The sequence below is a fragment of the Pseudoflavonifractor phocaeensis genome (assembly GCF_016901955.1).
Lineage (GTDB): Bacteria > Bacillota > Clostridia > Oscillospirales > Oscillospiraceae > Flavonifractor > Flavonifractor phocaeensis_A.
Map to the genome: position 1 here is coordinate 57,672 of NZ_JACJLC010000002.1, position 45,271 is coordinate 102,942.

At 62.4% G+C, this 45,271-nt stretch carries 45 protein-coding genes, 5 tRNA genes, 1 pseudogene and 1 riboswitch (1 of these 52 running past the window's edge); of the genes and pseudogenes, 12 read left to right on the forward strand and 39 right to left on the reverse strand.

All coding sequences use genetic code 11. The annotated features are described in order from the left end of the window. The 28 genes and pseudogenes from gltA to H6B51_RS01060 form a co-directional block, all read right to left on the reverse strand. Window positions 1-243 carry the 5' end (the start) of an NADPH-dependent glutamate synthase gene (gltA, locus tag H6B51_RS00925; RefSeq protein WP_204881886.1) on the reverse strand. It extends 1,155 nt beyond the left edge of the window, so 243 of the gene's 1,398 nt are visible here — the first part of the coding sequence; it begins with the start codon at window positions 241-243; its stop codon lies off the left edge, out of view. A 16-nt stretch (window positions 244-259) separates the two neighbouring features. Then, window positions 260-1,117: a sulfide/dihydroorotate dehydrogenase-like FAD/NAD-binding protein gene (locus H6B51_RS00930; RefSeq protein WP_204881887.1), complete on the reverse strand. Its 858-nt coding sequence runs from the start codon at window positions 1,115-1,117 to the stop codon at window positions 260-262. Window positions 1,118-1,291: 174 nt separating this feature from the next. Continuing rightward, window positions 1,292-2,197 carry a sensor histidine kinase gene (locus H6B51_RS00935; RefSeq protein WP_243421080.1) on the reverse strand — a complete coding sequence of 302 codons (906 nt, stop codon included), beginning with the start codon at window positions 2,195-2,197 and terminating at the stop codon, window positions 1,292-1,294. Between the two features lie 64 nt (window positions 2,198-2,261). Next, window positions 2,262-3,008, reverse strand: coding sequence for a hypothetical protein (locus H6B51_RS00940; protein ID WP_204881888.1), 747 nt, complete (start codon window positions 3,006-3,008; stop codon window positions 2,262-2,264). Window positions 3,009-3,032: 24 nt separating this feature from the next. Next, the gene (locus H6B51_RS00945; RefSeq protein ID WP_204881889.1) at window positions 3,033-3,788 is read right to left on the reverse strand and encodes an ABC transporter permease; all 756 of its coding nucleotides are present in this window, start codon (window positions 3,786-3,788) and stop codon (window positions 3,033-3,035) included. Next, window positions 3,781-4,701: an ABC transporter ATP-binding protein gene (locus H6B51_RS00950; protein WP_204881890.1), complete on the reverse strand. Its 921-nt coding sequence runs from the start codon at window positions 4,699-4,701 to the stop codon at window positions 3,781-3,783. The genes H6B51_RS00945 and H6B51_RS00950 overlap by 8 nt, the downstream gene beginning before the upstream one ends. 110 nt (window positions 4,702-4,811) lie before the next feature. Then, a complete protein-coding gene (locus H6B51_RS00955) occupies window positions 4,812-5,501 on the reverse strand; it encodes a response regulator transcription factor (protein WP_204881891.1) in 690 nt (229 codons plus the stop codon). Between the two features lie 10 nt (window positions 5,502-5,511). Continuing rightward, the gene (locus tag H6B51_RS00960; RefSeq protein WP_204881892.1) at window positions 5,512-7,236 is read right to left on the reverse strand and encodes an Rqc2 family fibronectin-binding protein; all 1,725 of its coding nucleotides are present in this window, start codon (window positions 7,234-7,236) and stop codon (window positions 5,512-5,514) included. Further along, entirely contained in the window at window positions 7,237-7,641 is a 405-nt protein-coding gene (locus H6B51_RS00965) for a Mini-ribonuclease 3 (protein WP_204881893.1), read from the reverse strand. Window positions 7,642-7,696: 55 nt separating this feature from the next. Beyond that, window positions 7,697-8,242 (reverse strand): hypothetical protein, encoded by a 546-nt coding sequence (locus H6B51_RS00970; RefSeq protein ID WP_204881894.1) that lies wholly within the window; start codon window positions 8,240-8,242, stop codon window positions 7,697-7,699. Between the two features lie 68 nt (window positions 8,243-8,310). Further along, window positions 8,311-9,015: a DUF6320 domain-containing protein gene (locus H6B51_RS00975; RefSeq protein ID WP_204881895.1), complete on the reverse strand. Its 705-nt coding sequence runs from the start codon at window positions 9,013-9,015 to the stop codon at window positions 8,311-8,313. Window positions 9,016-9,075: 60 nt separating this feature from the next. Next, complete coding sequence (locus H6B51_RS00980; protein WP_204881896.1) at window positions 9,076-9,432, reverse strand: hypothetical protein; 357 nt, start codon at window positions 9,430-9,432, stop codon at window positions 9,076-9,078. A 43-nt stretch (window positions 9,433-9,475) separates the two neighbouring features. Beyond that, entirely contained in the window at window positions 9,476-10,771 is a 1,296-nt protein-coding gene (locus H6B51_RS00985) for a hypothetical protein (protein WP_204881897.1), read from the reverse strand. A 139-nt stretch (window positions 10,772-10,910) separates the two neighbouring features. After that, window positions 10,911-12,833 carry a carbohydrate-binding domain-containing protein gene (locus H6B51_RS00990; protein ID WP_204881898.1) on the reverse strand — a complete coding sequence of 641 codons (1,923 nt, stop codon included), beginning with the start codon at window positions 12,831-12,833 and terminating at the stop codon, window positions 10,911-10,913. Between the two features lie 11 nt (window positions 12,834-12,844). After that, a complete protein-coding gene (locus tag H6B51_RS00995) occupies window positions 12,845-13,540 on the reverse strand; it encodes a DUF4956 domain-containing protein (protein WP_204881899.1) in 696 nt (231 codons plus the stop codon). Then, window positions 13,533-13,994 (reverse strand): VTC domain-containing protein, encoded by a 462-nt coding sequence (locus H6B51_RS01000; protein ID WP_204881900.1) that lies wholly within the window; start codon window positions 13,992-13,994, stop codon window positions 13,533-13,535. Before H6B51_RS01000 ends, H6B51_RS00995 begins: the two co-directional genes overlap by 8 nt. Before the next feature lie 159 nt (window positions 13,995-14,153). Then, on the reverse strand, window positions 14,154-15,389 hold the full coding sequence (locus H6B51_RS01005; RefSeq protein WP_204881901.1) for a sensor histidine kinase: 1,236 nt from the start codon (window positions 15,387-15,389) through the stop codon (window positions 14,154-14,156). Further along, complete coding sequence (locus H6B51_RS01010; RefSeq protein WP_204881902.1) at window positions 15,386-16,060, reverse strand: response regulator transcription factor; 675 nt, start codon at window positions 16,058-16,060, stop codon at window positions 15,386-15,388. Before H6B51_RS01010 ends, H6B51_RS01005 begins: the two co-directional genes overlap by 4 nt. A gap of 106 nt (window positions 16,061-16,166) precedes the next feature. Then, window positions 16,167-16,664: pseudogene (locus H6B51_RS01015) on the reverse strand (O-acetyl-ADP-ribose deacetylase); the annotation flags it as partial. A gap of 63 nt (window positions 16,665-16,727) precedes the next feature. Then, window positions 16,728-17,330: an ABC transporter ATP-binding protein gene (locus H6B51_RS01020; protein ID WP_204881904.1), complete on the reverse strand. Its 603-nt coding sequence runs from the start codon at window positions 17,328-17,330 to the stop codon at window positions 16,728-16,730. Then, on the reverse strand, window positions 17,327-18,262 hold the full coding sequence (locus tag H6B51_RS01025; protein WP_204881905.1) for an oligopeptide/dipeptide ABC transporter ATP-binding protein: 936 nt from the start codon (window positions 18,260-18,262) through the stop codon (window positions 17,327-17,329). Before H6B51_RS01025 ends, H6B51_RS01020 begins: the two co-directional genes overlap by 4 nt. 6 nt (window positions 18,263-18,268) lie before the next feature. Beyond that, window positions 18,269-19,090: an ABC transporter permease gene (locus H6B51_RS01030; protein ID WP_335342081.1), complete on the reverse strand. Its 822-nt coding sequence runs from the start codon at window positions 19,088-19,090 to the stop codon at window positions 18,269-18,271. After that, the gene (locus H6B51_RS01035) at window positions 19,087-20,079 is read right to left on the reverse strand and encodes an ABC transporter permease (RefSeq protein ID WP_470382105.1); all 993 of its coding nucleotides are present in this window, start codon (window positions 20,077-20,079) and stop codon (window positions 19,087-19,089) included. Before H6B51_RS01035 ends, H6B51_RS01030 begins: the two co-directional genes overlap by 4 nt. 104 nt (window positions 20,080-20,183) lie before the next feature. Then, complete coding sequence (locus H6B51_RS01040; RefSeq protein WP_204881906.1) at window positions 20,184-21,743, reverse strand: ABC transporter substrate-binding protein; 1,560 nt, start codon at window positions 21,741-21,743, stop codon at window positions 20,184-20,186. 9 nt (window positions 21,744-21,752) lie between these two features. Beyond that, window positions 21,753-23,087, reverse strand: coding sequence for a nickel pincer cofactor biosynthesis protein LarC (gene larC, locus H6B51_RS01045; RefSeq protein ID WP_204881907.1), 1,335 nt, complete (start codon window positions 23,085-23,087; stop codon window positions 21,753-21,755). Next, entirely contained in the window at window positions 23,084-23,842 is a 759-nt protein-coding gene (gene larB, locus H6B51_RS01050; RefSeq protein ID WP_204881908.1) for a nickel pincer cofactor biosynthesis protein LarB, read from the reverse strand. Before larB ends, larC begins: the two co-directional genes overlap by 4 nt. A 4-nt stretch (window positions 23,843-23,846) precedes the next feature. Further along, window positions 23,847-24,590 carry an ATP-dependent sacrificial sulfur transferase LarE gene (larE, locus tag H6B51_RS01055; RefSeq protein ID WP_204881909.1) on the reverse strand — a complete coding sequence of 248 codons (744 nt, stop codon included), beginning with the start codon at window positions 24,588-24,590 and terminating at the stop codon, window positions 23,847-23,849. 213 nt (window positions 24,591-24,803) lie between these two features. Continuing rightward, entirely contained in the window at window positions 24,804-25,685 is an 882-nt protein-coding gene (locus H6B51_RS01060) for a LysR family transcriptional regulator (RefSeq protein ID WP_204881910.1), read from the reverse strand. Window positions 25,686-25,812: 127 nt separating this feature from the next. Between H6B51_RS01060 and H6B51_RS01065 the strand changes: the two genes are divergently transcribed. Then, entirely contained in the window at window positions 25,813-28,383 is a 2,571-nt protein-coding gene (locus tag H6B51_RS01065; protein ID WP_204881911.1) for an FAD-dependent oxidoreductase, read from the forward strand. Window positions 28,384-28,428: 45 nt separating this feature from the next. On the opposite strand, the gene purF is transcribed toward H6B51_RS01065, so the two are convergent. The 3 genes from purF to pflA form a co-directional block, all read right to left on the reverse strand. Next, a complete protein-coding gene (gene purF / locus H6B51_RS01070; RefSeq protein ID WP_204881912.1) occupies window positions 28,429-29,892 on the reverse strand; it encodes an amidophosphoribosyltransferase in 1,464 nt (487 codons plus the stop codon). Window positions 29,893-30,038: 146 nt separating this feature from the next. After that, entirely contained in the window at window positions 30,039-32,282 is a 2,244-nt protein-coding gene (pflB, locus tag H6B51_RS01075; RefSeq protein ID WP_204881913.1) for a formate C-acetyltransferase, read from the reverse strand. A 9-nt stretch (window positions 32,283-32,291) separates the two neighbouring features. After that, a complete protein-coding gene (pflA, locus tag H6B51_RS01080; protein WP_204881914.1) occupies window positions 32,292-33,020 on the reverse strand; it encodes a pyruvate formate-lyase-activating protein in 729 nt (242 codons plus the stop codon). 49 nt (window positions 33,021-33,069) lie between these two features. Beyond that, a riboswitch (ZMP/ZTP riboswitch) is annotated at window positions 33,070-33,151 on the reverse strand. Between the two features lie 125 nt (window positions 33,152-33,276). Here pflA and H6B51_RS01085 point away from each other — a divergent pair. After that, window positions 33,277-33,462, forward strand: a complete 186-nt coding sequence (locus H6B51_RS01085) for a hypothetical protein (protein ID WP_204881915.1) — start codon at window positions 33,277-33,279, stop codon at window positions 33,460-33,462. A gap of 41 nt (window positions 33,463-33,503) precedes the next feature. On the opposite strand, the gene H6B51_RS01090 is transcribed toward H6B51_RS01085, so the two are convergent. Continuing rightward, complete coding sequence (locus tag H6B51_RS01090) at window positions 33,504-34,763, reverse strand: diaminopimelate decarboxylase (RefSeq protein ID WP_204881916.1); 1,260 nt, start codon at window positions 34,761-34,763, stop codon at window positions 33,504-33,506. Between the two features lie 321 nt (window positions 34,764-35,084). On the opposite strand from H6B51_RS01090, the gene H6B51_RS01095 reads away from it, so the two are divergent. From H6B51_RS01095 to H6B51_RS01105, 3 genes are all read left to right on the forward strand, one after another. Beyond that, window positions 35,085-36,467, forward strand: a complete 1,383-nt coding sequence (locus H6B51_RS01095) for a uracil-xanthine permease family protein (RefSeq protein WP_204881917.1) — start codon at window positions 35,085-35,087, stop codon at window positions 36,465-36,467. Window positions 36,468-36,565: 98 nt separating this feature from the next. Further along, window positions 36,566-36,670: a helix-turn-helix transcriptional regulator gene (locus tag H6B51_RS01100; RefSeq protein WP_204881918.1), complete on the forward strand. Its 105-nt coding sequence runs from the start codon at window positions 36,566-36,568 to the stop codon at window positions 36,668-36,670. 271 nt (window positions 36,671-36,941) lie between these two features. Further along, window positions 36,942-37,514, forward strand: a complete 573-nt coding sequence (locus tag H6B51_RS01105; RefSeq protein WP_243421081.1) for an ECF transporter S component — start codon at window positions 36,942-36,944, stop codon at window positions 37,512-37,514. A gap of 56 nt (window positions 37,515-37,570) precedes the next feature. On the opposite strand, the gene H6B51_RS01110 is transcribed toward H6B51_RS01105, so the two are convergent. From H6B51_RS01110 to H6B51_RS01125, 4 genes are all read right to left on the reverse strand, one after another. Beyond that, a complete protein-coding gene (locus tag H6B51_RS01110) occupies window positions 37,571-38,788 on the reverse strand; it encodes an LL-diaminopimelate aminotransferase (protein WP_204881919.1) in 1,218 nt (405 codons plus the stop codon). Between the two features lie 19 nt (window positions 38,789-38,807). Further along, window positions 38,808-39,602, reverse strand: a complete 795-nt coding sequence (dapF, locus tag H6B51_RS01115; RefSeq protein ID WP_204881920.1) for a diaminopimelate epimerase — start codon at window positions 39,600-39,602, stop codon at window positions 38,808-38,810. A 95-nt stretch (window positions 39,603-39,697) separates the two neighbouring features. Further along, window positions 39,698-41,029, reverse strand: coding sequence for a type I glutamate--ammonia ligase (glnA, locus tag H6B51_RS01120; RefSeq protein WP_204881921.1), 1,332 nt, complete (start codon window positions 41,027-41,029; stop codon window positions 39,698-39,700). Window positions 41,030-41,202: 173 nt separating this feature from the next. After that, the gene (locus H6B51_RS01125; RefSeq protein ID WP_204881922.1) at window positions 41,203-41,865 is read right to left on the reverse strand and encodes an HD domain-containing protein; all 663 of its coding nucleotides are present in this window, start codon (window positions 41,863-41,865) and stop codon (window positions 41,203-41,205) included. Window positions 41,866-42,047: 182 nt separating this feature from the next. Between H6B51_RS01125 and H6B51_RS01130 the strand changes: the two genes are divergently transcribed. The 5 genes from H6B51_RS01130 (at window position 42,048) to H6B51_RS01150 (ending at window position 42,513) form a co-directional block, all read left to right on the forward strand. Continuing rightward, window positions 42,048-42,121, forward strand: a tRNA-Gly gene (locus tag H6B51_RS01130). Between the two features lie 3 nt (window positions 42,122-42,124). Continuing rightward, window positions 42,125-42,201: transfer RNA gene (locus H6B51_RS01135), tRNA-Arg, on the forward strand. Window positions 42,202-42,223: 22 nt separating this feature from the next. Then, window positions 42,224-42,299 (forward strand) — tRNA-His (locus H6B51_RS01140). A 60-nt stretch (window positions 42,300-42,359) separates the two neighbouring features. Next, window positions 42,360-42,434, forward strand: a tRNA-Gln gene (locus H6B51_RS01145). A gap of 3 nt (window positions 42,435-42,437) precedes the next feature. Continuing rightward, window positions 42,438-42,513 (forward strand) — tRNA-Lys (locus H6B51_RS01150). A gap of 230 nt (window positions 42,514-42,743) precedes the next feature. Here the strand turns inward: H6B51_RS01150 and H6B51_RS01155 are convergent. The 3 genes from H6B51_RS01155 to H6B51_RS01165 all read right to left on the reverse strand — a co-directional run bounded on the left by H6B51_RS01155 (window position 42,744) and on the right by H6B51_RS01165 (window position 44,014). Beyond that, the gene (locus H6B51_RS01155) at window positions 42,744-43,199 is read right to left on the reverse strand and encodes a hypothetical protein (RefSeq protein ID WP_204881923.1); all 456 of its coding nucleotides are present in this window, start codon (window positions 43,197-43,199) and stop codon (window positions 42,744-42,746) included. Beyond that, window positions 43,196-43,399, reverse strand: a complete 204-nt coding sequence (locus H6B51_RS01160; protein ID WP_204881924.1) for a hypothetical protein — start codon at window positions 43,397-43,399, stop codon at window positions 43,196-43,198. The genes H6B51_RS01155 and H6B51_RS01160 overlap by 4 nt, the downstream gene beginning before the upstream one ends. Window positions 43,400-43,468: 69 nt before the next feature. Then, window positions 43,469-44,014 (reverse strand): hypothetical protein, encoded by a 546-nt coding sequence (locus H6B51_RS01165; protein WP_204881925.1) that lies wholly within the window; start codon window positions 44,012-44,014, stop codon window positions 43,469-43,471. A 181-nt stretch (window positions 44,015-44,195) separates the two neighbouring features. Here H6B51_RS01165 and H6B51_RS01170 point away from each other — a divergent pair, with 181 nt between their 5' ends. Beyond that, entirely contained in the window at window positions 44,196-44,393 is a 198-nt protein-coding gene (locus H6B51_RS01170; RefSeq protein ID WP_204881926.1) for a hypothetical protein, read from the forward strand. Window positions 44,394-44,616: 223 nt separating this feature from the next. Next, window positions 44,617-45,033, forward strand: a complete 417-nt coding sequence (locus H6B51_RS01175; RefSeq protein ID WP_204881927.1) for a terminase small subunit — start codon at window positions 44,617-44,619, stop codon at window positions 45,031-45,033. The last annotated feature ends 238 nt before the right edge of the window (window positions 45,034-45,271 follow it).

The window sequence follows — 45,271 nt, forward strand, 5'->3', positions numbered from 1 at the left end:
GTCGGAAATGATCTCATAGGCGGCCTTGAAGTCGCCCTCGGCCACCTTGGCAATAAACTCGGGGATATGGATGTTCACCGGGCAGCCGCCCACGCAGGGCTTGTTCTTGCAGTTGAGGCAGCGGGTGGCTTCCTCCATGGCCTGCTCCTTGGTGTAGCCCAGGCAGACCTCCTCAAAGTTGCGGCTGCGGACCTTGGGGTCCTGCTCGGGCACGGGGACTTTGGTCATACTCATATTCGGCATCGTTATGTACTCCCTCTCACTGAATCATCTGGTGGGCCAGCTGCTCCATACGGCAGGCATGGCGCTCTTTTTCCTCGGCCTCTTCCCCGCGGTAAACGGTGTTGCGGCTCATCAGCTCGTCAAAATCCACCTCGTGGCCGTCGAAGTCGGGGCCGTCCACGCAGGCAAACTTCATCTTGCCACCCACGGTGACACGGCAGCCACCGCACATGCCGGTGCCGTCGATCATGATGGGGTTGAGGGACACGATGGTCTTGATGCCAAAGGGCTTGGTCACGGCGGAGACGAACTTCATCATGATGATGGGGCCAATGGCGATGACCGCGTCGTACTGATTGCCCGCCTCGATGAGGCTCTTCAGCTTGTCGGTAACAAAGCCCTTCTCGCCATAGGAGCCATCGTCGGTGGTGAGATACAGGTTATCACAGGCGGCCTTGAACTCCTCCTCCAGGATGACGATGTCCTTGGAGCGGAAGCCGGCGATGACGTCCACCTGGATGCCCTGGGCGTGGAGGCTCTTGGCCTGGGGATAGGCAATGGCGCAGCCCACGCCGCCGCCCACCACGCAGACCCGCTTGGTGCCCTCAGGCAGCTCGGTGGGCAGACCCAGGGGGCCCACGAAATCCTTGATGTAGTCGCCTTCGTTCAGGTCGCCCAGCAGCTCAGTGGTCAGGCCCACCTTCTGGAAGATGATGGTGACGGTCCCCTTCTCCCGGTCATAGTCAGCAATGGTCAGGGGGGTGCGCTCTCCATATTCATCCACCCGCAGGATGATGAACTGGCCCGCCTGGGCCTTCTTCGCGATGAGAGGGGCCTCCACTTCCATCAGCGTGACGCTGGGGTTGAGGACCTTTTTCCGAACGATTTTTACCATGTACTTCAACCTCGCCTTTTTCGCCCCCCATCTGTCCGGGAGGCTCTTTTTCCTTCATTCCCATTTTCTCTCAGAAAAATGCCTGTAGGAAGCAAACATTTTCCATATCAGAAAAACCATATCAGCTTTTACCCCATTTGTCAAGGCAGATACTAACCGGTTAGTACAGTTTTTTTACTTGGCATACACCCATTGGATGGCAATGGAAAAAAATCCATCCCGCAGTCCCGCCTCTACCCGGCAGCCCATCTGCTCCGCCAGGGCCTTTACAATGGCCAGCCCCAGACCGGTGTTCCGGCCGGTACGCATTTTATCCGAGGTAAAAAAACGATCGAAAACGCGGGGCAGGTCCTCCTCCGTCAGCTCGTCGGTCTGGTTGGCAAAGAGGCTCACCACCCCATCCCCTTCCCGGTAGAGCTTTACGGTCATTTTTCCCTTGCCGTGATCCAGGGCGTTGCGGATCAGGTTGGTGAACACCCGCAGCACCCCGCCGCTGTCCGCCAGTACGGGAGGCAGGCGCTCCTCCAGCTCCACCGTCATGTCGAAGCCCTTTTCGGTAAAATCCCCGTAGAAGGCGGCCAGCAGACCGGACAGGCTGGCGTACAGGTTCACCGGCTCCCGGTTCAGGGGGAACTCGCCCCCCTCCAGCCGGGACAGGTCGTAAAACCCGGTGATGAGGCTCTGGAGGGCACGGGCCCGGCTCTCCACCACCTCCAGGTACTCCAGCCGCTCCTCCTCCCCCAGGTCCTCGTCCTCCAGCAGCTGGAGATAGCCCAAAATGGAGGTCAGGGGGGTGCGCAGGTCGTGAGACACGTTGGCGATCTGGCGGCGAAGGGACTGCTCCCGCTCCCGCCACCGGGACTGGTCCTGCCGCCGCAGCTCCAACAGCCGGTTGACCTGCTCCAGCAGGGCCTCGGCGCTTCGGTTGGGCACCGCCAGCCGCACCCTGGCGTCGCTGTCCCCCCGGCTCTGCTCCGCCAACTGTGCTGCCGCCGCCCGCAGGGCCTTCCGCTGGGTCCACGCCCACAGCCCCAGCCCACAGCTGAGCAGGGACAGCAGAATACACAGGATCAGCAGCATCCCCATTCCTCCTTTTCAACCCAAGGAGGCGTGCCGCAGATGCGGCACGCCCAATGGCACAGTCTTATTTGATTTCCCGCCGGCGGAACCACAGCAGGCCCAGGCCGGTGGTCAGGATAAACCAGCCCATCCCGATGGTCCAGCACCAGAGCAGGTACTCCCCTGTCAGCCAGTTAGGCAAAAAGCTGGGCACCAGCAGTGATGCCGGCATGACGATTGCCTGGAGAAGCCAAGCGGTCTGCCCGCTTCCCCACATCCCGGCCAGAGCGGCCAGGATGGGCTGGCCGAAAAAGCTGAGCAGGTAGTAGCCCGCCATCCAGCCCGCCGTGCTGGGTATGGCCATGGCCATCAGGTGACACAGGCTGTATACTCCGCACCACACCGGCAGGGAGCCCAGCAGGGCGAAACCCACTGCCGCCAGGGCCGCCAGATCGTTGCTCCCATCTCCGTGGGGCAGGACGAGCCAGCCCACCAGCAGATAACCCCCAATGAGGGTCAGGCAGAGCCCCAGGCCCAGCAGCAGTCCCGCCGCCAGCTTGCCCAGGTAGATCCGCCCCCGGGCCAGGCCGAAGGAGACCTCGTTTTTCATGGTGCTCAGCACCCCGCCGTCCACCACCTGGGCAATGAGGGGGGCCACCAGCATCCCCAGCAGCATGGTGGCGGCGGCGGCGGAGGCCATCTGGGCAAAATCCTCCGCCACCAGCATGAGGGCGGTAAACAGGCCGGTGAGCGCCGCCAGCAGGACGGCCAGCACATACAGGCCCTTGGTACGGGAGGCTTTCCACAGCTCCGCCTGGATATAATTGAGCATGGCAGTCCCTCCCCGTGGTTTGAATCAACGGATCTCTTTCTTCCGGAAGGCCAGCAGGCCCACCACCGTGGCCCCCACCAGCACCGCCATGCCCACGATCCAGCACAGGCCCACATAGTCCCACTGGAACGCGTTGGCGCTCAGGTTTTCCAGCATGACGGCGGGCATGTACTGGCGCACGGTCTCAAAGACCGGATGGATCAGGATGCCGCACAGCTGGAGGATGGGGGGCACCACCCCCAGCAGGCCCACTGCCAGAAAGGCGGCCATGGTGGAGCTGCGCACCAGGAAGTAGCAGGCCAGCACCACCCCCTGGCCTCCCAGCCACAGGGGCAGGGAACCCGCCAGGGCATAGCCCACCGCGTTCAGTGCCAGCTGGTCGGACTCGTTATGGGGGAGCAGCGCCCAGCAGCCCAGCACATAGAACCCCAGCATGACCAGAGCGGCCAGCACCGCCACCAGGGTGGCCACCGCCAGCTTGCCCAGGTAGATCCGCCCCCGGGGCAGGCCGTAGGCCACCTCATTTTTCAAGGTGTTGTGCTTGTGCTGCTCGGAAAAGACCATGTCGCCGGTGAGAATAGTGGCGTACAGGCCGATGCTCATGAGCATCACCAGGGTGATAATGGCAGAGTGGAAATCCATGCCGGCGTTGCCGTTGGAGGAGGTGAACCAGCACCCCCACACCAGCAGTCCCTCCAACACCAGCACCACCAGCAGGGTGAGGTAGAGATATTTTCTGTGAAAGACCTTGTAGCACTCGGCAGCCAGATAGTTACGCATGGCGGACACCCCCGATCATGGACAGGAAGTAGTCCTCCAGGTTGGCCCCCCGGCTCTCAATGGACAAGAGGCCCACGCCGCCCTCCACCAGGGCCTTTGCCACCGCCTGGGGCCGGTCCAGCTCCTGGTACAGCCGCAGCAGGTTGCCGGGCAGCACCTCATAGTCCCTGATGTTCAGCCGCTGCTCCAGCACCAGGGCGGCGGCGGAGGGGTCGTCCACCCGCGCCTCGATGCAGGCCCGGCACTTCTCCTCCAGGGCCTGGGCGGAGATCTGCTCCAGCATGACCCCGTTGTCGATAAAGCCGTAGCAGGTAGCCAGGTTGGCCAGCTCGGGCAGGATGTGGCTGGAGATCAGGATGGTGGTCTGCCGCTCCCGGTTGAGCTTGAGCAGCAGGTTGCGGAACTCCACGATGCCCTCCGGGTCCAGGCCGTTGATGGGCTCGTCCAGCAGCAGGAAGTCAGGCCGGTTCATCAGGGCCAGAGCCAGCCCCAGCCGCTGCTTCATGCCCAGAGAAAAGTTCTTGAAGGTCTTTTTTCCGGTGTCCGCCAGGTCCACCTCCTCCAGCACCTGGTCCACCGTTCCCTTACCGGGAACCCCCCGCTGGATGCGGTAGTATTCCAGGTTCTGCCTGGCGGTGAGATAGGGATAGAAGCTGGGGGTCTCCACCATCACCCCGGTGCGGGCCCGCATCCGGGAGAGCTCCTTTCCGGTAGCCCCGAAGAGGAAGATCTCCCCCGCCGTGGGCACCGTCTGGGCGGATACCATGCGGATGATGGTGGTCTTGCCCGCCCCGTTGCGGCCTACCAGGCCGTAGATCTGACCCTTCCCCACGGTGAGCTCCACCCGGTCTGCCGCCAGGTGATTGCCGTACCGCTTGGTCAGGCCCTTGGTCGCCAATACTGTATCTGTCATTGGGCATCAGCCTTTCTCTTAGTTTGTGATGCCAGTATAGCGGCAAGGGAACAACAGGTCTTTAAGCAAAGGTGAAGAATGTTTAAAGTTCCAAATCAGCGTTCCGGCGGTCACAGATCGCTCATTTTGAAGCCAATGCCCCACACCGTCTTGATGTACTCGGCGGGGCTGGCCTTGGCCAGCTTGGAGCGCAGATTGGAGATGTGGACGTTCACCGTGTTGTCATCCCCCATGTACTCCCCTCCCCACACCTGCTGGTACAGCTCCTCCCGGGTGAATACCTTCTTGGGGTGCTCCATCAGCAGCGCCAGGATGCGAAACTCCCGGGCGGTGAGGGCCACCGGCTGGCCTCCGGCAGTCACCGTCACCCCCTCCTTATCCAGCACCAGGTCTCCGTGGGTGAGCTGGCTGCCTCCGGCGCCCCGGTCGAACTGCTTGTACCGCCGCAGCTGGGCCTCCACCCGGGCCAGCACCTCCCGGTTGTCGAAGGGCTTGGGGATGAAGTCGTCCGCCCCCAGCCCCAGCACGTTCACCCGGTCCTCCAGTCCCGCCTTGGCGGAGAGGACGATCACCGGCATGGTCTTGCGGCGGCGGAGCCGGGCAATGAACTCCTCCCCCGTCAGGCCGGGAAGCATCAGGTCCAGCAGGATCAGGTCGTAGTCGTACTGCTCCACCCACAGGGCGGCCTCGCTGCCCGAGTAGGCCGGGCGGCACTGGTACCCCGCCCCGGTGAGGATCTTGCACAGCAGGTTGTTGATGTCCTGGTCGTCCTCCACCACTAAAATATGATAGGTATCCATACCGTTCCTCCTACTTTACTCGCAGTCGGCGGGCCAGCTCCTGGTCCGGGTCCACCACGGCGGTCTGATAGGTGGTGTACACCACCATGCCCGGCCGGGCCCCGGCGGGCTTTTTCACATATTTCACCGGGGTGTAGTCCACCGGCACCCGGGTGCTGTCCGCCGCCTGGGAGAAGGTAGCCGCCAGGATGGCGGCCTCGGTGAGGCTCTGGGCGTCGGCCTCTCCCCCCTCCAGCCACAGGATCACGTGGGAGCCGTGGATCTTCTGGGTATGGAGCCAGATATCGCTCTTGTAGGCCATCTTGGTGGTGAGCTGGTCGTTCTGGCTGTTGTTCTTGCCCACGCTGATCCGCAGGCCGGTACTGGAGCGGAACTCCATGGGCTTGCCCGCCACCCGCTTCTCCCGCTTGGCAGCGGTCTTGGGCCGGCGGAGATAGCCGGTGTCGGTGAGCTCCTGGCGGATCTCCTGGAGATCCCGCTCCCCCTCTGCCAGGCTCAGGTTCTCCAGCACGCTGTTGAGATACTCCAGCTCCCGCTCCCCCTTCTCCATGAGGATGGTGAGCATCTCCTCCGCCTTCTTGGCCTTGTTGTAATCCTTATAATATTTGGCGGCGTTCTGCTGGGGGGTAAGCAGAGGGTCCAGCTTAATGTCGATCTCCCCGCCCTCCGGGTCGTAGAAATTCTGGGCCCGCAGCATCCCCATCCCCCGCTCCATCCGGTGGAGGTTGGAGGTGATGATGTCCCCCTGCTCCCGCAGGCGTTCCCGCTCCCAGGTGGCGGCCAGCTCCTTCTCCTGGTTGGCCAGCTTGCGGGCGGTGCGGTCCCGGGCGTTGGTCACCGCCTTTACCAGGTCCTGGCCCTTCTGCTTCACCCGCTCCGCCGCCTCCCGGCGCTCATAGAAGCTGTCCAGCAGGGCGGAAAAGCTGTCCTGGCGGATGCTCTCGGTCTGAGGGCCGTATTGGAGGATAGGCAGAAAGGTAAAATCCACCGGCTTGCCCTCCCGCGTCAGGAGGTATGGTGTAAAGTTATTTTCCTGTACATCTTTTCGGAGCTTGTCCAGCTCGATGCGAAGGCCCTCCTGCCCGCCGGCCCGGAAGGCGATCTCCCGGGCAATGAGGGGAGAAATGCCGCAAAAGCTGTCCAGAATCAGCTTGTCCGGCTCTTTTTGTGTGGGATTTTCCAGGGCGGCCGCCAGGGTATCCTCATCCGCTGTAATGGGGTTTACCTTGTCAGGCGCGGGGGGCTGCCGGTAGAACAAACCGGGCAACACCTGCCGCTGTCCCCGGGAAATATCCCCATCGATCCTGCGGATACAGTCGATGATCCGTCCCTCCCCATCCAGCAGGATCAGGTTGGCCGAGCGGCCCATGGCCTCCAGCACCAGCCGGCGCTCCACCCGGTCCCCCAGCTCGTCAATGGTCTCCAGGCGGAAGTCCAGAATGCGCTCCATAGGGGGCTGGCTCAGCTCCAGGATACGCCCTCCCAGCAGATGCTTGCGCAGGAGCATACAGAACATGGGGGGCTTGTCCGGGTTTTCCCGGGTGAGGGTGGTGAGGTGGGCCCTGGGGTGGCCAGGGTTGGCCGACAGCAGCAACCGCAGATTCTCCCCCTTACCCCGAAGGAAGAGCACCACCTCGTCCCGGGTGGGCTGGTATATTTTGTCGATCTTGCCTCCCACCACCGCCCGGCGGAGCTCCTCCGCCACGGCTGTGAGACACAGTGCGTCCAATGGCATTTACGCGTCCTCCATCATGATGGCAAAAAGTTGATTGAGCCGGTCGGTGCGTCCCTGAAGCCACAGCCAGCCGAACAGGGCCTCCAGTCCGGTGGCGGCCTGGTAGTCCGCCCGGCTGGCGGCCTGGGGCACGCTGTGGGGGCTGGTGTTCCGGCCCCGGCGGAACACGTCGTGCTCCGCCTCCTCCAGCACCGGCAGGATCTTCTCCACCGCTCTGGCCTGGGCGGGGGCGGCCACATAGCGGACGGTGGCCTTGTGGAGACCCCGGGAGGTAGCCTTGCCGTGAAGGCACAGCCAGGAGCGCACCATCAGCTCAAACACGCCGTCTCCCAGATGGGCCAGCCCCAGGCTGCTGATGCCCCGGATGGTGTCGGGCGCGGCGTTCAGATGAAAATAGTCGGTCATATCCATTCCTCATTTTTCTGATCTATTGTGCCAGTATACCGCAAAGCGGGACAAATTACAACTCCTCCCCCCGGGGACACCCCCCGGAACGGAAGGGGAACACCACATAGTCCCGGCCCTCCAGCCGCTCCAGCCGGGCAAAGCAGAACAGAGGGGTGAGGGGAAAGGGCTTTCCGGGGTCAAAGGGGTAGGCCAGCCAAAAGCCCCCCTCCTCCCGGCGGCAGAGGGCGCTCCTCTCACCCGCCGCACGGGCCAGCAGCGGCTCCCCCATAAGCCGGGCGGGATCGGGTTCACAGCGCCATCCCGCCGGAACGGCCGGCCTTTGCTCCGAAAAGGAAAAGGCCATGGCCGCCTCCGCCCCCTGGGGCGGCCATGCCCCGCAGCTCCTCAGCTGGGCCACCGGCAGGGTACGGCTCAGCTTTAAGACCCCGCCCTCGGGCACAAAGGTACCCACCAGTGCCTTTCCCTCTGGACCAATAAGCCAGCACTTGTACAGACCTCTTCCGTCGGCGGGGAGCTGGGCGGTGCATACCGCCCGGTCCCCGGTCTCCGCCACCGTCAGCCAGCCCCTTTCATCCGCCAGAGAAAACCGCCGCTCCATACCGCCGCCCCCTTTCTTCCATTGTATGCAAAAAAACACGGCGCAGAAATATGCGCCGCGTTTGTGACTTACATATGGAACCGACGCCGCACCTCTTCCCGCACGGCGGGGATGCGCCGGATGATGACCAGGGGGACGGCGACGCACACACAGATGGTGAGCACCACCAGGGACCAGGACAGGTCCACCACGCCGGTGAGCCAGCGGTCGATGAGAAACTCCACCCCCACCAGAAACACTCCCAGACTGCACAGCAGGATGGCGGCGGCGCTGATGGCCGAGCGGTGGTACACCCGCAGCATGAGAGAGAGGAGCAGCCACACAGCGCCCCCCCACAGGATGATGGGCACCGCCAGGCCGATGTACCAGTTCCACCCCTTCAGATCCAGCGAGATCAGATAGACATACAGCCCCACCGCCGCCACATTGATGATGCTGCGCAGCAGCAGTGGGATGCCCCGAATGAGCAGGGGGATGACGATCCACACCCACAGCATGATCACCGCTCCGATCACATAGAGTGACCACCCCCTGCCGGGCCGGAGGAAAAGGTTAAGCAGGCCGCAGCCGGCGGCCACACAGGCCAGCATCCCGGTAAGCGCCCAGGCCATGGCCCTCTTATGGATCGGGGGCACCTCTCCCGGCTGGGTCGGGAAGGGCTTGGGAGACCAGGAATCCACCGGATGGCCCGGATCCAGTACCGGGGTATGGCACAGGGGGCAGAAGGCGGCGGTGGCGTCCAGCTCCACCCCACAGTGAACACAATAGGACATGTCGATTTCTCCTTACTGACCGCTTGTTGACAGGCTTGCCACACGCAAAAACGGGAGCCTCTATTTTGAACGTTTCCTTGTCATACCCTCCACGATCCCCCCTGCGGCGATGACGCAGAGATATGTGACCATCCAGACCAACCACAATCGATTGATGACCCACCCTCTTGGGTCCATGCCGCCCCACTGAAAGATCACGCCCACAGCAAACGCGGCGGGATAGCCCACCGCCGTAAAGATCGGGATATATCTGCACTTAAACACAAGGGAGATGAGAAAGATCAGCCCGCCGGCGATCAAAAGGACCAGCGGCCAATCGTGCATACCGTGCAGATCCAACAGTCCGTATCTGCACACCACATAGCTGAGCAGCAGAATGGCCCCGCTTATGATCCAGATGGTTTTGTTCTTTTTCATATTCCGCCCTCCCCTCATCTCCCCCGGGAGAACCGGGCAACCATCACCGGCTCCGGTTGCTCTCCACCTTCACGTGGACCCCGTCCCGCACCAGAAAACGAAAAAATTCCCGCTCGGTGTCGGCCTCCTTCTGGGTGCCGGCAAAGGTGATCTCCATGAGGTCGCCAAAGCTGATAGAGGCGCAGTGGACCCGGGGCATGGTGGCTTGACCCAGGATGACCTCCATCCGCCTGATGTGGGCCTTCATCTCCTCCGGGCACTGGAAGGGGCCGGGATTGGTGTAGGTGCCCGAATAGGGCCGTACCCCCGCCATGTAGTAGCCGAAGGACACCACCGGGTTTTTCAGGGCGGCGGGCAGGATCTGAATCAGCTTGTTTTTGGCAAACTTCACGTTGCCCGCCAGCTCAGCCTGCATCCGCTGCCGGGTGATGTTCAGCCGCAGGTAGTGGTGGACCTGGCTGATGATCTCCTCAAAGGTATATTCCCCCAAACTGGGGTCGATGCAGGGCCGGACAGTAAGGATGAAATTGCGCAGGGTCTTGCTGGGAAACCAGGAGCGCAGGTTCACCGGGATAGCCAGGGACACCGGCAGCTCCCGGACAGGCCTGGCCCGGTGCTGCCGGTCCACCAGCACCTTCAGCAGCACCGCCGTCAGATACTCCGTGATGGAGGCCCCGTGGGCCGCCGCCCGCTCCTTCAGCTGGCGCACCGAGCAAAAGCCCATGGTCACGTTTAGGGTGTAAAAGGGCTCCGGCGTGCCGGTGTTGGGAAAGGCCTTCCGAAGCGTAGTGAACCGCCGTGCCTTCACGGTGGCGTACCGGGCATAGGCGTCCTCCAGCTCCTCCGGCCGGGGGGGCTGGTCCACATCCAGTACCCCGTGGGTATTGGGGATCTTATAGCCCATCTCCCGCAGATAGACCGCCAGCAGGGTCCGCAGTACCACCATGGCCCCTCCTCCGTCGCTGATGCCGTGGAACACCTCGATGGAGATCCGGCGGTGGTAGTAGAAAAACCGCACCAGCCAGCCATCCTCCTGGTCGAAGCGGATGGGCTGACAGGGATTGGAGATGTCCGGCCGCACAAAAGGTCCGGGAGCGTCGTTGAACTCCGAGTAGTACCAAAAGATCCCCTGCTTGATACGCACCCGGAAGCCGGGGAACCGGGGCATGATCTTGTCCACCGCCCGCTGGAGGGCGGCAGGGTCCACCTCATGGTCCATGACGGCGGAGAACCGGTACACGGCGGAATAGGTGTCCTTCTGGATGGCGGAATACACCACCGCCGCGTTGTCCAGACGATACCACTCCTTCTTGGCGCTTTTCTTCTCTCCCCGGGCCACGGCTCTCCCCCCTCTTATCTCATTTAGAATACCATATTCTACTCCCCGGTACAATAAGCAGAAGGGATTTCCAACCAACTTTCCATCCCCGCCAAAAGACAAAAAGGGACCGCCTAGGCGATCCCTTTTTGTCTTTTGGCTATTCTGTCGTACCGCTCGGCTGGCCCTTCTGGTCCGCCCTTCCGCCCATGCCGCCGCCAAAGCCTGTGCCAGAGCCGTATTGCAGACTGTCCAGAGTAACCTCCCTGGCGTTGTCTCCGGCGGTGACGGTGTAGGTCTCGCCCACGGTCAGGTCGGGGCAGCTGAGCACCACCGAGTTAAAGTCCTGGGGCGCCTGCCAGGTGAGAAGCACTGTGCCGGCGCTGTCGGTGAGCGTCACGGTACTGCCGGCAGTCTGGGCGTCTACCGTCAGCAGGATGGAGCCCTGGGTGGAATCGGCGCCAAAATTCTGTGCCATGGCGGAGCCTCCGGCCGCGATGACCGTGCCGCCGGTGACCACGGCGCCGCCGTCGCAGTCCAGGGCGGAGTCGCCACTGTTCTGGAGGGTGGACACCAGCACCGTACCCCCGGTGATGGTAAGGGACCCGTTGGAATCCAGCCCGTCGCCCTCCGCCTGGACCGTAAGGGTTCCTCCGGCAATCAGGATGGCGGCGTCGCTCTGGGTACCGAACCCGTCCTGTCCTCTGCCGCCAAAGCCGCTCTGATCATTGCCGCCGGCAGCGTTCAGGCCGTCATCGCTGGCCACGATGTCGATCTCACCACCGTTGACAGTGACCGTCAGGCCCTCCAGACCCTCATAGCTGGCGCTGATCTGGATCCGGCCATCCTCCACGGTGAGGGCCTCATCGGCGTGGAAGGCGTCGTCCCCGGTCTGGATGGACGCCTCGCCCCCCTGATAGAGCAGATTGCCATTGGCGTGGAAGGCATCGTCGGCGCAGTCCAGGGTAAAGCTGCCGCTGCACACCGTCAGGGCGGTGCCCGCCTTGAAGCCCTTGGTGCTGGCGGTCTCCTCCGTGGTCTCAGCCTGGGCGGCCTCCTCCGCCGGGGCCTCCGTGGCCGCCGCTGGAGTGCCGGCAGGCGCTTCCTCCTGAGGCAGTTCCAGGTCCTCCGGGGACGCGAAGGTCTGGCCCTCTTCTCCGGTCATGCCAGGCCGCTGATGACCTCCCATGCCGCCACCCATGGCGTCAGTGTGGGTCTCACCGCTGACGCTGCCGCCGCCGGTGGTAACGGTATAGGTCCCTCCGTCCACCTGCATCCAACCGCTGGCGCTGAACCCATCCCCCTCGGCGGTGACGGTATAGCTGCCGCCGCCCAGGTATACGTAGCCCTTTTCGCTGTCCTCTGTGTTGTCGCTCTGGACGCCGTCCTTACCGGTGGTCAGGATGAAGGTGCCGTCGGCGATACAGACGCTGTCCTTGCCGGACAGGCCGTGGCTGGCGGCAGTTACGATGTAAGTGCCACTGGTGACCACCAGATCATCCTTGCTCACCACACCGTGGCCGGCGGGGGACTCAATGGTCAGGGTACCGTTGCCGTTGAAGGTCAGGTCGGACTTGGAGAAGATTACTCCATCGATGTTGTTGTCGTCTATGGCGACAAAGTTGTCCCCGCCGGTGAGCGTGTTCACCGAGTCCTGGGCCATGGTCACAAAAACCTTATCGGCCTGGCGGACATACAGGGCGGCGCAGTCAGAGCAATGGATCTCTACCCCGTCCAGCACCAGCTGGACCTTGTCGGTGTCCTCCGCATCCACGATGACCATACCGTCCTCCATGCTGCCCGAGAGGATATAGGTACCCTCGTCGGTAATGGTGACAGTGGAGCCGTCGATGACCACGGCATCGCTGTCACAGACGGCGGAGCTCCCCGACAAGGTGATGGCGGCGGCGGTCTGCTCGTCATAGCCCACCTCCATATCCCGGTCGGAAAACAGGGAGATCTCCACGGCGGCGCTCTCCTGGGCGGAGGTCTCGGTAGAACCGTTTCCTCCTGTCCCCTGACAGCCGGTCAGCAAAAGGGCCCCCGCCAGTACCAGAGGAAATAGCCGTTTGGAATAGATCATATCGCACTCCTTTACAGTTCGCCCACCGTGCTCTCCTGCCGGGAGAGGGTGATCTCCAGGTTGCCGTTGCGGCAGCGCAGCTGGTCGATGAGCTCTTTTTCCGTGCCCGCCCGGTTGAGGGTCAGGTCATAGGTCAGCCGGAAAAGGCTGCCCATGTTGGTGGTCTTGACCTGGGTCAGCTCGTAGGAGGAGGCATACTGGTCCAGCAGCTCCTCAAAAACTCCGTTGTAGTCCAGATCCTCCGGGATGGTGATGTGGAGGGTCTTGTACCGGGCCCTGCGCTTTCCGGCTCCAAAGTCCACCTGACTGTAGACCATCATCACCAGCCCCAGCACCAGAGCGAAGAGGAAGCCGTAGGCAATATAGCCCATGCCGATGATCAGGCCGGCGCCCATAGCCAGGAAAATGGCGCCGATCTCCTTGGCGGAGCCGGGCACAGACCGGAACCGCACCAAACTGAAGGCCCCGGCCACCGCCACGCCGGCCCCCACGTTGCCGTTGACCATCATGATGACCACGCACACCGCCGCGGGCAGCAGGGCCAGGGTGGCCACAAAGCTGCGGGTATACCGGGTGCGGTACATATAGCATGCCGCCAGCAGCAGACCCACCGCCAGGGCGCTGACCACGCACAGCAGAAAATCGGGCACAGGGATCACAGTGGTCATGTCGGTATCGAACAGCCCGCGAAACAGATTGTCAAGCATAGCGCAGCCCTCCCTCCAGGTGGCTTGCCATCATGTCCTGATAGGCCGTGCCGTATTTGGAAAAGGAGGTCTTGTAGATCCCGCACCGGTTGAGCACATGGCTCATCCACAGGGGGATGCCCCCGGAGATCTTCAGCTCCATCAGGGTGCTGCCTTTGGCCAGGATGGGGGTGCCGTAGGGCTGGCTCTCCAGGGAGAGCTCCTCCAGCCGATAGAGGATATTCTCGTCAAAGGTCACCCGGCGGATGCGCAGCTTTTCCTTGTAGGCCGGCTTTTCCAGCGAGCGTCGGATCAGGCGGTAGCTTCCCGTGTCCATATAGATGTTGCGGATGGTAGTGCGGCCGTAGTTATCCAGGGCCATATAAGGTTCCATAGCCTCCAGCACCCGGGCCTTCTGCCTGGGATCCAGGAGGTATTTCAATTCGTAGCGTTCAAACGTGGTCTGAATTGCCATACTGCTTGCTCCCTTCCGTTGGAATGGGCACAGTATAGCCTCCCGTCCTTAACCGAGCCTTAATTATCCCCTTAATTGAACTTTAATAGGCAATATTCACCTAATATCTCAAAAAAGAACAGCGGAACCCGCCAATTTCGGCAGATTCCGCTGTATAAATCACACAGGAAAGGCGGCGGTGATCCGCAGCAGCTCCCCATCCCGGCCGGCGGTCAGCTTCCCCTTGTGGGAGGCCACCACGGCGGCGGCGATGGACAGTCCCAGGCCGTAGCCCCCGGTCTGGGAGTTGCGGGAGGGATCTCCCCGGTAGAACCGCTCAAAGAGCCGCTCCAGCCTCAGCTCACTCATCCCCTCCGTAGGGTTGGACACGGTGAGCCGCAGCCAGTTTTTCTGTCGCTCCAGCACGCAGGTGATCTCCCCGCCGGGGCTGGCATACTTCACGGCGTTGTCCAGGAGGATGGACACCAGCTTGCTCAGGGCGTTTTCATCCCCCTCCATGGACAGCATGGGCTGGACCCGGGCGGTAAGGGTTTTGCCCTGGGTGATGGCCACCGCCTGGAAGGCGGCGGCCGCCTCCTCCACCAGATCGGACAGGGGGAACTCCACCTTCTGCCGGGGGACCTGCTCCTCCTCCATCCGGGCCAGCAGGATCAGATCGTGGGTCAGGCCGGACAGCCGCCTGGTCTGGGCCTGGATGTCCTTCAGCCACTCGTTGTCCCCCAGGTCCATCTCCAGGATCTCCGCATCGGCGTTGATGATGGTGAGGGGGGTCTTGAGCTCGTGGCCGGCGTCGGTGATGAACCGCTTCTGCTTCTCATAGCTCTCCAGGAAGGGACGGACGATCCGCCCCGACAGGAAGATCAGCAGCAGCAGCACCAGCAGGGCTCCCGCCGCCGACACTCCCACACAGGTCAGCAACAGAGACCGGAAGCTGTCCAGGCTGCGGGTGCAGTCCAGGAAGAGCACCATGGTCTCCCCGTCATCCTGGTGGAGCAGGAAACGGTAGTCCTCCACAAACCCCCGTTCCTTTCCCCCAGTCCATACAGTCTGGGCGTACTGGATGGCGGTAGAGCTGTCCACCGCGGCGATCTTCCCCGTGTTCACGGTATTCACCTGACCCTCCCCATCCAGAGAGACAAAGAAATACCGGGTCTCATAGGGCATCTCGGGGGACATGGGGAAGTTCTTCTGCGCAGGCAGCTCCCCCCTGGGCCCGTCATGGTCCATCTTTGGGAAAAAGCCGTCGTTTTCCGCCAGCAGGGCCAGGGTGGTGTCTGCGTCGTCCACCACCTTGCGGTAGCTGATGACGCTGACGGCGGTCATGATGACCAGCAGTACCGCAAGCAGGGAGATCATGGCGGCCATGATGAGCTTGAAGCGGAGCTTTTTGATCATGTCTCTTCCTCCAGGGAATACCCGGCGTTGCGGGTGGCCTTGATATGGATGGTGGCCCGGAGGGCGGCCAGCTTCTTCCGCAGGTAGGACAGGTAGACCCACACCACGTTCAGCTCGGCCTCGCTGTCATACCCCCAGATCTTCTCCAAAAACCGTTCGGTGGGAATGAGGGTGCGGGGGTTGCTCATCAGCAGCTCCAGCATCTGGAATTCCTTGTTGGCCAGCCGGTAGCTGCCGGTGGGGGTGGACAGCTCAAAGGTGGCCCGGTCCAGGGTCACGTTTCCCATATGGAGCCGGGAGTCGGCCTGGGCGGTCTGCACCCGGGTCATGGCCCGGATGCGTGCCAGCAGCTCCCGCATATGGAAGGGCTTGGTCAGATAGTCGTTGGCCCCGGCGTCCAGACCCAGCACCTTGTCGTCCACTTCTCCCTTGGCGGTGAGCATCAGCACCGGAATGTGGTTGCCCCCCTGTCGGATGGTTTTGAGTACCGTGATCCCGTCCACCTTGGGCATCATGATATCCAGGATCACCCCGTCGTAGTTGTCGGCCTCCAGGTAGTCCAGGGCGGACTGGCCGTCATAGACCGCGTCTACGGAATAGTTGTTCCGCTCCAGGATGGTCACCAAAGCCTTGGACAGGGCCTTTTCATCCTCCGCCAGCAGCAGCCGCATGGCAAGCACCTCTTTCCCGTTCTATCGTCCCTATTCTACCGGAAAAACTTTAATCAGACTTAAAAGGCGGAGCTCTGCTCCCGCATAGCCCCGCCTTTCCTTACAGCAGCTCCGGATAGGCCTCCTGCCCCAGCCGCCAAGCCTCCCGATCAAAGAGCACCAGGTACACCGTCATCTGGTGGGACTCCAGGAAGTCCCGGATGGTATTCACCGCCACCTGGAGGGCCTGGGCCTTGGGATAGCCGTACACACCGGCGGAGATGAGGGAAAAGGCCACCGAGGCGCACCCCTGCTCCGCCGCCAGGGCCAGAGAGGTCCGGTAGCAGGACTCCAGCAGCGCCCGCTCCCCGTGCTGTCCCCCATGCCACACCGGGCCCACCGTGTGGATGACGTATTTGCTGGGCAGGCGGTAGCCCTTGGTGAGCTTGGCGTCCCCGGTGGCACAGCCCCCCAGGGTGCGGCACTCGGCCAGCAGCTCCGGTCCGGCGGCCCGATGGATGCAGCCGTCCACCCCGCCGCCCCCAAGCAGAGTCTCGTTGGCAGCGTTGACGATGGCGTCCACCTTCAATTTGGTGATGTCTTCCCGAATGAATTTCAGCGGCATATCCATCCCCCCATCAGGTTTCCTTGCCTGGATTGTACCCCGCCGGATCCCCCGCTGTCAAGGTCACAGGGGCTGGACGCGGGTACACAGCCGCTCCAGCAGGGCGGAGTTGTGGCTGACGATGAGCAGTCCCAGCTGCCGCCGCTCCGCCTGCTCCAGCAGAAAGTTCCACATCTGGGCCTGGGTGATCAGATCCAGCATGGCGGTGATCTCGTCGCACAGCAGATATTTCACCCCCGGCCGCAGGGCCCGGGCGATGCAGAACCGCTGGAGCTCCCCGCCGGACAGCTCGGTGGGATACCGCTCCAGCCAGGCGGGCTGGATGTGGAGGGCCTCCAGCAACCCCTCCTCCACCGGCCCGCCCTCCTTCAATGTGTCCCCCAGCTTCATCAGAGGGTCCACCGCTGTCTCCGGGTGCTGCCAGATCATCTGCACCGGGCACAGGCCCTTATACTCTCCCAGGGGTTTGCCGTCCACCAGCACCTGGCCTTTGTCCGGCCGCTCGTAGCCGGAAAGCAGTTTACATAAGGTGGTCTTGCCCCGGCCGCTGGGGCCGGACAGGCCCAGTCGCTCTCCGGGCTCCAGGCACAGGTCCACCCGGTCCAGCACCCCTTTTTTGCCCTTCCCCCGGTAACCGAAGGTCAGGCCCACTCCTTCCAGACTCATAGGTCCCCTCCTTCCGGGTACAAACAGCGCACCCTGCCCCCGTCCAGAGGACGGTAGGGTATCTTCCCAAGGCATTCCGGCCGCCTGCGGGGACAGCGAGGGGCCAAGGGGCAGCCCTCGCCCCCCTCCCCCGGCCCGGGCTGGGCCCCGGGGATAGGCACAAAGCCGTTCTGGGGTAAGGCGTTCCACAGGGCCCTGGTGTAAGGGTGGCGGAGCTTCCCGGCGGCAAAGTCGGCCCCGTCCGCTTCCTCGATGGTGACTCCCGCGTAAAACACCGTTACCCGGTGGGCGATGGTGAGGGCCAGCTCCAGGTCGTGGGTGATGAGGAGCACTCCCGCGCCCCCCTCCGCCAGCTCCCGGAAGTGGCCCAGCACCCGGCGGGCTGCCCGGGCATCCAGGCCGGGGGTGGGCTCGTCGGCGATGACCAGCCTGGGGGCGGCCTCGGCGGCGGTGGCAATGAGCACCCGGCGGGCCATACCCCCGGACAGCTCAAAGGGATAGAGGGTTTCCACCTCCTCCCCCAATCCATAGCGGTCCAGCACCCCCCGGAACCGGGCCCTGGTCTGGGGGTCCTTTTTGCCCTTGCGCAGCTGGGGCCCCACCTGCATCAGGGGGTCCAGGTAGGTCACCCCCTGGGGCACCAGCACCATTTCCTTTCCACGGACCTGCTCCGCCCGCCGCTGGGTGAGAGGTTGACCCAGGAAGTTGATCTCCCCGGACATATGGCTGTTATAGGGCAGGATACCCAGAATGCCGTGGGCCAACAGGCTCTTGCCCGAGCCGCTGGAGCCCACCACCGCCACCACCTGCCCCGGCCCGATGGTGAGGGACAGGTCCCGGATCACCGGCAGCAACACCTGATTGGTGCCCCGGCCATACTGAGTGAAGGAGATGGACAGTTCCTTCACATCCAAAATCGGTTCCAACTCCATCCCTCCTTACTGATGTACGCTGGCGGGATCCAGCAGGCGGCGCAGCTGCTCCCCCATGGCGGCAAACAGGATGACCACCAGCACCAGGCTCAGCCCGGGAAAGACCGCCAGCCACCACTTGCCGGTGGTCAGATAGTTCATGCTCTCCGACAGGATCACCCCAATGGCGGGCTGCTCCGGGGACAGGCCAAAGCCCAGGAAGGTGACGCTGGCCTCGTGAAGGATGGCGTGGGGAAACTGGAGCACCAGCCCGGTGAGGAACTGGGGCAGCAGGTGGGGCAGGAAATGCCGCCGGGCGATCTGGAGCCGGGACACCCCCAGCTTTTCCGCCGTTCGCACATAGGTGGCCCCCTTGAGCTGGAGCACCTCCCCCCGGATGACCCGGGCCAGGGAGGGCCAGTGGCTGAGGGCCACCCCGGCCACCACCCCCACAAAGCCCTTGCCGAAGGCCAGGGAGATGAGCATCACCAGCAGGATGTGGGGGATGCCCATGACCAGGTCGATGCACCAGGACACCACGCTGTCCACCCAGCCCCCCAAAGCGGCGGCCACCCCCAGCACCAGGGCCAGCACGGCGCTCACTCCCGCCGTCAGCAGTCCGATACGGATGCTGAGGGACAGGCCGGTAAGGGTGCGGGAGAGCATATCCCGGCCCATCCAGTCGGTGCCGAAAAGGAAGTCGCCGCCGGGGGCCAGATTTTTCTGGGAGAAGTCGGTGACCATAGCCCGGTCCCCCAGCAGCCAGCCCGCCGCCGTCACGGCGCACAGCACCAGCAGGGCCAGCACCAGCAGGGCCAGGGCGGCCTGCCGTCCGTTCCAATGTCTCACTGTTTGGCCACCCCTCTCCGGATCTTGGGATCCACCACGCCGTACAGCAGATCGGCGATCAGGTTGCCCCCGAACACCAGGGCTGCGCTCACCACCGTGATGCCCAACAGCAGGGGCAGGTCGCTCCCCAGGCCGGCGTTGACGGCGGCCTGGCCCAGGCCGGGATAGGAAAACACCTGCTCCACCAGCACTGAGCCCCCGAAGATCTCACTGATGGAGGCGAATTGCAGGGTGATGGCGGGGAGGGCCACATTGCGCAGGCCGTGGCGGAGGACGATGGAGCGGTGGGACTCCCCCCTGGCCCGGGCCAGGAGGATGTAGTCCTGCTCCATGATGTCGGCCATCTTCTCCCGGGTGTGGAGGGCGATGTTGGCCACCCCGGTGATGCTCAGAGTGATGGCGGGGAGAATGGCGTGGTACAGCCGGTCGGCCAGAGTGACGCTGGCAGCATCCACCCCGATGGGCACCGACAGGCCGATGGGCAGCCAGCCCAGCCACACCCCAAAGACCACCAGCAGCACCAGGGCCAGCCAGAAGGCGGGGGTGCTGGAGATGAGCAGACAGTAGCCCCGGATGAGCTTATCCACCAGCTTCCCCCGGTTGGCCCCGGCGATCACCCCCAGGGTGAGGCCCAGCGCCCCCGAGATCACCCAGGCAAATGCCATGAGCCACAGGGAATTTTGCAGCCGCTGGCCGATGACCTGGCTCACCGGCTGACGGTAGAGCAGAGAGGTGCCCATGTCCCCCCGGACAAAGTCCCCCAGCCAGCCCAGATACCGCTGGGCCGGCGGGTCGTTCACCCCCCAGTAGTCCTCCAGCTTGGCGATCTGCTCCTGGCTCATGGTGCCCAGGGCGGCCTGGCCCACGTTGGTCTGGAGGGGGTCTAAGGGAGAGGCCGACATGAGCAGGAAGGCGACCAGGCTCACCCCCAGCAGCAGCAGGACCATGCGGACGAGCTTTTTGCCCGTGAAGAACAGTCGGTGCTTCAAAAGGATTCCTTCTTTCCAGTGGGTTCCATGTCAAGGCACGGGCGACCACAAGGGTCGCCCCTACAGGGCGTTTTTGTAGGGGCGGGGCTTGTCCCCGCCCGTTTTTATCCCCAGCTCCACTGGTCCACGTTGTTGACGACGGACCAGCCGTGGCCGTGGGGATGGATCTTCTGCTGGGCCACCTGGAGGCCGTCCCGCACCCAGTACAGGTGGCTCACGTTCACCAGCCACACCCAGGGGATGTCCCCCTCCTGGGTGACGCCGGTGGCGCCGTCCCACTGGGCCTTCTGCCACAGGATATAGGACTCCTCCAGATCGGAGCAGGCCAGGGCCTGGTCCATGTAGGCGTCCACCGCGGCGTTGGCGTAGGGGGAGTACTGGGCGGTGCCGGTGTCCCCGATGGTGTGGTAGATGTTGTACAGCTCCATGGGAGTGTGGGCGCCCCAGCCCCAGATCAGGGGCTGGGTGAGGGCCCGGTCATAGGCGGTGTCCCAGCCCACCCCCTCCATGGTGCAGGAGATGCCCAGCTCCCCCAGCTGGTTGGCGAAATCGGCGCACAGGGCCTGCCGCACCGAGTCGCTGGTGGGATAGAGCAGCTCCAGGGTGGCCTTCACCCCGTCCTTCTCCCGGACCCCGTCGGCTCCCATGACCCAGCCCGCCTGGTCCAGCAGGGCGGCTGCCCCTTCCGGGTCATAATCCACCTGAGAGTCGGGGCTGTACCAGGGCAGACCGTCGCACACGCTGTAGGCGGCGGTACCGTAGCCGCCCAGCACGTTGTCGATCATCTCCTGCCGGTCGATGCCCATGTTGATGGCCCGGCGGACCAGCACGTCCCCGGTCAGCGTGCCCTCGATGACCGGCAGGTTGAAGCCCCGGTTGTCCACGCTGTCATAGGCGGCCAGGCTATACCCGGCGGGGCTCTGGTCGGAATAGGTGGCAGAGGTGTAGGCCAGGTCCACCTGACCGGCCTGTACCGCCAGGAAGGCGGCATCCTCCTCCATAAAGAGGATGGTCACCTGCTTCATCTGGGGGGCCTCCCCATAGTAGTCCGGGTTGGCCTCCAAAATCACCTGCTGGCCCTTGTCCCACTGCTTGAGGATGTACCGGCCGGAGCCGATGGGGTTGGAGCCGTAGGTGGCGGGGTCGTAGGCGTGCTCGGGCACGATGCCCACGATGGCCATGGTATAGGGCCAGATGGAGAAGGGCGTGGCCATGTGGAACACCACAGTGGTGTCGTCCACCGCTTCGGCGCTGTCCAGCATGGTGAAGTCGTTCACCGAGCTGGCGGCCTTGACGGTATTGTAGGTAAAGGCCACGTCGGAGGCCGTCAGGGGCTCCCCGTCGGTGAAGCTCACATCGTCCCGGATGGTCACCGTCCAGGTGAGGCCGTCGTCGCTGACCTGCACGTCGGTGGCCAGGTCGTAGCCGATGGTCAGGTCGGTGTTGGTCACCGTCAGGGTGGACTGGATCAGAGGCTCGTGGACATGCTCCCCGGCCCCCCAGCCGAAGGCCGGGTCAAAGCCCGCCTCCGGCTCCGAGGTGGGGCCCATGGCGATGACCACGCTGTCGGTCTTTTGGGCGGCGGCAGGGGTGGCGGCGGGAGTCCCGCCGCCGCAGCCGGCCAGCAGGGCAAAGGCCAGCAGCAAAGGCAGAATACGTTTCATAGTACCTCCTTACAGGCCCTTCAGGGCGGCCTGGTAGACCTCCTGATAGGGCACCTGGGCGGTCTGGGCCACGGCGGCTACCGAGGCGTGCTCCGGCTTGGCCTTGCGCACGCCAAAGCCCTCCGCCGTCTTGACAGACACCTCCCCCCAGGGGGTGGACACGGTCTTGCTGCCGGGGGTGAGGAAATACTTCTCGCACCGGCGCACCCGCAGACCGATGGTGGTGGTGTGGCGGAGGATGGCCCGGGCCAGGCCATCCTCCTGCCCGGCTTCGCACAGTACGGTGAGCACATGGCCGGGGCGGCCCTTCTTCATGGTGCCGGGGACGGTGTACACGTCCAGGGCCCCCTCCTCCAGCAGCCGCTGGGCGGCGAAGGCCAGGGCCTCAGGGGTCATGTCGTCTACGTTGCACACCAGCTCGGTGATGGTACCATTGGCCTCCTGGGCGTCCTCCCCCAAAAAGGCCCGGACACAGTTGGCCCGGCCGGCGAACACCTTGGTGCCCACGCCGCAGCCCACGGCGCTGCCCGTCATGGGGGGCATGGGACCGAAGGACTGGGCAAAATGGGCCAGCAAAGCCGCTCCGGTGGGGGTGCACAGCTCCCCCATCACCTCGCCGCCGTACACCGGCACACTGGAGAGCAGGTTGGCGGTAGCGGGGGCGGGCACCGGCATGATCCCGTGGGCGCATTTCACGGTACCACTGCCCACGTGGACGGGGGACACCACCACCCGGTCAGGCCGGAGCAGGTAGAGGGCGTAGCACACGCCGGTGACATCGGCCACCGCGTCCAGGGCCCCTACCTCGTGGTAGTGCACGTCCCCCACCGGGCAGCCGTGGGCCTTGGCCTCCGCCTGGGCAATGGCGTCATAGACCGCCCGGGCGTTGGCCTTGACCTCCTCCGGCAGGGCCAGGCCGTCGATGATCCCGGCGATGTAGCCGGGGGTGGCATGATGGTGATGGTGGTGTTCATGCTCGTGGTCATGGGGGTGCCCGTGGCCATGATGGTGCTCATGAGCGTGAGGATGTTCGTGGTCATGAGGATGCTCATGATCGTGAGGATGCTCGTGATCGTGATGGTGCTCATGATCGTGAGGATGCTCGTGATCGTGATGGTGGTCGTGCTCCAGCTCCTCCAGACCGTGGACGGTGACCTTCATGTGGGTGCCGGAGATGCCCCCTGAAACCCCTTCCACCGGCTCCACATGAACGCCAGGCAGGCCCAGGCCGTTCATGGTGCGCAGGAAGCTCTCCTTCTCCTCTTTTCCCAGCAGCTCGTACAGGGCGGACATGAGCATATCCCCCGCCGCCCCCATATGGCAATCGATATAAAGCGTTTTCACTGCAATCCCTCCATCTGATTGATCATGCTGGCCAGATAGCCGGCGCCAAATCCGTTGTCGATGTTGACCACACTGCACCCGGAGGCGCAGGAGTTGAGCATGGCCAGCAGGGCGGACAGACCGCCGAAGTTGGCGCCGTAGCCCACGCTGGTGGGCACCGCCACCACCGGGCAGTCAACCAGGCCTCCCACCACCGAGGCCAGGGCCCCCTCCATACCCGCCACGGCCACCACGCACCGGGCGCTCATCAGGGGATCCAGGTTGCTCAGCAGCCGGTGAAGTCCCGCCACCCCTACGTCGTACAGCCGGGTGACCCTGTTGCCCATCATCTCGGCGGTGAGGGCGGCCTCCTCCGCCACCGGCATGTCGCTGGTGCCGCCGGTGGCCACCACGATATGGCCCAGCTCGGTCCGCTCTCCGGGGAATGCGATGCCCAGCCTGGGGGTGGGGTGGTAGTCCAGAGGCACCGACCGGGCCACCAGGTCGGCGGCCTCCTGCCCCATGCGGGTGATGAGGATGTTCCTGCACCCCCGCTCCCCCATGGCGGCAGCGATACCGGCGATCTGCTCCGGCGTCTTACCCGCGCCGTAGATTACCTCCGCCGCGCCCTGGCGCACCGAACGGTGGAAATCCACCTTAGCGTAGCCCAGATCCTCAAAGGGCTTCTGCTTCAGCTCCAGCAGGGCGTCCTCCGGGGTGGTGGCCCCTGACCGCACCGCCCGCAGCAGCTCCAGAATCTCATGCTTGTTGTCCATTTCCTTACCTCCCCCCCAGGTCCAGCAGCACAACGGAAAAGTCCGCCCCCAGGGCCCGGGTAATCTGCTCATGCAGGGCGGCAGCCCGCTCCATCTGGTCCGCCGGCATTTGAATGCGGGCGGCGTCCCCCAGCAGCCGCAGCCGGAAATCGGTGAACCCCAGCTTGAACAGGGCGTCCTCCCCCCGCTCCACCTTGGCCAGGGCCTCCCCTGTGATGGCGGTGCCGGTGGGCACCCGGGTGGCCAGGCAGGCGTAGGCCGGCTTGTCCCAGGTGAACAGCCCCGCCTCCCGGGACAGCCGCCGCACCTCGTCTTTGGTAATGCCGCACTCCCGCAGAGGAGAGCGCACCTCCAGCTCCCGGAGGGCCTGCATCCCCGGCCGGTCCCCGGCGTCGTCCGAGGCGTTGGTACCGTCCAGCAGCACGGTGTGGCCGTCGGCCCTGGCTGCCTGCCACAGGGCAGTGAACAGGGCCCGCTTGCAGTAGTAACACCGCCGGGGGCCGTTGGCCGCCGCCTCGGGCACCGCCATCACGTCCACCTCCACCACCGTCATGGGCACGCCCACCTCTTCCGCCAGCCTTTTGGCGTCGGCCAGCTCAAAGGCGGGCTGGAAAGCGGTATTGACATAATACGCCCGCACCTGGCAGCCCCAGGTCTTGGCCGCCCACAATACCAGAGCGGAATCGGTGCCGCCTGAAAAGGCCACCGCCGCCCGTGGCGTTTGCTGAAAAAACTGCTCCAGTGTCATATCAGCGCTCCTTTGCAAAAAAAGAAGGTATCCGTCCCCCTGGAGGGGACAGATACCTTCCTAGTATCTCTCACAATAATGGGCAAACACCGGGCTGTTGGGGTGCGTTCCACGCGGCTCTGACCGCTCCGCCCAGCTTCTTACCGGGTCCGTGACCGCATCTGCCGATGTTTGAATCAGTATACCATACCGTTTTCTCTTTGGCAAGTCTTTTTAATCCGCCTGCTCCAGGCCTTCGGGGGCCTCCTCCCCCAGCACCTCCCGGACCAGCGAAAAGACCCGGGTCCCCTTGAGATAGACCAGGCTGAACTCCCGGCGCTCATCCAGACAGTCCAGGTGGAAGGGGGACAGCTCCGGGCGCCCCTCCCCCACCGGCTCATAGGCAAAGGTGATCCCTGCTCCCGCCGACACAAATCGGGTAATGAGGGAAAATTGATTGGCACAAATCACCCGGGAAAACAGGTCCAAGGAGTATCCCCGCTCGGCCAGGGCGTTTTCCAGGATGCCTCGGGTACCCGACCCGGGCTCCCGCACAACCAGGCACTGGCCCGCCAGGTCCTCCAGGGATATAGTACGTCCGGCAAAGGGATGGTCCCTCCGGCACAGGCCCACGAATTTGGCCCGCCGGAACAGGCAGCTTCCGTACCGCTGCCGGTCAAAGGCCCCCTCCACCAGGGCAAAGTCCAGCTGCTCATGGTCCAGCAGGCTGAGCAGGGCCCTGGTGTTGTCCACCACGATCTTCAGGCTGTCCCCCGTCCGTCGGATATAGCGGCTCAGCGCCTCGGCCACCACAAACTCTCCAATGGTCTTGGTGGCCCCCACCCGCACCTCCCGGGCGGCGGGTCCGGTAAGCTCTTGTTGAAGCCGCTGCTCATTGTACAGGGCGGTGCGGGCATACTCCGCCACCCGCTGGGCCTGGGGGGTGGCCTGGAGCTTCCGCCCGTCATACTGAAAGAGCTTGCAGCCGTATTTTTCCTCCAGTCCCCGGATCTGCTGGCTAACGGCGGGCTGGCTCAGGCAGTGCAGCTCCCCAGTCCTGCGGTAATTCATAGTCTCATACAGGGTCAAGAAGGTACGGATCCGATAGTCCACCACGATAGCCACCGCCCATCACAAAATCAAATCAGCTCATAAGTTTTATAAACTTTATTTTATTATAGTGGAGTGTTATACTGGTTTCAAGCGCGGTTCAAAAAAACGCAATATTTAAGGGGGAACTATTATGCGCATTCTGGTCATCGGCGGCGTGGCCGCCGGGACAAAGGCGGCCGCCAAGCTGAAGCGGGAAGATCGGAGCGCCCAGGTCAAGGTGCTCAACAAGGGTGAGGACATCTCCTACGCCGGCTGCGGCTTGCCCTACTATGTGGGCGGCGCCATTGGCACCCGGGAAGAGCTCATCGTCAACACGCCACAGAAGTACGCCGGCCTCACCGGCGCCGAGGTGGTCACCGGCTGCGAGGTCACCCATGTGGACCCTGCCGCCAAGACGGTCAGCGGCCTGCTCCATGGGGAGAGCTTTACCGAAAGCTACGACGAACTCATCATCGCCACCGGCGCGGCGCCCTTTGTGCCCGATATGCCCGGCAAGGCTCTGCCCGGAGTCTTCCCTATGCGCGCCCCTGACGACGCGGTGGGCCTGCGGGATTATGTCTCCGCCAACGGCTGCCGCCGTGCGGTGGTGGCCGGCGCCGGCTTCATTGGCCTGGAGATCTCCGAGAACCTGCTGAGCCAGGGTCTGGATGTGACGGTGGTGGATTTTGCCGACCAGATCATGCCCAACGCCTTTGATCCCGAGATGGCCGACTTTGCCCGCCGGAAGCTGAAGGAAGCTGGGGTGCGGGTGCTCACCGGCCAGCGCATCCAGTCGGTCACCGGTACCGACAAGGCCACCGGCATCGTTACCGACGGGGGCCCTATTGCCGCCGACGTGGTGGTACTGGCCATCGGCGTCCGTCCCGCCACCGACTTCCTGGCGGATACCGGCATTGAGCTCTTCAAGGGCACCGTGGTGGTGGACGAGCTGATGCGCACCAACCTGCCCCACATCTATGCCGCCGGCGACTGCGCCATGGTGCGCTCCGCCATCACCGGCAAGGGCCAGTGGTCCGCCATGGGCTCCACCGCCAACCTGACCGCCCGGGCTCTGGCCAACACCCTTACCGGTTCCCCCACCCCCTACGGCGGCTGTCTGGGCACCGGCGTGGCCAAGCTGCTGCCCATGCTCAACGTGGGCCGCACCGGCCTCACCGAGGCCCAGGCCAGGGCCGAGGGCTTTGATCCCATTACCGTGGTGTGCGTTTCCGACGACAAGGCTCACTATTACCCCGGCGCCTCCGTGTTCCTCACCAAGCTGGTGGCCGACCGGAACAGCCGCAAGCTGCTGGGTCTCCAGGTCATCGGCGCCGGCGCGGTGGATAAAATGGTGGACGTGGCCGCGGTTGGCCTGTACGCCGGCCTGACCATCGACGCCTATGACACCATGGACCTGGCCTACGCTCCCCCCTTCTCCACTGCCATCCATCCCTTTGTCCAGGCCTGTCACGTACTGGAGAACAAGCTCTCCGGCAAGCTGGAAACCTTTACCCCCGCCCAGTATGCCGCCGGGGAAGCCAAGGACTACCAGGTCATCGACGCTCAGCCCGCCCCCGCCATCCCCGGAGCCAAGTGGGTCAACCTGGCTCAGGTCAACGGCCCCCTGGAGGGCATTGATAAGGACGCCAAGCTGCTGCTGGTGTGCGCTCGGGGCAAGCGGGGCTACTTTCTCCAGAATCGCCTGAAATTCTACGGCTATACCAACACCCGGGTGCTGGAGGGCGGCGTCACCTTTAACCAGGTGAAGGTGCCCCTCCCCGCCGGAGCTACCCTGCCCCCCGAGGAGGTCAAGCGTCTGAAAGGCCTGGGCTGTCTGTGGGACAAACGCACCCCCGACCGCTTCAACGTGCGGGTCATTACCCGCAACGGCAAGCTGACCAGCGCCGAGCATGCCGCCGTGGCCGAGGCCGCCCAGAAATTCGGCTCCGGCGAGGTCACCATGACCACCCGGCTCACCATGGAGATCCAGGGAGTCCCCTATCAGAACGTGGACGCCCTCATTGAGTTCCTGGCCGAGGCCGGCCTGGAGGTGGGTGGCACCGGCTCCAAAGTACGGCCTGTGGTGTCCTGCAAGGGTACCACCTGCCAGTACGGCCTGATCGACACCTTCGCCCTCAGCGAAAAGCTCCACGAGCTGTTCTACAAGGGCTACCATGACGTGTCCCTTCCCCATAAGTTCAAGCTGGCAGTGGGAGGCTGCCCCAACAACTGCGTCAAGCCCGACCTGAACGACCTGGGTATCATCGGCCAGCGTGTGCCCGAGCCCGACCTGAACAAGTGCAAGGGCTGTAAGGTTTGCCAGATCGAGAAGGCCTGCCCCATCCACGCCGTATCCCTGAAGGACGGCAAGGCGGTCATCGATCCCACTCTGTGCAATCACTGCGGCCGCTGCCTGGAGAAGTGCCCCTTCGGGGCCTTTACCGAAAGCACCTACGGCTACAAGGTGTACATCGGCGGCCGCTGGGGCAAGAAGGTGGCCTCCGGCAAGCCTCTGTCCAAGATCTTCACCAGCGAGCAGGAGGTCCTCGACCTGGTGGAGAAGGCCATCCTCTTCTTCCGGGACGAGGGCCAGACCGGTGAGCGGTTCTCTGACACCATCCAGCGTCTGGGCTTCGACTACGTGGAGGACAAGCTGCTCCACGGTACCGTGGACAAACAGGCTGTGATGAACAAGACCGTCATCGGCGGCGCCAGCTGCTGACACCATAAAAAAATCGGGGAATTGCCGCTGCAATTCCCCGATTTTCTATTCCCCATCCGATTTGTTCCGACCGATCGGCTGCTCGAACCGGTCCTTCTCCCCGGGGCCAGGGATCTCCGTAGGATAGCCGCCACCGAAGCAAGCAGTGCAGAAACCGGTATTCTCCGGTCCGGTCAGCTGGACCACATGCTCCAGGCTGAGGTAGCCCAGAGAGTCCACCCCTATGATGTCGGCAATTTCTTCCGTTGTGTGGTGGTTGGCGATCAGTTTGTCGGCACTGTCAATGTCGGTGCCGTAAAAGCAGGGGGCCACAAAGGGTGGCGCGCTCACCCGCATATGGATCTCCCGGGCCCCCGCCTGGCGGAGCAGCTGGATGGTACGGCGGCAGGTGGTCCCACGGACGATGGAGTCGTCGATGAGCACCACCCGCTTGCCCTCCACTTCAGCCCGGATGGGGTTCAGCTTCAGGTTGACGCCGGTCTCCCGCATGCTTTGGGTGGGGGAAATGAAGGTGCGGCCTATGTACTTATTTTTGGTAAAGCCCATGGCGTAGGGGATGCCGGAGGCCTTGGCGTAGCCCAGAGCCGCATCCAGGCCGGAGTCGGGCACCCCGATGACCACGTCGGCCTCCACCGGGTGCTCCTGGGCCAGAAAAGCCCCCGCCCGCTGGCGAGCCAGGCTGACGCTGGCCCCGTCGATCACTGAGTCAGGCCTGGCAAAGTAAATCAACTCAAAGACGCACAGCTTTTTGGGTCTTTGGCCACAGTGGCTGGTATCGCAAACCATCCCCCGGTGACTCACCGAGACGATCTCCCCTGGCAGCAGGTCCCGCTCAAACACCGCCCCAACCGCATCCAGGGCGCAGGACTCCGAGGCAAACACCACCATGCCGTCCGCCCGGCGGCCCATGCACAGGGGACGAAATCCGTAGGGATCCCGGGCCGCAATGAGCTTGGTTGGCGAGGAGATCACCAGGGAGTAGGCCCCCTCCAGCTTGTCCATAGCCGCCGACACCGCCGCCTCGATGGAGGGAGCGGTAAGCCTGGCCTGGACGATGGTATAGGCGATGACCTCCGAGTCGGTGGTGGTGTGGAAGATAGAGCCCCGCTCCTCCAAGGCCTGCCGCAGCCGGAAAGAGTTGGTCAAATTTCCATTGTGAGCCATGGCCATTCGTCCCTTGAAGTGGTTGATCACAATGGGCTGCACATTCCGCTTCCGATCAGAGCCGGTAGTGGCATAGCGCACGTGGCCCACCGCAATAGTCCCCTGCCCCATGGCCTCCAGCCGCTCCCGGGGAAAGACCTCGTTTACCAGACCTACGTCACACCATGCGTTGAAGCAGCCGTCGTCATTGAGGACAATGCCGGCGCTCTCCTGGCCCCGGTGCTGCAAGGCGTACAAGCCGTAGTAGGCCAGGGGCGCCAACTCCCCCCGGGTAGGGGCATAGAGTCCCAGTACCCCGCACTCCTCATGCAGGTGCCGGGGCTGTCGTTGGGTCAAGTCATTCATATCCGTGCTCCCTCCGTGGTGATCCGTCATATTAAAACAGACAGAGAGGCCCCAGATATCATATCTGAGACCTCTCTGTCTGCCAATGGGGATACTATACGATGTTTTTCCCGGTTTGTCAATGTAAAACCTGCATAAAAGGGGAGTCACATACTCTCATGGAAGGTACGCTTGACCACCTCCAGCTGCTGCTCCCGACTGAGGCGGGAGAAATTCACCGCGTAGCCAGACACCCGAATGGTGAGGGTGGGGTACTGCTCAGGGTGCTCCATGGCGTCCAGCAGGAGCTGGCGGTTCATCACGTTCACGTTCAGGTGGTGGGCCCCCTGGAGGAAGTAGCCGTCCAGGATATGCACCAGGTTGTCCACCCGCTCGCCCTCCGTCTTGCCCAGGGCGGAGGGCACGATGGAGAAGGTGTTGGACACGCCATCCTGACACACCGCCCGGTAGGGGATCTTGGCCACCGAGTTGAGAGAGGCCAGGGCGCCGTTCTTGTCCCGGCCGTGCATGGGGTTGGCGCCGGGGGCGAAGGGCTCCCCCGCCTTGCGGCCGTCGGGGGTGGCCCCCGTCTTTTTGCCGTACATCACGTTGGAGGTGATGGTGAGGGCGGACAGGGTGTGGATGGCGTTGCGGTACAGGGGGTGCTTTTTCAGCTCGGCGGAGAAGTAGGACACCAGCTCCACGGCGATATCGTCCACCAGGTCGTCGTCGTTGCCGTACTTGGGGAAATCCCCCTCCACCTGGAAGTCCACGGCGATGCCCTGCTCATTGCGGATGGGACGCACCTTGGCGAACTTGATGGCGGACAGGGAGTCGGCTGCGATGGACAGTCCCGCCACCCCGAAGGCGGCCAGCCGCTCCACCAGGGTGTCATGGAGGGCCATCTGACTGCTCTCGTAGGCGTATTTGTCGTGCATGAAGTGGATGATATTGATGGTGTCCACATAGAGCTCCGCCACATAGGACAGCACCTTTTTGTAGTTGCCCAGCACCTTGGGGTAGTCCAGCACCTCGTCGGTGTCCAGCTCGATCTCAGGCACCACCCGGATGCCCTTCTTCTCGTCCACGCCGCCGTTGATGGCGTACAGCAGGCTCTTGGCCAGGTTGGCCCGGGCCCCAAAGAACTGCATCTGCTTGCCCACCGCCATGGCGGACACGCAACAGGCAATGCAATAGTCGTCGCCATACATGGGCCGCATGAGCTCGTCGCTCTCATACTGGATGGAGTCGGTATCGATGCTCATTTTGGCGCAGTAGTCCTTGAAGCCCTGGGGCATGTGGGGGCTCCACAGTACGGTCAGGTTGGGCTCGGGAGCGGTACCCAGGTTGGTGAGGGTGTGGAGGTAGCGGAAGGAGCTCCTGGTCACCAGGGTGCGGCCGTCCACCCCCATGCCGCCGATGGCCTCGGTGACCCAGGTGGGGTCACCGCCGAAGAGCTCGTTGTACTCGGGCGTGCGCAGGTGACGCACCAGCCGCAGCTTGATGACGAACTGGTCGATGAGCTCCTGGGCCCCCTCCTCGTCCAGGACGCCCCGGTCCAGGTCCCGCTGGATGTAGATATCCAGGAAGGTAGCGGTGCGGCCCAGGGAGGTGGCCGCGCCATTGTTCTCCTTGATGCCCGCCAGGTAGGCCATGTACAGGTTCTGCACCGCCTCGTGGGCGTTCTCCGCCGGGCGGGAAATATCGCAGCCGTACCGGGCGGCCATGGCGGCCATCTGCCGCAGAGCCCGGATCTGCATCTGGACCTCCTCCCGCAGGCGGATGCGCTCGTCGGTCATGGGGCCGTCGATCATGTCCAGATCCTTTTCCTTCTCTTCGATAAGGAAATCAGTACCGTACAGGGGCACCCGGCGGTAGTCTCCCACGATGCGGCCTCGCCCGTAGGCGTCGGGCAGTCCGGTGAGCAGCCCCGCCGTCCGGGCCAGCCGGGTCCGCTTGGGGTAGGCGTCAAATACCCCCTCGTTATGGGTCTTGCGGTAGAGGCGGAAGTGCCGCTCGATCTCCGGGTCCAGCTGGTAGCCGTACTGCTCCAGGGCGGAGGTGGCGTTGCGGATACCGCCGAAGGGGTTGACGATCCGCTTCAGGGGGGCGTCGGTCTGGAGGCCCACGATGACCTCGTTGTCCTTGTCGATATAGCCGGGGGCAAAGTTGTCGATACCAGAAACGGCGTGGGTCTCCACGTCGATGACGCCCTTCTTTACCTCCTCAATGATGAGGGCCTTGGCCTTCTCCCACACCCTGGCGGTTTTGGGGGAAATGGAAGCCAGAAAGGAGGCATCCCCCTGGTAGGGGGTGTAGTTCTTCTGGATAAAATTGCGCACATTCACCAGGTGGCGCCACTCGCCGGTACGGAAACCGCTCCAGGCGGTACAGTTCACATCAATGCTCATATGCCCTCCTCATTCTTTGTCACAGCAGGTTTGGTTCAATCTTTGGTTCCAGTCCTCCAGGGTCTTGGCCTCCAAAGGGGCCACTCCCTCCAGAGGGTAGGGGATGCCCAGGGCGGCGTACTTATGGACCCCCAGGGTGTGATAGGGCAGCAGCTCCACCCGCTTCACATGGCGGAGGGTGTTCAGATAGCCCTCCAGCCCCGCCAGGTGGGCCTCCCCGTCGGTGAGGCCGGGCACTGCCACGTGGCGGATCCACAGAGGCTTGCCCATGGCCTGCGCGGCCGTCAGGAACCGGTCAAAGGCCTCCATGGACCGGCCGGTGACCTGCCGGTAGCCCGTCGGGGTGTAGTGCTTCACGTCCAGCAGTACAAGGTCCGTGTGAGCCAGGATAGCCTCATAGTGCCCCAGGCCCACCCCCGCCGTGTCCAGGCAGGTGTGGATGCCCGCCTGCTGGCAGAGCTCCAGAGTCTCCGCCAGAAAGTCCGGCTGGAGCAAAGGCTCCCCCCCGGAAAAGGTCGCCCCGCCGGTGCTGCCGTAATAGGGCCGGAACCGCTCCAGTCGGTGGAGCACTTCTTCCGGGGTATACCAGGCCGCCTTCGGGCTGTCCGGCTCCCAGGTGTCCGGATTGTGACAATAGCGGCAGCGCAGGGCACACCCCTGCAAAAAAAATACGGTGCGGATCCCGGGCCCGTCCACCAGTCCCATGCTCTCCACCGAATGGATCAGCCCCTTGACCAAAAAGCCCTTCCTCCTTTCGCAAGCAAAAAGAAAAGCCGACAGTCCGGGCTTTTCTCGCCCAGACGGTCGGCTTTCAATCATCATACTCCATGTGGTAGGCTCCACATTATCCGTCAGTCATATGATAGGTTTACTTATAACACACCCCCTTTCCCTTTGTCAAGGTCCTTCCTGTCCATCCACAGCGGACTCTTGCAATACGCACTAAGACCTGCTAAGATAGGTCTTGAAATTTGTCGGAAAGGTGGAACATGGAATGTCCGGATATTTTACGGTAGGCGGCTTTTTTGTGGTGGTAGGACTGCTCTTCCTGCTGCTCCCACTGGAGCAGCTGCAAAAGGCCTTCCGCCACATGCGCTCCAAGGTTACCACCAAGATCGGAGGCGCCGTGTTCCTGGCACTGGGCCTGTTCATGGTGGTCCAGGGCGTTCTGGCGCTGTAATTCAAAATCGGGAGTCCGGTATATACCGGACTCCCGATTTATTAGTCGAAGATCATGGTGGCGAAATAGTCCTCCGGAGTCTCTGCCCGGCGGATGAGGCGGGTAGAGCCATCCTCCTGGAGCAGCACCTCGGCGGAACGCAGCTTGCCGTTATAATTGTAGCCCATGGAAAAGCCGTGGGCCCCGGTGTCGTGGATCACCAGCAGGTCGCCCTGCTCCACCTCCGGCAGCATCCGGTCGATGGCGAATTTGTCGTTGTTCTCGCACAGGCCGCCGGTGACGTCGTACTTGTGGTCGCAGGGAGCGTCCTCCTTGCCCATGACGGTAATATGGTGGTAGGCCCCGTACATGGCCGGACGCATCAGGTTGGCGGCGCAGGCGTCCACCCCCACATACTCCTTGTAGGTGTGCTTGAAGTGGAGCACCTTGGTGACCAGGCAGCCGTTGGGGGCCAGCATGAACCGCCCCAGCTCGGTGTAGATGGCCACGTCCCCCATACCGGCGGGCGCCAGGATCTCCTCAAACTGCCGCCGTACGCCTTCGCCGATGGCGGCGATGTCGTTGGCGGGCTGGTCGGGCTTGTAGGGCACCCCTACGCCGCCGGACAGGTTGATGAAGCAGATATCGCAGCCGGTCTCCCGCTCCAGCTCCACCGCCAGCCGGAATAAAATCCCCGCCAGGGTGGGATAGTAATCGTTGGACAGGGTGTTGGAGGCCAGGAAGGCATGGATACCGAAGCGTTTGGCTCCCATGGCCTTCAGCTTTTTGAAGCCCTCAAAGATCTGCTCCCGGGTGAAGCCATATTTGGAGTCCCCGGGGTTGTCCATCACCTGGAAGCCCTCGGTGGATTCTCCGATGGTGAACACCCCTCCGGGATTGAAGCGGCAGGAAATGGTCTCGGGAATGAACCCGATGGTCTCCTTGAGGAAGTCGATGTGGGTGAAGTCATCCAGGTTGATGGTGGCCCCCAGCTTGGCGGCCAGCTTGAAATCCTCCGCCGGGGTGTCGTTGGAGGAAAACATGATCTCAGGGCCGGTAAAGCCACAGCGGTCAGACATCATCAGCTCGGTGAGGGAGGAGCAGTCGGCGCCGCAGCCCTCCTCCCGCAGGATCTTCAGAATGGCGGGATTGGGAGTGGCCTTGACGGCAAAGTACTCCTTGAAGCCCGGGTTCCAGGCAAATGCCTCCTTCAGCTTTCTGGCGTTTTCGCGGATCCCCTTCTCATCGTACAGATGGAAGGGTGTTGGATATTGAACGGTCATCTCCCGGAGCTGTTCCAGTGTCACAAAGGGTCGTTTCATGGGGTCACCTTCTTATCTTTTGCCATTTACTATAGTAAAGTTTTCCCCATCTGTCAATACACAGATCATGAGGGATTTGGGAAATACCCCTTTTATTCTTTATAAACTTGCCCAAATGAACGAAAATTTAAACAACTACCTTGCACATATCCACAAGAGCTGGTATAATGATTTGAATTTAAGCGCGGGCGGGAGGTGTTCGTCTTGAATACGATGGGGATGCTGTCTATGACAGGGCGAACAGCTTGAACGGGAGCGATTGTTTTTTCTTTGGAAAAAGCAGTTGCTTTTTTTCTGCCCGCCGGGAAAGAGAGGTTTCTTATGAACGACAAGAAAACGCCGGGATCTGAGCCTATCCGGGACGCCCGGGTGCTGGGCCTGCCCAAGATGCTCATCCTGGGTCTGCAGCACATGTTCGCCATGTTCGGCGCCACCGTGCTGGTGCCCATTCTGGTGCAGGGATACGGCCTGCCCCTGTCCATCCAGACCACCCTGTTCTTCGCCGGCATCGGCACTCTGTTTTTCCACGTGTGCGCAAAGATGCGGGTGCCCGCCTTCCTGGGCTCCTCCTTCGCCTACCTGGGCGGCTTTGCCGCCGTGGCCGCGCTGGACACCGGCAAGTACGCCGGTATGGATCCCGCCGTCAAGCTGCAGTATGCCTGCGGCGGCATCGTGGTAGCCGGCCTGCTGTACGTGATTCTGGCCGCCGTCATTAAGCTGGTGGGTGTGAAGAAGGTCATGCGCTTCCTGCCCCCCGTGGTCACCGGCCCCATCATCATCCTCATCGGCCTGAACCTGGCCCCCTCCGCCGTGTCCAACGCCTCCACCTGCTGGTGGCTGGCCATTGTGGCCATGGCCATTATCGTGGTGGCCAACATCTGGGGCAAGGGCATGGTGAAGATCATCCCCATCCTGCTGGGGGTGGTGGGTTCCTATGTGGTGGCCCTCATCGCCAACGCCATGGGCGCCACTGCCCTGGACGCCGCCGGCAATGTGGTGCCCCTCATGGACTTCTCCGGGGTGGCCGCCTCCGCCCCGGTGGGCATCCAGCCCTTCTTCCTGGCAAAGTTTGACCTGACCTCCATCTTCGTCATGGCCCCCATCGCCATCGCCGCCATGATGGAGCACATCGGAGACATGTCCGCCATCTCCGCCACCGTGGGCTCCAACTTTATTGAGAACCCCGGTCTCCACCGCACCCTCATCGGCGACGGTATCGCCACCTCCCTGGCCGGTCTGTTCGGCGGCCCCGCCAACACCACCTACGGCGAGAACACCGGCGTGCTGGTGCTCTCCCGGGTGTACGACCCCAAGGTGGTGCGTCTGGCCGCCCTCTATGCGGTGATCCTGTCCTTCTCCCCCGCCTTTGCCGCCATCGTCAACTCCATCCCCACCGCCATCATCGGCGGCGTGTCCTTCATCCTCTACGGCATGATCTCCGCCATCGGCGTGCGCAACGTGGTGGAGAACCGGGTGGACTTCACCAACTCCCGCAACCTGATCATCGCCGCTGTTATCCTGGTGTGCGGCCTGGGCTTCTCCGGCGGCATTACCTTTTCCATCGGCGAGGTCCACGTCACCCTGACCAACCTGGCCATCGCCGCCATTGCCGGCATCGCCCTCAATGCCATCCTGCCCGGCAAGGACTACGAGTTCGGCGCCGACGTCACCGAGGGTCGCTCCGGGGATTTTGGCCGGTATTGAGCCGTTATAAAAACTTGTTGCGGAAGTGACAGCATGTTGCGGTGACTTTGCCCGGGGGATTCTGGTACCATAGAACCAGAAAACCAGGAGGTGCGTCTATGAAACTGCCCGAAAAACTTGTGGCCCTGCGCAAAGCACAGGGTCTGTCCCAGGAGGCTATGGCGGAGCGCCTGGGGGTATCCCGGCAGGCCATCTCCCGCTGAGAGGGGGGCTCCGCCCAGACCTACGATCTGGAATTGCGCACCGCCCTGCTTTGTCTCCTGTTGGTGGGCGGCATTGCCCTCTTCCTGGTCTCCTGGCCCCCCATTCGGGCCAAGCTCCTTCGTTGACAAGTGACTTGGGCCTGCTGCATATTCGCGGCAGGCCCAAGTTTCAGCCCAATCTGACCTTATTATTTTTTCTAAAACTGGTTATTCAAATAGGGTCAGTGTTGTCCTATAATAGCCCCATCAAACAAGATCGGAAGTGGTTCCCATGAAGAAGAAACCGTGGATGACCGTGCTGCGGCTGGCGGTACTGGCCATGATGACCGCCCTGGTATTTGTCAGCAACTATCTGCGGGTCACCATCCCCATCAATATCGGCGGCAACACCTCCTTCACCCTGGCCAACATCATGTGCTGCCTGTCCGGGCTGCTGCTGGGCCCCATCGGCGGACTGGCCTCCGGCCTGGGCTCCATGCTCTTTGACTTTACCGACCCCCGGTTTGTCTCCGAGTGCTGGATCACCTTCCTCACCAAGGGGGCCATGGGCCTGGGGGCGGGGCTGGTGATGCTCCCTGCCCAGAAGCGAGAGGAAGCCGGATACCCCCGGTGCCTGACTGGCGCTATCCTGGGCTGCGTGATCTACTACATCCTCTACTTCACCAAGAGCTACTACTATAATGGCTTGCTGGTGGAGGGGCTCCAGCCCCAGGTGGCTCTGGCCACCCTGGGACTGAAGGTGCCCGCCTCCCTGTTCAACGGCATCATCGCCATTGTGGTAGCCCCCATCTTGTGTATGGTGATCCGAAACGCACTGAAAAAGGCCCACCTCAAGCTGGCCTGAACACAAATCGCCCGCCGCATCCCGCGGCGGGCGATCTTTGTATATCCGCTATTCTGTTACAGAATGGCCTTGATGCGCTCCACCGCCAGCCGGGTGGCGTCGGCATCACCGAAAGCGGTAAGGCGGATGTAGCCCTCGCCGCTGGGGCCGAAACCGGCGCCGGGAGTGGTAACCACATTGGCCTCATGGAGCAGCTTGTCGAAGAAGTCCCAGGAGCCCATGCCGTCGGGGGTGCGGCACCAGATGTAGGGGGAGTTCTCCCCACCGGACACGGTGAGGCCGGCAGAGGCCAGGCCGTCCCGGATGATCCTGGCATTGTGCAGGTAATACTGGATGGTCTCCTTCACCTGGAGCTGGCCCTCGGGGCTGTACACCGCCTCTGCGCCCCGCTGGACCACGTAGGGCACCCCGTTGAACTTGGTACATTGACGGCGGTTCCACATGGCATTGAGGGAGGTCCCACCCCGGATCAGCTCCTTGGGGATGACGGTATAGGCGCAGCGGGTGCCGGTAAAGCCGGCGGTCTTGGAGAAGGAGCGGAACTCGATGGCGCAGGTGCGGGCCCCCTCGATCTCAAAGATGCTGTGGGGGATGTCGGGATCGGTGATGAAGGCCTCATAGGCGCTGTCAAAGAGAATAACGGCGTCGTTGGCATTGGCGTAGTCCACCCAGGCCTTCAGCTGCTCTTTAGTGGCCACAGCGCCGGTGGGGTTGTTGGGGAAGCACAGATAAATCATATCCACCTTCCGCTGGGGAATCACGGGAGAAAAACCGTTCTCCGCCACGCAGGGCATGTAGACCAGGTTGCTCCAACGTCCGGCAGCCTCGTCAAAATCCCCGGCCCGGCCGGCCATGGCGTTGGTGTCCACGTACACCGGGTACACCGGGTCGCACACCGCCACCACATTGTCCACACCGAAAATGTCCCCGATATTGCCGCAGTCGCTCTTGGCGCCGTCGGACACGAAGATCTCGTCGGGGCTGATCTCTACCCCCCGGGCCTTGTAGTCGGCCTGGGCGATGGCATTGCGGAGGAAGTCGTAGCCCTGCTCCGGGCCGTAGCCGTGGAAGCCGGATGCGGTGGCCATCTCATCCACCGCCTTGTGCATGGCGGCGGTGACCGCGGCGGGCAGAGGCCGGGTCACGTCGCCGATGCCCAGGCGGATGATGGACTTCTCCGGGTTGGCCTGGCTGTAGGCCGCCACCCGCCGGGCGATCTCGGAAAACAGATAGCTGCCGGGCAGCTTGTTATAGTTTACGTTGATATTTGCCATGTTTCTCTCTCCTTTTGTATCAAACGGGGTATTCCCCTTCAAAAACCGTTTCAGCAGGGCCGGTCATCACCATCTCCTGGCCGTCGTCCGGCCAGAATAGCTCCAGCTTTCCTCCAGGCAGCCCAGCCACCACCTGCCGCTCCGCCCTCCCCTGCCGTACCGCCGCCGCCAGGGCAGCGCAGGCTCCGGTCCCGCAGGCCAGGGTCTCTCCGCTGCCCCGCTCCCATACCCGCAGGCGAAGGGTGTTCCGGTCCGGGCAGGTGACAAACTCCACGTTGATCCCCCTGGGAAACACAGGATGGCGCTCCAGGGGCGGCCCCAGCCGGGCCAGATCCAGGGCGTCCGGGTCCTCCACGAAGACCACCCCGTGGGGATTGCCCATGGACACCGGTGTCACCTGCCATAGGGCTCCCCCGCTCTCCAGCGGCAAGGGCTCCTCCAGGATGGGCGCCCCCATGTGGACCCGGACAGCTGACACCGTCCCACCGTTCCCAAGCAGCTCCAATGTGCGCAACCCGCCGTCAGTCTCAATGGTCAGGGCCCGGCGTCTGGTGAGGCCATGGTCAAATACATATTTCCCCAGACAGCGGATACCGTTGCCACACATCTCTCCCCGGGAGCCGTCGGCATTGTACATCACCATCCGGAAATCTCCCCGGCTAGAAGCGCAGATACAGATCAGTCCGTCAGCTCCCACTCCAAAATGGCGGTCGCTCATACGGCGGGCCAAGGCGGGCAGGTCCGCCGGCAGGCCGTCCAGACCGTTGAGATAGATATAGTCGTTACCCAGTCCCTGCATTTTGGTGAAGTGCATGGCCATCCCTCCTCAGACAGAAGAGGGGCGGCGCAGCCCGCCGCCCCTCTCCGTTAGGGTATGTCATGCATCTGGGAAACAGTACGCAATGGGCTTTAATAATTGATGATATACTTCTCCCGCTCCCAGGAGGACACACGGGTGCGGAACTCCTCCCACTCCTTCTTTTTGCCCTCCAGGAAGTTGGTGGCCACGTGCTCTCCCAGGGTGTCCAGGATGAGCTGGTCGTTCTCCAGCTCGTGGATGGCCTCCTCCAGGGAGCCGGGGAGGTTCTTGATGCCGTGGGCCTTCCGGGTGGCGTTGTCCATGGCGTAGATGTTCTCGGTGATCTCGTCCGGGGGGGTGAGGCCCCTCTCGATGCCGTCCAGGCCGGCGGCCAGGCAGACGGCGAAGGCCAGGTAGGGGTTGCAGGAGGGGTCGGGGGAGCGGAGCTCCACCCGGGTGGACTGGCCCCGGGAGGCAGGGATGCGGATGAGGGCGGACCGGTTGGAGGCCGACCAGGCCAGGTAGCAGGGGGCCTCATACCCGGGCACCAGCCGCTTGTAGGAGTTGACCAGGGGGTTGGTCACCGCCGCCATGCCCCGGACGTGGGCCAAAATGCCGGCGATGAAGGAGTAGGCCTCTTTGGACAGCCCCCGCGCCCCGTTGGGGTCGTCGAACACGTTTTTGCCATTGCGGAACAGGGACATGTTGGTGTGCATACCGGAGCCCGCCACCCCGTAGATGGGCTTGGGCATAAAGGTGGCGTGGAGGCCGTTCTTCTGGGCCAGGGTCTTCACCGCCAGCTTGAAGGTCATGATGTTGTCGGCGGCGTGGAGGGCCTCCTCATACTTGAAGTCGATCTCGTGCTGCCCCTGGGCGCACTCGTGGTGGCTGGCCTCGATCTCGAACTTCATGGCCTCCAGGGCCAGGCAGATCTCCCGGCGGGTGGACTCCCCGTGGTCCAGGGGGCCCAGGTCGAAGTAGCCCGCCTCGTCGTTGGTGCGGGTGGTGGGCTTGCCCTCCTCATCGGTGCGGAAAAGGAAGAACTCCGCCTCGGGGCCCACGTTGAAGGAGTCAAAGCCCATGTCCTTGGCCTTCTGGAGGGCCCGCTTGAGCACATACCGGGGGTCGCCCATGAAGGGAGAGCCGTCGGTGTTGTGGACGTCGCAGATGAGCCGGGCCACCTTGCCGTGGTGGGGCTGCCAGGGGAACACCCGGTAGGACTTCAGATCGGGGAACAGGTACTGGTCGGACTCATCGATGCGGACAAAGCCCTCGATGGAGGAACCGTCAAACATGCACTGATTGTTGACGGCCTTCTCGATCTGGGAAGCGGTGATAGCCACGTTTTTCAGCTGGCCGAAAATGTCGGTAAATTGCAGGCGGATAAATTTGACGTCATCCTCCCGCACCATCCGAATGATATCTTCCTTGGTATGCGGCATGGTGGATGCCCCTTTCTCTTTGCGACAGCAGGATATCGCGTAGCGTGAAGGCGCCCCCTCAGCCGGCTGGAACGCCCTGAATTACAACTAAAGAGTAGTATACGTGCTCCCTTTTCTCCTGTCAAGGTGCTTTCCCTTCATATGTCTGTTTCTTCACCAGGTTGCACAGTCTGTCACAACAGATCCAAGCCGTTGATGTCCAATTTAAAGGTAAGACCCAGGAACTCTGCCGCCCGGCGGCAGAGCAGCATCCGCTCCAGGAAGATCTCAAAGTAGTCCATTACGGCGCACACCTGGGTGTTGATGGTCAGGGTAAGGGTAATGGTTCCCGCTCCCCGGTCCAAAGTCAGGTCGGATCGCTCGGCAGCGTAGTTCACCCGATCATGGATGTCAAATTTCTGCCGCTCCTTGTTGCGCACCCGGCTGCGGCGCACGTCAGTCTTGTCCGCCAGGATCAGAGCGGCGGCCACCGGATTCACCGGATAGGCGGTGGAGTCGTCATGGTGGCCAATGGCGGTGATCACCGCCGCCACGTCGGCGGGCTCCATTCCCATCTTGTCCAGAATGCGGAAGGCCATCACCGCTCCGGTCTGGGCGTGATCGTGGCGGTTGACCACGTTACCGATATCGTGCATAAAGGCGGCGATCTGCGCCAGCTCCTGCTGGTAGTCGTCATACTCTAGTTGATTCAGGATATCCGCCGCCACCTGGGCGCAGCGGGTGACGTGGGCAAAGCTGTGCTCGGTAAAGCCCCGGGCCAGCAGGGATCGGTCCGCCTGAGTGATATAGGTGCGGATCTCCTCGGACTGGCGCACCATATCGTAACTGATCTTCATGCCCCTTCTCCTTTCCTGCGGCCACAGCCGCTTGTTCTATCTTACCCATCCCAGCCCTGATATGCAAGGCCTTCACCCCCGGAAGAATCGATTTTACAAAAAAGAAAAAAACCATTGACAAATAAGAAACCGTATGCTACTATATTCTGGCTGGCTGACAAAGTTAAGTAATCAGCTCCCATGCGGGTGTAGTTCAATGGTAGAATCCCAGCCTTCCAAGCTGGTCGCGTGGGTTCGATTCCCATCACCCGCTCCATACGCGCCTGTAGCTCAGGTGGATAGAGCAACTGCCTTCTAAGCAGTGGGTCAGGGGTTCGAGTCCCTTCAGGCGTGCCATTGTCCTTGCAATAGTTCTATGGTGGATGTAGTTCAGTTGGTAGAGCATCGGATTGTGGTTCCGAGTGTCGCGGGTTCGAGTCCCGTCATCCACCCCATAATGAAGGCGGAAGGGCCGGAGCGTCCGCTCCGGTCCCTTTGCTTTTAACCAGCCATGTTGGGGTGTAGCCAAGTGGTAAGGCACGGGACTTTGACTCCCGCATTCGCTGGTTCGAGCCCAGCCATCCCAGCCATTTGACTCGTTAGCTCAGTCGGCAGAGCAACTGCCTTTTAAGCAGTGGGTCCGGGGTTCGAATCCCCGACGGGTCACCAGAAAGAAAACCCTGTAGTCTCAACGGCTACAGGGTTTTTTCTTACTCTCGCAATGGTTTGCGGTATTCTTTATGCGCTTTTATTGTGCATGGAATGAACGCGGGAAAACACCAAAAGCACACGAAAATTGCACACGGGATTGCACACGGCTGCACATGCTTTCTCTGGGCCAGCTCCAGCAGATTGATACGGGACTTAGGAAAGAAAAACCGCCCCCGAAGGGGCGGCAATCATCTTTCCCAGCTCTGTTTGCTGATGTCCATACGACACTCAATGCCGGGGCGGGACTTGCGCATGGCGTCAAATGCCTGGAGCGCCGCCCGCCGCTCTTTGCCGGGGTACTTGGTCTCCGTCTCCGCCTCCTCGTGTCCGTCCTGATAGCAGCGGACCAGACGCAGGGTGTATGTCACCCGCTTGTCGTACCAGCCCTTATGCCGGGTCAGGTCAATGCGCAGCGTGTAAGGCATTGCCGCAAGGGCGGCGTACCGCTCCGCCAGGGCTTGGCGGTAGCCCCTCAGTGCCTCGATGGCATCCTCCATGCGCTGGATAGTATCGGCGGCGCTGCGGTCGTACAGCACAATGCTGTCGGCCATGGTCAGCTTGTCCGGATGGCGCAGGTGGTCATATATCCTGACCTCCGCCTCGTCGCCGCGCCAGCTGCGGGCGAAAAGATCTTGCCAGGTCATGCAAATTCCCCCTCACAGCTGGAAAGCCGCTTGATGTAAAATCGGTCCTTGTTCTCTTTGGGGAGAAATTCGTCAATAAACCGCTCAGCGTCAAACGGATAGCGAAGAACGGCCGCAATTACCGTTTTGGTTTTCCCGTCGTCGTAATACCTGCCGTCAATGTCATAACAGACGGCCCAACTACACCCGATGTTTTCCATTGTGATTTCCTTTCTGCCCTCGTGACCTCCGGGGCGGGCTGTGCGGGTTAAGCTGCAAAAGCGGCAGGGTTAAGGATTGACGCCTTGGGATGCCATTTGATGCTGTACAATGGCCGCAACCTCCTGGTACATCCGCCGAATGCCAAAGGCATTGGAGGTACGGTTTACCTGATCAGGGTGGCTCCAGTGGTTCGCCCGGGCCTTGATCGCCCGGAGAATAAGACGGGCGTCAGTGGGGCTGACGGTCAGCGTAATGTTCTGCTCAGTTTTGGGCTCGTCCTCGCTCTCGGCCTGGACGAACTCCAGCTCCTTGGGCATGGCCTCCGCAATCTGGGACAAGTGGGCGGCGTGGATGCTGGTATACGCATCATCAATGCGACGCTCCCAGTCGGCGGACAGCTCCACACCCTCGGCCCGCGCCTTGGCGCTGCGGCTGATCCGTCCGTCCCAATGGAGCCGGCGGACCATGATGGCCACACACTGAGCGGCGGTGTCAGAACCGACGGCCTGGATGAAGCGGCGGGCGGTGTCGCGGGGGTTGTTGCTGCCAGAGCAGACGTCAGAGTGGATGCTCTCCAGAGTCTCGATGATGGTACGGAATTCCTTCAGTTTCATGATGTTACCTCCTGCCCTGTGGGCTGTCGCTGTTTCGTTGTGGCTATATCATACACTGTCTACAGTGCATTGTAAATTGACAGGCTGCGCAAGGTTTGCAAAATCATTTTGTGCAGGTCGTACACTGTACGACAGTGTTTAGCGGTGATACAATATAAAAGAAAAAGAGGGGGTGAAGCAGATGGTCACGAAGGCCAAAATGGAGGCGAATAGGCGATGGGATCGGGACAATATGACCTCGCTGAGCTGCCGGGTAAGGAGGGAGTACGCAGAGCGGGTCAAGGAGGTGTGCAGGGACTCCGGGGATACGATCAACAGCATACTGAAGGCCGCTCTGGATCAGTATCTGGCCCAGCACGGGCAACTGGACGATGTTTGATTTTCGAAACTTTTCATAGCACTTAACGATATGTTAAGTAGTTCCACTTGTCCAACAAAAATGACCAAAACGAAAAAATTTTTAAACCCGCTATCTGTTGTGCTGCAATGGATAGCGGGTTACTTCGTATTCCGAAGATGTACAAAATCGCATTTCCGTGCGCATACCTGTATGTAAAAATACAGTGCGACTTAACAGGAAAAAAGACAGGAGGTGAGCGGGAATGTACATGACTGATAAACAGCGGAAAGAACAGGGGAAAGACAGCTGGTACACCGCCCCTCAACTGGATAAAGCGTGTGCGGATTACTTTGCTGACTGCGACAGCCAGGAGCCGCCAAAGCAGCCTACATTGCCCGGACTCCTCATTTATCTCGGTGTCACAATGAAGGATTGGAAAGTGTGGGAGGAGGGGCAGCCTGGGTACAGACAGCACCCGCAGATCTGCGAAAAAGCCTTACTCGAAATCCGTGATCGGCTGGAGCAGCGGAAGGACGCCGGGGCGATCTTCCTCCTTAAACAGAAGCCCTACGGCGGATACTCAGACCGGCCAGAGGCGGAGAACTCCGGGCAGCTCAAAGTAGAAGTGACCTTCGGAAAGCCCAATAAGAATATAAAGGTAAGGGCAAAAGGCAAGTAACTCAATAAAACGGGTCTTTTGTTGAGTTCTCATAAATCCTGAAAGCCTTGTGCCGCAATGGGTACAGCGTTTCGGTAAACCAGATGCAATCAACGAACCGCCCGCCGGACGTGGTGTTGTGCATTATGCCAGGGCCTGCCTGGGCTGCGTGGGCGTGGCTGCCGGGCCTGCGGGGAGGGGTACCCCCCTGGTGCTGGGTGCGAGGATCATGTGGGCAGGCACCCCCCTCCCCCCTACC

What these genes read in the sequence shown, in the direction of transcription:
- H6B51_RS00930 (WP_204881887.1), bottom strand. Translation starts at nt 1,117, where the DNA reads ATGGTAAAAATCGTTCGGAAAAAGGTCCTCAACCCCAGCGTCACGCTG.
- H6B51_RS00935 (WP_243421080.1), bottom strand. Translation starts at nt 2,197, where the DNA reads ATGCTGCTGATCCTGTGTATTCTGCTGTCCCTGCTCAGCTGTGGGCTG.
- H6B51_RS00940 (WP_204881888.1), bottom strand. Translation starts at nt 3,008, where the DNA reads ATGCTCAATTATATCCAGGCGGAGCTGTGGAAAGCCTCCCGTACCAAG.
- H6B51_RS00945 (WP_204881889.1), bottom strand. Translation starts at nt 3,788, where the DNA reads ATGCGTAACTATCTGGCTGCCGAGTGCTACAAGGTCTTTCACAGAAAA.
- H6B51_RS00950 (WP_204881890.1), bottom strand. Translation starts at nt 4,701, where the DNA reads ATGACAGATACAGTATTGGCGACCAAGGGCCTGACCAAGCGGTACGGC.
- H6B51_RS00955 (WP_204881891.1), bottom strand. Translation starts at nt 5,501, where the DNA reads ATGGATACCTATCATATTTTAGTGGTGGAGGACGACCAGGACATCAAC.
- H6B51_RS00960 (WP_204881892.1), bottom strand. Translation starts at nt 7,236, where the DNA reads ATGCCATTGGACGCACTGTGTCTCACAGCCGTGGCGGAGGAGCTCCGC.
- H6B51_RS00965 (WP_204881893.1), bottom strand. Translation starts at nt 7,641, where the DNA reads ATGACCGACTATTTTCATCTGAACGCCGCGCCCGACACCATCCGGGGC.
- H6B51_RS00970 (WP_204881894.1), bottom strand. Translation starts at nt 8,242, where the DNA reads ATGGAGCGGCGGTTTTCTCTGGCGGATGAAAGGGGCTGGCTGACGGTG.
- H6B51_RS00975 (WP_204881895.1), bottom strand. Translation starts at nt 9,015, where the DNA reads ATGTCCTATTGTGTTCACTGTGGGGTGGAGCTGGACGCCACCGCCGCC.
- H6B51_RS00980 (WP_204881896.1), bottom strand. Translation starts at nt 9,432, where the DNA reads ATGAAAAAGAACAAAACCATCTGGATCATAAGCGGGGCCATTCTGCTG.
- H6B51_RS00990 (WP_204881898.1), bottom strand. Translation starts at nt 12,833, where the DNA reads ATGATCTATTCCAAACGGCTATTTCCTCTGGTACTGGCGGGGGCCCTT.
- H6B51_RS00995 (WP_204881899.1), bottom strand. Translation starts at nt 13,540, where the DNA reads ATGCTTGACAATCTGTTTCGCGGGCTGTTCGATACCGACATGACCACT.
- H6B51_RS01000 (WP_204881900.1), bottom strand. Translation starts at nt 13,994, where the DNA reads ATGGCAATTCAGACCACGTTTGAACGCTACGAATTGAAATACCTCCTG.
- H6B51_RS01005 (WP_204881901.1), bottom strand. Translation starts at nt 15,389, where the DNA reads ATGATCAAAAAGCTCCGCTTCAAGCTCATCATGGCCGCCATGATCTCC.
- H6B51_RS01010 (WP_204881902.1), bottom strand. Translation starts at nt 16,060, where the DNA reads ATGCGGCTGCTGCTGGCGGAGGATGAAAAGGCCCTGTCCAAGGCTTTG.
- H6B51_RS01020 (WP_204881904.1), bottom strand. Translation starts at nt 17,330, where the DNA reads ATGAGTCTGGAAGGAGTGGGCCTGACCTTCGGTTACCGGGGGAAGGGC.
- H6B51_RS01025 (WP_204881905.1), bottom strand. Translation starts at nt 18,262, where the DNA reads ATGGAGTTGGAACCGATTTTGGATGTGAAGGAACTGTCCATCTCCTTC.
- H6B51_RS01040 (WP_204881906.1), bottom strand. Translation starts at nt 21,743, where the DNA reads ATGAAACGTATTCTGCCTTTGCTGCTGGCCTTTGCCCTGCTGGCCGGC.
- larB (WP_204881908.1), bottom strand. Translation starts at nt 23,842, where the DNA reads ATGGACAACAAGCATGAGATTCTGGAGCTGCTGCGGGCGGTGCGGTCA.
- larE (WP_204881909.1), bottom strand. Translation starts at nt 24,590, where the DNA reads ATGACACTGGAGCAGTTTTTTCAGCAAACGCCACGGGCGGCGGTGGCC.
- H6B51_RS01065 (WP_204881911.1), top strand. Translation starts at nt 25,813, where the DNA reads ATGCGCATTCTGGTCATCGGCGGCGTGGCCGCCGGGACAAAGGCGGCC.
- purF (WP_204881912.1), bottom strand. Translation starts at nt 29,892, where the DNA reads ATGAATGACTTGACCCAACGACAGCCCCGGCACCTGCATGAGGAGTGC.
- pflB (WP_204881913.1), bottom strand. Translation starts at nt 32,282, where the DNA reads ATGAGCATTGATGTGAACTGTACCGCCTGGAGCGGTTTCCGTACCGGC.
- H6B51_RS01085 (WP_204881915.1), top strand. Translation starts at nt 33,277, where the DNA reads ATGTCCGGATATTTTACGGTAGGCGGCTTTTTTGTGGTGGTAGGACTG.
- H6B51_RS01090 (WP_204881916.1), bottom strand. Translation starts at nt 34,763, where the DNA reads ATGAAACGACCCTTTGTGACACTGGAACAGCTCCGGGAGATGACCGTT.
- H6B51_RS01095 (WP_204881917.1), top strand. Translation starts at nt 35,085, where the DNA reads ATGAACGACAAGAAAACGCCGGGATCTGAGCCTATCCGGGACGCCCGG.
- H6B51_RS01100 (WP_204881918.1), top strand. Translation starts at nt 36,566, where the DNA reads ATGAAACTGCCCGAAAAACTTGTGGCCCTGCGCAAAGCACAGGGTCTG.
- H6B51_RS01105 (WP_243421081.1), top strand. Translation starts at nt 36,942, where the DNA reads ATGAAGAAGAAACCGTGGATGACCGTGCTGCGGCTGGCGGTACTGGCC.
- H6B51_RS01110 (WP_204881919.1), bottom strand. Translation starts at nt 38,788, where the DNA reads ATGGCAAATATCAACGTAAACTATAACAAGCTGCCCGGCAGCTATCTG.
- dapF (WP_204881920.1), bottom strand. Translation starts at nt 39,602, where the DNA reads ATGCACTTCACCAAAATGCAGGGACTGGGTAACGACTATATCTATCTC.
- glnA (WP_204881921.1), bottom strand. Translation starts at nt 41,029, where the DNA reads ATGCCGCATACCAAGGAAGATATCATTCGGATGGTGCGGGAGGATGAC.
- H6B51_RS01125 (WP_204881922.1), bottom strand. Translation starts at nt 41,865, where the DNA reads ATGAAGATCAGTTACGATATGGTGCGCCAGTCCGAGGAGATCCGCACC.
- H6B51_RS01155 (WP_204881923.1), bottom strand. Translation starts at nt 43,199, where the DNA reads ATGACCTGGCAAGATCTTTTCGCCCGCAGCTGGCGCGGCGACGAGGCG.
- H6B51_RS01160 (WP_204881924.1), bottom strand. Translation starts at nt 43,399, where the DNA reads ATGGAAAACATCGGGTGTAGTTGGGCCGTCTGTTATGACATTGACGGC.
- H6B51_RS01165 (WP_204881925.1), bottom strand. Translation starts at nt 44,014, where the DNA reads ATGAAACTGAAGGAATTCCGTACCATCATCGAGACTCTGGAGAGCATC.
- H6B51_RS01170 (WP_204881926.1), top strand. Translation starts at nt 44,196, where the DNA reads ATGGTCACGAAGGCCAAAATGGAGGCGAATAGGCGATGGGATCGGGAC.
- H6B51_RS01175 (WP_204881927.1), top strand. Translation starts at nt 44,617, where the DNA reads ATGTACATGACTGATAAACAGCGGAAAGAACAGGGGAAAGACAGCTGG.